This window comes from Cryobacterium lactosi (assembly GCF_004403945.1).
Lineage (GTDB): Bacteria > Actinomycetota > Actinomycetes > Actinomycetales > Microbacteriaceae > Cryobacterium > Cryobacterium lactosi.
On record NZ_SOHM01000031.1, the window covers coordinates 461,374 to 516,554 of the forward strand.

The 55,181-nt window shown below is 69.7% G+C and carries 56 protein-coding genes (1 of these 56 running past the window's edge); 34 read left to right on the plus strand and 22 right to left on the minus strand.

Going from position 1 to position 55,181, the window contains the following annotated elements; translation table 11 throughout:
* Positions 1 to 705, plus strand: the 3' portion of a protein-coding gene (locus tag E3T61_RS15725; protein WP_134641750.1) for an allantoate amidohydrolase. 603 nt of this gene lie to the left of the window's left edge; only the last 705 of its 1,308 coding nucleotides appear in the window; the start codon falls outside the window, past its left edge; it ends in the stop codon at positions 703 to 705.
* Positions 702 to 1,547, plus strand: a complete 846-nt coding sequence (locus E3T61_RS15730; RefSeq protein ID WP_241992612.1) for a MurR/RpiR family transcriptional regulator — start codon at positions 702 to 704, stop codon at positions 1,545 to 1,547. Before E3T61_RS15725 ends, E3T61_RS15730 begins: the two co-directional genes overlap by 4 nt.
* Before the next feature lie 7 nt (positions 1,548 to 1,554).
* On the opposite strand, the gene E3T61_RS15735 is transcribed toward E3T61_RS15730, so the two are convergent.
* A complete protein-coding gene (locus E3T61_RS15735) occupies positions 1,555 to 2,199 on the minus strand; it encodes a nucleotidyltransferase family protein (RefSeq protein ID WP_134641751.1) in 645 nt (214 codons plus the stop codon).
* Positions 2,200 to 2,283: 84 nt separating this feature from the next.
* Here E3T61_RS15735 and uraD point away from each other — a divergent pair, with 84 nt between their 5' ends.
* A complete protein-coding gene (gene uraD, locus E3T61_RS15740; RefSeq protein ID WP_134641752.1) occupies positions 2,284 to 2,835 on the plus strand; it encodes a 2-oxo-4-hydroxy-4-carboxy-5-ureidoimidazoline decarboxylase in 552 nt (183 codons plus the stop codon).
* Positions 2,832 to 3,176 (plus strand): hydroxyisourate hydrolase, encoded by a 345-nt coding sequence (gene uraH / locus E3T61_RS15745; RefSeq protein ID WP_134641753.1) that lies wholly within the window; start codon positions 2,832 to 2,834, stop codon positions 3,174 to 3,176. The genes uraD and uraH overlap by 4 nt, the downstream gene beginning before the upstream one ends.
* 51 nt (positions 3,177 to 3,227) lie before the next feature.
* On the opposite strand, the gene E3T61_RS15750 is transcribed toward uraH, so the two are convergent.
* On the minus strand, positions 3,228 to 3,953 hold the full coding sequence (locus E3T61_RS15750) for an SOS response-associated peptidase (protein WP_134641754.1): 726 nt from the start codon (positions 3,951 to 3,953) through the stop codon (positions 3,228 to 3,230).
* 48 nt (positions 3,954 to 4,001) lie between these two features.
* Positions 4,002 to 4,457, minus strand: a complete 456-nt coding sequence (locus tag E3T61_RS15755; protein ID WP_166793271.1) for a bleomycin resistance protein — start codon at positions 4,455 to 4,457, stop codon at positions 4,002 to 4,004.
* A gap of 70 nt (positions 4,458 to 4,527) precedes the next feature.
* Between E3T61_RS15755 and E3T61_RS15760 the strand changes: the two genes are divergently transcribed.
* The 3 genes from E3T61_RS15760 (at position 4,528) to E3T61_RS15770 (ending at position 6,058) form a co-directional block, all read left to right on the plus strand.
* Positions 4,528 to 5,013 (plus strand): GNAT family N-acetyltransferase, encoded by a 486-nt coding sequence (locus E3T61_RS15760; protein WP_134641755.1) that lies wholly within the window; start codon positions 4,528 to 4,530, stop codon positions 5,011 to 5,013.
* A 109-nt stretch (positions 5,014 to 5,122) separates the two neighbouring features.
* Positions 5,123 to 5,638, plus strand: coding sequence for a DinB family protein (locus E3T61_RS15765; protein WP_134641756.1), 516 nt, complete (start codon positions 5,123 to 5,125; stop codon positions 5,636 to 5,638).
* Positions 5,639 to 5,692: 54 nt separating this feature from the next.
* On the plus strand, positions 5,693 to 6,058 hold the full coding sequence (locus E3T61_RS15770) for a hypothetical protein (RefSeq protein ID WP_134641757.1): 366 nt from the start codon (positions 5,693 to 5,695) through the stop codon (positions 6,056 to 6,058).
* A gap of 24 nt (positions 6,059 to 6,082) precedes the next feature.
* On the opposite strand, the gene E3T61_RS15775 is transcribed toward E3T61_RS15770, so the two are convergent.
* The 4 genes from E3T61_RS15775 to add form a co-directional block, all read right to left on the minus strand.
* Positions 6,083 to 7,507 carry an amidohydrolase family protein gene (locus E3T61_RS15775; protein ID WP_134641758.1) on the minus strand — a complete coding sequence of 475 codons (1,425 nt, stop codon included), beginning with the start codon at positions 7,505 to 7,507 and terminating at the stop codon, positions 6,083 to 6,085.
* Positions 7,507 to 8,415 (minus strand): factor-independent urate hydroxylase, encoded by a 909-nt coding sequence (pucL, locus tag E3T61_RS15780; RefSeq protein ID WP_134641759.1) that lies wholly within the window; start codon positions 8,413 to 8,415, stop codon positions 7,507 to 7,509. Before pucL ends, E3T61_RS15775 begins: the two co-directional genes overlap by 1 nt.
* A 70-nt stretch (positions 8,416 to 8,485) precedes the next feature.
* Positions 8,486 to 9,859 carry an allantoinase AllB gene (gene allB / locus E3T61_RS15785; RefSeq protein ID WP_134641760.1) on the minus strand — a complete coding sequence of 458 codons (1,374 nt, stop codon included), beginning with the start codon at positions 9,857 to 9,859 and terminating at the stop codon, positions 8,486 to 8,488.
* 154 nt (positions 9,860 to 10,013) lie between these two features.
* Positions 10,014 to 11,045 carry an adenosine deaminase gene (gene add, locus E3T61_RS15790; protein ID WP_134641761.1) on the minus strand — a complete coding sequence of 344 codons (1,032 nt, stop codon included), beginning with the start codon at positions 11,043 to 11,045 and terminating at the stop codon, positions 10,014 to 10,016.
* Between the two features lie 345 nt (positions 11,046 to 11,390).
* Between add and E3T61_RS15795 the strand changes: the two genes are divergently transcribed.
* From E3T61_RS15795 to E3T61_RS15820, 6 genes are all read left to right on the plus strand, one after another.
* Complete coding sequence (locus E3T61_RS15795; RefSeq protein WP_241992613.1) at positions 11,391 to 12,479, plus strand: ABC transporter substrate-binding protein; 1,089 nt, start codon at positions 11,391 to 11,393, stop codon at positions 12,477 to 12,479.
* Positions 12,480 to 12,603: 124 nt separating this feature from the next.
* Complete coding sequence (locus E3T61_RS15800; RefSeq protein ID WP_420898491.1) at positions 12,604 to 13,425, plus strand: ABC transporter ATP-binding protein; 822 nt, start codon at positions 12,604 to 12,606, stop codon at positions 13,423 to 13,425.
* Positions 13,425 to 14,228, plus strand: coding sequence for an ABC transporter permease (locus tag E3T61_RS15805; RefSeq protein ID WP_134641763.1), 804 nt, complete (start codon positions 13,425 to 13,427; stop codon positions 14,226 to 14,228). Before E3T61_RS15800 ends, E3T61_RS15805 begins: the two co-directional genes overlap by 1 nt.
* Complete coding sequence (locus E3T61_RS15810) at positions 14,225 to 15,088, plus strand: ABC transporter permease (protein WP_134641764.1); 864 nt, start codon at positions 14,225 to 14,227, stop codon at positions 15,086 to 15,088. The genes E3T61_RS15805 and E3T61_RS15810 overlap by 4 nt, the downstream gene beginning before the upstream one ends.
* 2 nt (positions 15,089 to 15,090) lie before the next feature.
* Positions 15,091 to 16,230, plus strand: coding sequence for an XdhC family protein (locus E3T61_RS15815; RefSeq protein ID WP_134641765.1), 1,140 nt, complete (start codon positions 15,091 to 15,093; stop codon positions 16,228 to 16,230).
* A 124-nt stretch (positions 16,231 to 16,354) separates the two neighbouring features.
* Positions 16,355 to 16,840 carry a DUF7144 family membrane protein gene (locus E3T61_RS15820; protein WP_134641766.1) on the plus strand — a complete coding sequence of 162 codons (486 nt, stop codon included), beginning with the start codon at positions 16,355 to 16,357 and terminating at the stop codon, positions 16,838 to 16,840.
* A gap of 66 nt (positions 16,841 to 16,906) precedes the next feature.
* Here E3T61_RS15820 and E3T61_RS15825 read toward each other — a convergent pair whose 3' ends face one another.
* The 6 genes from E3T61_RS15825 to E3T61_RS15850 all read right to left on the minus strand — a co-directional run bounded on the left by E3T61_RS15825 (position 16,907) and on the right by E3T61_RS15850 (position 23,726).
* The gene (locus tag E3T61_RS15825) at positions 16,907 to 19,735 is read right to left on the minus strand and encodes a molybdopterin-dependent oxidoreductase (protein WP_134641767.1); all 2,829 of its coding nucleotides are present in this window, start codon (positions 19,733 to 19,735) and stop codon (positions 16,907 to 16,909) included.
* Positions 19,732 to 20,583, minus strand: coding sequence for an FAD binding domain-containing protein (locus E3T61_RS15830; protein WP_134641768.1), 852 nt, complete (start codon positions 20,581 to 20,583; stop codon positions 19,732 to 19,734). The genes E3T61_RS15825 and E3T61_RS15830 overlap by 4 nt, the downstream gene beginning before the upstream one ends.
* A gap of 271 nt (positions 20,584 to 20,854) precedes the next feature.
* A complete protein-coding gene (locus E3T61_RS15835) occupies positions 20,855 to 21,340 on the minus strand; it encodes a molybdenum cofactor biosynthesis protein MoaE (RefSeq protein ID WP_174777034.1) in 486 nt (161 codons plus the stop codon).
* Positions 21,330 to 21,908, minus strand: coding sequence for a MogA/MoaB family molybdenum cofactor biosynthesis protein (locus E3T61_RS15840; protein ID WP_134641769.1), 579 nt, complete (start codon positions 21,906 to 21,908; stop codon positions 21,330 to 21,332). Before E3T61_RS15840 ends, E3T61_RS15835 begins: the two co-directional genes overlap by 11 nt.
* A complete protein-coding gene (moaC, locus tag E3T61_RS15845; RefSeq protein WP_134641770.1) occupies positions 21,905 to 22,411 on the minus strand; it encodes a cyclic pyranopterin monophosphate synthase MoaC in 507 nt (168 codons plus the stop codon). The genes E3T61_RS15840 and moaC overlap by 4 nt, the downstream gene beginning before the upstream one ends.
* Positions 22,404 to 23,726, minus strand: a complete 1,323-nt coding sequence (locus tag E3T61_RS15850) for a molybdopterin molybdotransferase MoeA (protein ID WP_134641771.1) — start codon at positions 23,724 to 23,726, stop codon at positions 22,404 to 22,406. Before E3T61_RS15850 ends, moaC begins: the two co-directional genes overlap by 8 nt.
* A 193-nt stretch (positions 23,727 to 23,919) precedes the next feature.
* Here E3T61_RS15850 and E3T61_RS15855 point away from each other — a divergent pair, with 193 nt between their 5' ends.
* Both E3T61_RS15855 and E3T61_RS15860 read left to right on the plus strand, forming a co-directional pair.
* Complete coding sequence (locus E3T61_RS15855) at positions 23,920 to 24,504, plus strand: dihydrofolate reductase family protein (protein WP_134641772.1); 585 nt, start codon at positions 23,920 to 23,922, stop codon at positions 24,502 to 24,504.
* Positions 24,501 to 24,809 carry a MoaD/ThiS family protein gene (locus E3T61_RS15860; RefSeq protein WP_241992614.1) on the plus strand — a complete coding sequence of 103 codons (309 nt, stop codon included), beginning with the start codon at positions 24,501 to 24,503 and terminating at the stop codon, positions 24,807 to 24,809. Before E3T61_RS15855 ends, E3T61_RS15860 begins: the two co-directional genes overlap by 4 nt.
* Before the next feature lie 13 nt (positions 24,810 to 24,822).
* Here the strand turns inward: E3T61_RS15860 and E3T61_RS15865 are convergent, their stop codons facing one another.
* Together E3T61_RS15865 and E3T61_RS15870 are read right to left on the minus strand one after the other, a co-directional pair.
* Positions 24,823 to 26,631 (minus strand): alkyl/aryl-sulfatase, encoded by a 1,809-nt coding sequence (locus E3T61_RS15865; RefSeq protein ID WP_134641773.1) that lies wholly within the window; start codon positions 26,629 to 26,631, stop codon positions 24,823 to 24,825.
* A 113-nt stretch (positions 26,632 to 26,744) separates the two neighbouring features.
* The gene (locus E3T61_RS15870; protein ID WP_134641774.1) at positions 26,745 to 27,995 is read right to left on the minus strand and encodes a ThiF family adenylyltransferase; all 1,251 of its coding nucleotides are present in this window, start codon (positions 27,993 to 27,995) and stop codon (positions 26,745 to 26,747) included.
* A gap of 123 nt (positions 27,996 to 28,118) precedes the next feature.
* Here E3T61_RS15870 and E3T61_RS15875 point away from each other — a divergent pair, with 123 nt between their 5' ends.
* Both E3T61_RS15875 and sufU read left to right on the plus strand, forming a co-directional pair.
* Positions 28,119 to 29,450: an aminotransferase class V-fold PLP-dependent enzyme gene (locus E3T61_RS15875; RefSeq protein WP_134641775.1), complete on the plus strand. Its 1,332-nt coding sequence runs from the start codon at positions 28,119 to 28,121 to the stop codon at positions 29,448 to 29,450.
* On the plus strand, positions 29,447 to 29,941 hold the full coding sequence (gene sufU, locus E3T61_RS15880) for a Fe-S cluster assembly sulfur transfer protein SufU (RefSeq protein ID WP_134641776.1): 495 nt from the start codon (positions 29,447 to 29,449) through the stop codon (positions 29,939 to 29,941). Before E3T61_RS15875 ends, sufU begins: the two co-directional genes overlap by 4 nt.
* Positions 29,942 to 29,972: 31 nt before the next feature.
* Here the strand turns inward: sufU and E3T61_RS15885 are convergent, their stop codons facing one another.
* From E3T61_RS15885 to E3T61_RS15915, 7 genes are all read right to left on the minus strand, one after another.
* The gene (locus E3T61_RS15885) at positions 29,973 to 32,501 is read right to left on the minus strand and encodes a glycoside hydrolase family 2 protein (RefSeq protein ID WP_241992615.1); all 2,529 of its coding nucleotides are present in this window, start codon (positions 32,499 to 32,501) and stop codon (positions 29,973 to 29,975) included.
* Between the two features lie 100 nt (positions 32,502 to 32,601).
* Entirely contained in the window at positions 32,602 to 33,585 is a 984-nt protein-coding gene (locus E3T61_RS15890; protein WP_134641777.1) for an acetylxylan esterase, read from the minus strand.
* A gap of 435 nt (positions 33,586 to 34,020) precedes the next feature.
* Positions 34,021 to 36,348, minus strand: a complete 2,328-nt coding sequence (locus tag E3T61_RS15895) for an acyltransferase family protein (protein ID WP_241992616.1) — start codon at positions 36,346 to 36,348, stop codon at positions 34,021 to 34,023.
* A gap of 32 nt (positions 36,349 to 36,380) precedes the next feature.
* Complete coding sequence (locus E3T61_RS15900; RefSeq protein ID WP_134641778.1) at positions 36,381 to 36,800, minus strand: flagellar assembly protein FliW; 420 nt, start codon at positions 36,798 to 36,800, stop codon at positions 36,381 to 36,383.
* The gene (gene flgL / locus E3T61_RS15905; protein WP_134641779.1) at positions 36,797 to 37,690 is read right to left on the minus strand and encodes a flagellar hook-associated protein FlgL; all 894 of its coding nucleotides are present in this window, start codon (positions 37,688 to 37,690) and stop codon (positions 36,797 to 36,799) included. Before flgL ends, E3T61_RS15900 begins: the two co-directional genes overlap by 4 nt.
* Before the next feature lie 3 nt (positions 37,691 to 37,693).
* Complete coding sequence (gene flgK / locus E3T61_RS15910; RefSeq protein WP_134641780.1) at positions 37,694 to 39,148, minus strand: flagellar hook-associated protein FlgK; 1,455 nt, start codon at positions 39,146 to 39,148, stop codon at positions 37,694 to 37,696.
* Positions 39,149 to 39,182: 34 nt separating this feature from the next.
* Positions 39,183 to 39,722, minus strand: a complete 540-nt coding sequence (locus tag E3T61_RS15915) for a flagellar protein FlgN (protein WP_338145534.1) — start codon at positions 39,720 to 39,722, stop codon at positions 39,183 to 39,185.
* Between the two features lie 338 nt (positions 39,723 to 40,060).
* Between E3T61_RS15915 and E3T61_RS15920 the strand changes: the two genes are divergently transcribed.
* The 17 genes from E3T61_RS15920 (at position 40,061) to E3T61_RS16000 (ending at position 54,943) form a co-directional block, all read left to right on the plus strand.
* Entirely contained in the window at positions 40,061 to 41,035 is a 975-nt protein-coding gene (locus E3T61_RS15920; RefSeq protein WP_338145535.1) for a sigma-70 family RNA polymerase sigma factor, read from the plus strand.
* A gap of 84 nt (positions 41,036 to 41,119) precedes the next feature.
* On the plus strand, positions 41,120 to 41,953 hold the full coding sequence (locus E3T61_RS15925; protein WP_194114247.1) for a flagellin N-terminal helical domain-containing protein: 834 nt from the start codon (positions 41,120 to 41,122) through the stop codon (positions 41,951 to 41,953).
* 152 nt (positions 41,954 to 42,105) lie between these two features.
* Complete coding sequence (gene fliD / locus E3T61_RS15930; RefSeq protein ID WP_134641781.1) at positions 42,106 to 43,434, plus strand: flagellar filament capping protein FliD; 1,329 nt, start codon at positions 42,106 to 42,108, stop codon at positions 43,432 to 43,434.
* Positions 43,434 to 43,931: a flagellar export chaperone FliS gene (fliS, locus tag E3T61_RS15935; protein WP_241992617.1), complete on the plus strand. Its 498-nt coding sequence runs from the start codon at positions 43,434 to 43,436 to the stop codon at positions 43,929 to 43,931. The genes fliD and fliS overlap by 1 nt, the downstream gene beginning before the upstream one ends.
* Positions 43,918 to 44,310: a hypothetical protein gene (locus tag E3T61_RS15940; RefSeq protein WP_134641782.1), complete on the plus strand. Its 393-nt coding sequence runs from the start codon at positions 43,918 to 43,920 to the stop codon at positions 44,308 to 44,310. The genes fliS and E3T61_RS15940 overlap by 14 nt, the downstream gene beginning before the upstream one ends.
* 146 nt (positions 44,311 to 44,456) lie before the next feature.
* Positions 44,457 to 44,798, plus strand: coding sequence for a flagellar basal body rod protein FlgB (locus E3T61_RS15945; protein ID WP_134641783.1), 342 nt, complete (start codon positions 44,457 to 44,459; stop codon positions 44,796 to 44,798).
* Positions 44,798 to 45,190 (plus strand): flagellar basal body rod protein FlgC, encoded by a 393-nt coding sequence (locus E3T61_RS15950; RefSeq protein WP_134641784.1) that lies wholly within the window; start codon positions 44,798 to 44,800, stop codon positions 45,188 to 45,190. Before E3T61_RS15945 ends, E3T61_RS15950 begins: the two co-directional genes overlap by 1 nt.
* Complete coding sequence (fliE, locus tag E3T61_RS15955; protein WP_130176789.1) at positions 45,190 to 45,498, plus strand: flagellar hook-basal body complex protein FliE; 309 nt, start codon at positions 45,190 to 45,192, stop codon at positions 45,496 to 45,498. Before E3T61_RS15950 ends, fliE begins: the two co-directional genes overlap by 1 nt.
* Complete coding sequence (gene fliF, locus E3T61_RS15960) at positions 45,498 to 47,114, plus strand: flagellar basal-body MS-ring/collar protein FliF (RefSeq protein WP_134641785.1); 1,617 nt, start codon at positions 45,498 to 45,500, stop codon at positions 47,112 to 47,114. The genes fliE and fliF overlap by 1 nt, the downstream gene beginning before the upstream one ends.
* Positions 47,114 to 48,130: a flagellar motor switch protein FliG gene (fliG, locus tag E3T61_RS15965; RefSeq protein ID WP_134641786.1), complete on the plus strand. Its 1,017-nt coding sequence runs from the start codon at positions 47,114 to 47,116 to the stop codon at positions 48,128 to 48,130. The genes fliF and fliG overlap by 1 nt, the downstream gene beginning before the upstream one ends.
* Entirely contained in the window at positions 48,123 to 48,833 is a 711-nt protein-coding gene (locus E3T61_RS15970) for a FliH/SctL family protein (protein WP_134641787.1), read from the plus strand. The genes fliG and E3T61_RS15970 overlap by 8 nt, the downstream gene beginning before the upstream one ends.
* Positions 48,830 to 50,200 (plus strand): FliI/YscN family ATPase, encoded by a 1,371-nt coding sequence (locus tag E3T61_RS15975; protein WP_134641788.1) that lies wholly within the window; start codon positions 48,830 to 48,832, stop codon positions 50,198 to 50,200. Before E3T61_RS15970 ends, E3T61_RS15975 begins: the two co-directional genes overlap by 4 nt.
* A complete protein-coding gene (locus tag E3T61_RS15980) occupies positions 50,197 to 50,643 on the plus strand; it encodes a flagellar export protein FliJ (protein WP_134641789.1) in 447 nt (148 codons plus the stop codon). Before E3T61_RS15975 ends, E3T61_RS15980 begins: the two co-directional genes overlap by 4 nt.
* Positions 50,640 to 51,308: a C40 family peptidase gene (locus E3T61_RS15985; RefSeq protein ID WP_134641790.1), complete on the plus strand. Its 669-nt coding sequence runs from the start codon at positions 50,640 to 50,642 to the stop codon at positions 51,306 to 51,308. The genes E3T61_RS15980 and E3T61_RS15985 overlap by 4 nt, the downstream gene beginning before the upstream one ends.
* On the plus strand, positions 51,305 to 53,107 hold the full coding sequence (locus E3T61_RS15990; RefSeq protein WP_134641791.1) for a flagellar hook-length control protein FliK: 1,803 nt from the start codon (positions 51,305 to 51,307) through the stop codon (positions 53,105 to 53,107). The genes E3T61_RS15985 and E3T61_RS15990 overlap by 4 nt, the downstream gene beginning before the upstream one ends.
* A 63-nt stretch (positions 53,108 to 53,170) precedes the next feature.
* Entirely contained in the window at positions 53,171 to 53,617 is a 447-nt protein-coding gene (locus E3T61_RS15995; RefSeq protein ID WP_134641792.1) for a flagellar hook assembly protein FlgD, read from the plus strand.
* Between the two features lie 147 nt (positions 53,618 to 53,764).
* Positions 53,765 to 54,943, plus strand: coding sequence for a flagellar hook protein FlgE (locus E3T61_RS16000; RefSeq protein ID WP_134641793.1), 1,179 nt, complete (start codon positions 53,765 to 53,767; stop codon positions 54,941 to 54,943).
* Positions 54,944 to 55,181: the final 238 nt, after the last annotated feature.

Sequence of the window (55,181 nt, forward strand, 5' to 3'; positions counted from 1 at the left end):
GGCCCGCTGCTCGAGGAGCGCGACCTGCCGCTCGGCATCGTGTCGTCGATCGCCGGCGCCCGGCGCTTCCAGATCACCGTCACCGGCAAGGCCGGCCACTCCGGCACCCCCTGGACCCACCGGAGGGACGCCCTGGCCGGCGCCAGCGAGGCCATCGTGGCCATCGAACGGCTCGCCCGCGGCGCCGACCTGATCGCCACGGTCGGGCACCTCGAGGTGTTCCCCGACGCCGTGAACGTGATCGCCGGACGGGCCGAGTTCAGCCTCGACCTGCGCGGCCGGTTCGATGCGGACCGCGACAGCGTCTGGCAGCAGATCGAGGCCCTGCTCGACGAGATCTGCGCCGCCCGCGGCCTGCACGTCGCGGTGCACCAGACGCACTCGGCGCCCGCGGCGCGCTGCAGCGACAGGTTGCGCGGGGTGATCGCGGCGGGCATCGAGGCTGCGGGCATCCGTGCCGGCGCCGCTGCCGAAGCCGAACCGCTTGAGCTGCTCTCGATGGCCGGCCACGACGCCATGGCCGTTGCCCACCTCACCGAGATCGGCATGCTCTTCGTGCGCTGCGCCGGGGGAGTGAGCCACCACCCCGACGAATCCGTCACCGAAGCCGATGTGGCCCGGGCGCTGGATGCCTTCGAGGCCGCGGTGCTGGCCTTGGCCGACGCGCACCCCGCCCAGGCGCAGCAGCCGCGGGACCCCGCATGACCATGAACATCGGCCAGCGCATCGACGGCCGGTACGGCGAACTCTCGCCGCAGGAACAGCGTGCCGCGGACTTCATCCTCGACCACATGAGCGACCTCGCGGTGTACAACGCGTCGGAGCTGGCCAGGCTCAGCGGCGTGTCCAAGGCCACAGTGTCCAGGCTGTTCCGCCGCCTCGGCTTCCAGGATTCCGCCGAGGTGCGCGAGCACGCCAGAGCACTCCGCAGTCTGGGCGCACCGCTCGGCGGTCCGGGAGCCTCCGCCGGCACACCGTCGAGGCTGGCCGCGCACGCCGAAGCCGAACACGACAACCTGCGCCGCCTGCTGGTGACCCTGGAGGACGGCCGGCTCGACGCCGCCGCCCGGCTGGTGCAGTCGGCCCAGAACGTGGTGATCGTGGGGCTGCGCAACAGCTACCCGCTGGCGCTGCACCTGCGGCAGCAGCTGGTGCAGGCACGCGACCACGTGCGGCTCGCGCCGCTGCCCGGCCAGTCGCTCGGCGAAGAGCTGGCCGGTCTCGGCCCGCGTGACGTGGTGGTGCTGATGGGCTTCCGCCGCCGCGTGTCCGGTTTCGGCGACATCGTGGCCGCCATTCGCCGCCGCGACGTGCCGCTGGTGCTCATCGCCGATTCCTCGGCCCGCAAGTACTCCGATCAGGCCACGCACTGGCTGGAATGCCCGGTGGACTCGGTGTCGGCGTTCGACAGCTACGCCACGGCGATGAGCCTGGTGAACCTGCTGGCCACCGGCGCGATGGGCGCTCAGGTGCGCGAGAGCCGCACCCGGATCGCGGCCATCACGAGCGTCTATGAAGACCTCGAGGAACTCGAAGCACCCTGGTGACCACGACTCATGCGGTCGACGGCTCGTCGACGTCCAGGCCCGTGCCCAGGTCGTCGCAGGGCACCGCGGTGACCCGGTGCGCCACCAGGTACGGTCGCGCGCCGGTGTCGCCGGTCAGGGCCGCTCGCAGCGGCGCCCAGTGCTCGCGGCCGATGACCACCGGATGCCCGGGCAGTCCCGCGAAGTGCGCCTGCCGGAGGGTATCCGGCGTCACGGCGTCGACCAGCCGCCGCACAATGGCCGCATTCAGGTCGGGCACATCCACCGGAACCAGGGCCACTGCGGTCACGGCGTCACCGTCGGTCTCCGGCTTGTCGCGTTGCAGCCTGTCGAGCCCGGCATCGAGGGACGCCGACAGTCCCGCTGCCCAGTCCTGCGCCTGCACAACCCGCAGCCTGTCCGGCCGCTCGAACCTGTCGGAAGCTGCGCGAAGCAGGCTCTCCGCCTCGGCACCGCTCGCCCCCAGCACCACCAGGATCGGATCGCAGCCGGCGGCCTCCAGGGCCAGGGCGGCACGCACCAGCCAGGGTTCCCCGGTCGCCTCGACGACCAGCGCCTTGGGGCGTCCGTACCGGCTGCCGGCGCCGGCGGCCAGGACCAGCCCGGCCACCCGCGGCGCGTGTGCCGGCCGGGTGAGATCGTCGGAATGCATGCCTGTCATCGTACGGGCCGCGGCCCAACCCGCTCCTCGACCTCGCCACCCTTCTCGACCGACGATCGCCATCCGGAGGACCCCATGACCACGATTCCCGCCGGCGACGATCTGCGCACCGCGCTCCTCGCCTGCCTGGCCGTGCCCCGCTGGGCCGACGAGGTCGCCGGTCACGCGCCCTTTGCCTCGGCCGCCGAGCTCATCGAGACCGCCAGGGTGGCCGCCACCCCGCTGCCCAGGAGTGAGATCGACCAGGCCATGGCGGAGCATCCGCGGATCGGCGACAGGCCCACCGGCACCTCGCCGGCCGCTGGGTTCTCCCGCACCGAGCAGGCCTCGGTCGATGCCGACGACGCCGAGCTCGCAGCGGCCATCGCCGACGGCAACCGGGTTTACGAGGAGCGGTTCGGCCGGGTCTTCCTCATCCGGGCGGCCGGACGCAGCCGCCGGGAGATCCTCGCCGAACTGCAACGCCGGCTGGCCCTCGACGACCACACCGAGGCCGGCATCGTCGGCTCGGAGTTGCGCGACATCGCCCTACTCCGTTTGGGAGTTCTGGCCCTGCAGTGGCAGGATGTCCCGGTGCCCGAATCCGCAACCCCCGACTCCGCCGCCTCGCAGGACGCCCCGCGATGAGCGCGCGCAGTCACATCACGACCCACGTGCTCGATTCGGTGACCGGACGGCCCGCTGCAGCCATCAGCGTTGTGCTCGAACACCACGCACACGGCAGCTGGCGTGAGGTGGCGACCGCGCAGACGGATGCCGACGGCCGGGTCAGCGAACTCGGTCCAGAGGCCGTCTCCGCGGGGCGGTACCGCATCACCTTCGACACCGGAAGCTACTTCGCCGCCCGCGGGCAGGCGACCTTCTACCCGCACGTCACCATCGTCTTCGAGCTGGCCGACGAGTCGGCGCACTATCACGTGCCGCTGCTGCTCAGCCCGTTCGCGTACTCCACCTACCGGGGCAGCTGAGCCGGACCGCGCTAGTGGGTTGCCGGAAGCGCGCCCGGGTCGGCCCGGCCGCTAGACGTCGAGCGCCGCCACCAGGCTCGCATCCTGCGGGTCGATGGCCCGCACGCTGTTCACCCTGCGGTCCACCAAGCGGGTGCGTATGGTGGCCGCCACCGCGGTGGACGTGCGGTCCAACAGGTCGATCATGGCCGTGCGGTTCTTCGCCGACTCGGTGGGGTTCGCCGCGGTGATCGACTGCGGGTTCAGCCAGGTCGCCCAGGTGTCGGGTTCGAGGAAGGCCGGCATCCGGTCGTGCACCTCGCCGGAGGCATCCCTGGCCTCCCGGGTGACCACGGCGAAGACGCGGGACCACCCACCGTCGGCGTCCTTCGACGCCCAACTGAGCCCGGCGGCGGCGAGCAGACCGTCGCCGTGGATGAAGTGCGGTTGCTTGGCGCCCTTCTCTCCGGTCCACTCGTAGTAACCGAGCATCGGCACGATGCAGCGGGCATTCGAGAACGCGCCGACCCAGAAACGCTGGTCGAGCTTTTCGAGCCGGGCGTTGATGATGGGCCCGCGACGCGGTGCCCCGGCCGGCTGGGGCCAGTCCCAGGTGGCGAGCGTCACCTCCCTGGTGGGATGCTCGGCGCCCTCTGGCTGCCACTCGCGCACGATGGGGGCCGGGTCGGTGGGCGCGATGCTGTAGCTGGGCCGCCAGTCGCCGGCGCGGCCGCCGGCCGCGACGAAATCCCGAATCAGGTCGTCGACGTCTTCATTCATCGCAAATCTGCCGCACATGAGGGCGAGAGTACCCCGTCAGCGCCACCGAGTCACGCGTGGACCGGCTCAGCTTTGGGCACCCACACGAGACGAGAACCGTACGAGGTAGCCGTCCGGGTCCTGCACCAGAAACTGGGCCACACCGGCCCGGGTGGCCCCGGTCTCGTACCACTTGGTCTCTGCGGCCATGAACAGCGGCCACTCGGCCGCGGCGAGGCGCTCGAGCAGCCCGGCGATGTCGGGCAGCATGATCTGAAAGTTGATGCCGCGTCCGAGCGGGCGCTCCAGGGCGCCGGGGATCCAGTTCCGCCCGACGCCGACCTGCTCGAGCATCAGATGGGCGGTGCCGGTGCGCAGGTACGCGAAACCGTCATCTGGCCGGTCGTAGAGCACCTCGAAGCCACAGAGGCCGACCCAGAAGTCCAGACTGGCAGCGAGATCCTCGATCAGGAGCTCGGGCACCAGATCCGGGAAGAACACCGGCTCCGGCGACGAGGAAGTGTCGGTGCCTGCTGCGCTCATGCGTTCCAGTATGGCGGCGAGCCGTGCGCTATCCGCTTCCTGAGGGCGTCCGCTCCGCCACAATCGACTCATGAGCCACGAATCGAGTCCACCCGGCGAAGTCTTGATCGAGAGTGCCACCCCAGAGGATCTGCCGGCATTGGCCGGGTTGCGCTGGCGGTGGGTCCTGGAGAACGAGGGCGATCCCGTCGTCAGCCTCGACGAGTTCGTAAGGGTCTTCGCCGAATGGGCGCTGGCGCACAGCGCGTCGCACCACTGCACGATCGCCCGCCGCGGCGAGACCGTCGTGGGCATGGCCTGGCTGGCCACGATTGCCCGCGTGCCGAGTTCGCGGGCGCCGGTGCGGGCCTCCGGCGACGTGCAGAGTGTGTACGTCGTCCCTGCCGAACGAAACTTCGGCATTGGCGGGCGGATGCTCGCTGCCGTCCTTGAGCGAGCCTTCGACGCCGGCCTCGAGCGGGTCACCGTGCACTCGACGGCCGGTGCCGTCACCGCGTACGAGCGGGCCGGCTTCGCCGCATCCGCATGCCTGCTTCAGGCCACTCGCACGCCCTGACGCGGCAACTGTTGCCACGTCGGACACATGGTCCCGGTACGCCGGGCACATTTGTCCGCACGGGCAACAGTCGCGCCGTAGAAGCCTCGGGCTGTGGAAGGCTGAGGTCATGACGCGCACCGACCCACATCCCGCCACCGACGAGCACCGGTCGCTGGACGAGTTCCTCGACTATCAGCGGGAGACCCTGCTGCTCAAGGCCGAGGGGCTGGACCGGGCGGGCCTCAACGTCGCGGTGGCGCCATCCACCCTCACCCTGGCCGGCCTGCTCAAACACCTGGCCTTCGTGGAGGACCGCTGGATCCAGTCCAGGTTCCTCGGCCGCTCCGACGACGAGCTCGAACCCTGGGGCAGCGCTCCGTGGCACGAGGACCGCGATTGGGAGTTCACGAGCGCCGCCGACGACGACCCCGACGAGCTGCGTGCGCTGTACCGGGTGGCCTGCGAACGCAGCCGCCGCGCCACAGCCGGCCGGAGCCTCGACGAGCTCGTGGTCACGCCGGGCCGGGACGGCGAGGTGTGGAGCCTCCGTTGGATCCTGCTGCACCTGATCGAGGAGACGGCCAGGCACTCTGGCCACGCCGACCTGATCCGCGAGGCCGTGGACGGGACCGTCGGCGAGTAACAGTTGGCCGGGCTGGCGGTTCCCCTCGGCGCGCACGCCGGTTACGGTGTGCGCATGAGCGCATCGACCCAGTGGGCACCGCCATCCGTTCCCGCCGACGGGTGGAACAACAACCAGATCGCGGTGGGGGCGCGCACGGTGTTCCTGTGGGCGCTCGGCGTGCTCGTCGGCTCGTGGGTTTTTGCTATCGGGCTGGCCTCGTCGCAGAGCCTCGGCGTCTTTGTGTCCTGGTTGGGCTCCGCCACCGCGACGGGCCTGGCGATCTGGGCGATCGTCCTGGGCAGCATCGGCGTCGGCCGCGCGGCGAAGCTCGGCGGCTACCGCCGCGGCACCGCGCTCACGGGTCTGCTCGGCGGCCTTGGCGTTCTGTTGATCGCCCCGGTCGTGGTGCTGCTCGGCTCGCTCCTGCTCCTGGGGTGAGCGCCCCAGCCCAGCTTGGCGGGGTTACGGGGCGGTGACGCGGCGGCCCCGCACGAAGACACCGGTGATGGCCGGCTGGCGGAGGGCCATCAACAGGGCGAACAGGGTCTGGTCGGTGGCCATGGCCTCGTCGTCGGCGCGGATGCCGTTGGCCAGCACCGCCGCGAGCGGCTCCCACCGGTCGGGCTCGATGAGCAGGAAGTCCGCATCCTTGCCCACATCGAGGTTGCCATAGCGCTCTTCCATGTCGAGCGCCCGGGCACCGGCCAGGGTGGCGGTGAACAGCAGCTCGGCGGGGCTGATCGACAGGCCCGCGTCGCCCGGCTCGGACAGGTGCACCTTGAAGCAGTCGTTGAGCACCCGGCTCATCAGCCACTCGTCGCCGGCGCCGATGTCCGAGCCCAGCGCCACGTTCACGCCGAAGCCCGTGGTGCGAGTCCACGGCATGGTGCCGGAGCCGAGGAACTGCTGCGAGGTGGGGCAGTGCGCGATCGACGAGCCGGTCTCGGCCAGCCTGGACAGCTCGACGTCCTCGCAGTGCACGGCGTGCGCCAGGATGCTGCGGCGCCCGAGCAGGCTCGACCCGCCGACGACGGAGCCGGGCAGGAACTTCCCGTCGTAGGTGTCCAGGTAGTTCTCAACCTGGTAGATGGCCTTGACCACGTCGATCTCGCCGGTCTCCGGGCGGTTGTTCTCGTTGAGGTGGCTGTGGAAGTAGACCCCGTCGCCGCGCACCCCGTCGTAGAGCTCACCGAGCGCCGCCAGGGTGTGCGGTGTCACCGACAGGCTGAACCTGGGCACCACGGCGACCTGCAGCAGCGCCGTGCGCGGGTCCCCGGTGTCGCGGGCGTGCCAGCGAGAGATCTCGTCGCCGACCAGGTCGAGGGCACGGGCCTCCGAGGTGACCAGGGCGCTGGCCGACTCCGGCCCGACGGTCTGGATGCCGCGGCCGCTGACCAGGCGAAGCCCGGCCCGCTCCGACTCGGCGAACAGCGCGTCCTGGGCGTGCGGGAACGCCGAGCCGAACACCAGGGCGCTCGTGGTTCCCGCCGCGGTGCGCCGCCGGGTGAAGTCGCGGGCGATCGCGGCGGCGAACTCGTCGTCCTGCAGCCGGGTCTCGGCGGGGAACACACAGTTGTCCAGCCACTCGAGCAGCTGGCCTCCGCCGTAGGCATCCGTGGAGTAGGTCTGCGGAAAGTGAATGTGGGTGTCGACGAAGCCGGGCAGGATGAAGCCGCCCCCGGTGTCGGTCACCGGCAGAGACGAGAAGCCCGCTGGCAGGTCGGCGGCCCGGCCGACCCAGGCGATGGTGCCGTCGGATGCGGTGACCAGGGCGCCCTGGGGCAGGGAGACCAGGTGGGCCGGCGCTTCGGCGAGAGTGGGGGAGCCGGTGACGTGGAAGACGTGGCCGAGGTAGACGTGCCCCAAGGATGTGGCGGCGACGCTCATCAGACCAGCCCGGTGTACGAATCCCAGGCCGGACCGGCATCCGTGGCGTCGTCGTGCATGACGGATGCCTGGATGAGCCCGTACGGCCGGTCGGCGGCGTGGTAGACCTCGTTGTTGTTCTCCACACCGAACGGCGAGAGGTCGTAGAGGAAGTGGTGCTTGTTGGGGGCGGACAACCGGATCTCGGCGATGTTCGGGTAGGCCTCGAGTACGGCCTGGCCCATCTTGTAGAGGGTCTGCTGCAGGGCCAGGGAGTGCACCACGGCGAATTGGGTCTTCAGGATCGCCGCGATGCCCGCGTAGGTGGCCTCCCAGTCGACGTCGGTGTGGTCGGTGAAGCGCCAGCCGGCCGTGAGCGACGTGGCCATCACCCGGTCGTTGGTGGGCTGCAGCAGCGTGTACGGATCCTGCATGAAGCCGGAGAACTCGGACCCGGTGGACTTGAGCAGGATCAGGTCTTTCAGACCGCCGACCACCCAGATCTGCTGCTCGTCGCCGGTGCCCTCCACGGAGATCGCCGCGGTGCGCACCTCCTGGCCGCGCCGCACCCAGGTGTGGTCGTGCTCGGTGCCGTCCACGACGACGCGTTCCCAGGCGAATTCCTCGATCTCCACCCGGGAGCCGGCCACCGAAGTGATGTGGTCGACGAAGTGGGTGGCCAGGTCGAGCCCGTAGCTCTCGATCGACAGCAGGCCCTTCTCCTTGGCGAAGGAGTACGCGGTCTGCTTCTGGGTGTCGGTGGGCAGTACCTGCAGCTGGTCGCCCGCCAGGTGCGCGTCGGCGAAGTCGCCGTGCAGCGCCGTGGAGACGCTGATGTCGTGGATCTCGTGACGGGGCGTGTCGCGGTAGATGCGCACGATGCGGTTCTCCGCCTTGCCGTAGCGGTTGGGTCCGAGGACTATCGACATGTGGTGCTCCTTCGGGGGTTCGGCGTGAGGCGTCGGTCGGGAAAGCAGGGGGTCAGCGGGCAGCGAGTCGTCAACGGGCGCTGAGCAGGCGACCGGCGGGGGGCCGGGCGGATGCGACTGGCGGGCCCGACGCGTCACCATCGAGCGCGTAGACCACGTCGCCGGCCAGCCAGGTGGTGTGTACCCGACCGAACAGGGTTGCACCGTCGAAGGCGCTCACCCGGTTCTTGTGCCGCAGGGTGTCGACGTTCACGGTGAAGGCTTCATCGGGTGCGAACGCGACCAGGTCGGCCGCGGCGCCGACGGCGATCCGGCCGGCCGGCACTCCCACGAAACCGGCGGTTGCCCCGGCCATCCAGTGCAGTACCTGCTCCAGTGCCACGCCGCGAGCCCTGGCCGCGGTCCAGACGGCGGGCAGGCTCAGCTGCAACCCGGAGATGCCGCCCCAGGCCAGGCCGAAGTCGCCGCCGTGGCCGAGTTTGAGTTCGCGGGTGGCGGGCGAGTGGTCGGAGGCGATGAGGTCGATGACGCCGTCGGCCAGGCCCTGCCAGAGCAGGTCCCGGTTGCCCTCGCCGCGGATCGGCGGGCAGCACTTGAACGCCGTGGCGCCGTCCGCGATGCTCTCGGCGGCGAAGCTGAGGTAGTGCGGGCAGGTCTCCACGGTGATGGGCAGACCCTCGGCGCGGGCGGCGGCCAGCCTCGGCAGCACCTGCGCTGACGAGAGGTGCAGGATGTGGGCGCGCACACCGGTGCGCCGCACGACGTCGATCACGCGCGAGATGGCGGCGTCCTCCGCGGCGTCGGGCCGGCTGGCCATGAAGTCCCGGTAGTGGCTGCCGCCGGAATTCTGGCTGCTCTCCAGCACGGCCGGGTCTTCCGCGTGCACCACGAGCAGACCGCCGAAGCCGGCGATCTCGGTGGCCGCGGCCTCGAGCTCGGCGGGGGAGAGGTGCGGGAATTCGTCGACGCCGGAGGGGGAGAGGAAGGCCTTGAACCCGAAGACACCGGCGTCATGCAGCGGCTCGAGCGAGCCGAGGTTGGCCGGGATGGCACCGCCCCAGAAACCCACGTTCACCGTGGCCTGCGGCGCGGCAGCCTGACGCTTCAGCTCGAGCGCGGCTACCGTCGTGGTCGGCGGGATGCTGTTCAGCGGCATGTCGACGATGGTGGTGACCCCGCCGGCAGCAGCGGCGAGGGTGGCGCTGGCAAAGCCCTCCCAGTCGGTGCGGCCGGGCTCGTTGACGTGCACGTGAGAGTCGACGATGCCCGGCTGCAGCACTTGGCCGGCCGGGAGGGTGATGTCCACAACGGTCTCGAGCGCGGCATCCCAGGGTTCGATGGCGCGGACGACGCCGTCGGTGATCGCCACGGCGGCCGGCGCGAAACCCGGAGCCGACGCGTCCGGGGCGAGCACTCGAGCCGAGCGGATGACCAGGTCGTACATCGGGTTCTCCTTCTCGGTTCGAGAGCGTCTCGGGGGCCTCGTCGAGGCCTCTTCTGTCACCCTAGTGAACTCGTTCAGCCGTCGTTCCGGGGTTCCGAAACCTGTCGGACACACGACGTGCGCGGTCGGTGAAACACCGACGTGACGGGTGACCCTATGCCGTCGGGTACCCTGCGACGTAGTCGTCGATGGACGCCAGATAGGCCGCCTTCTCGTCGTCGGACAGCCACGACGCCCGGAACGAGTTCTTGGCCAGCAGCACCAGCTCGGAGGTGTCCAGTCCGGCCTTCTCGGCCAGCGCCAGGTAGTTGTCGGCCACGTAGGCGCCGAAGTAGGCGGGGTCGTCGGAGTTGACGGTGACCAGCACGCCGAAGTTCATCAGGGCCACCATCTCGACGGCCTTCATGTCGGCCGTCACGAAACTGTTCGACACCGGGCAGCAGGTGAGCCCCAGGCCCCGCTCACGCACCAGGGTGACCAGCTCGGGGTTCTCCACGATGTTGGTGCCGTGGTCGATGCGGTCCACCTGGATGTCTTCGAGGACCTGGCGGATGTTCTCGATGCTGCCGGCCTGGTCGATATCGCAGTGCATCGTGAGCTTGAGCCCGTTCTCCCTGGCCAGAGCGAAGACCGCGGCGAATTTGGCCGGCGGATTCTCACGCTCGTCGGAGTCGAGACCGACGCCGATGAACCGGTCCTTGTACGGCAGTGCGGATGTCAGGGTCTCCAGCGCACTCTCGGCGGAGAAGTCGCGCAGGAAGCAGAGGATCAGCTCGGCCGAGACACCGAGGTCGGCGGCATCCATGGCGGCCCGGTGGTAGCCGAGGATCACTGTCTCGATGCTCACGCCCCGGGAGGTGTGCGCCTGCGGGTCGAAGAACGCCTCCACCCGGCGCACGCCGTCGGCCGCGGCGCGGCGGAAGTAGGCGGTGGCGAGGTCGTAGAAGTCGGCCTCGGTGACGAGAACGTTCATCGCCGGGTAGTAGACGCCGAGGAAGCTCGCGAGCGAGTCGAACTCGTAGGTGGCGCGCACCTGCTCCACAGTGCTCTGGCCGATGTCCACACCGTTTCGACGGGCCAGCTCGAGCTTGAGTTCGGGCTCGAGGGTGCCTTCGAGGTGCAGGTGCAGCTCGGCCTTGGGCAGGCCGACGACGAAGGCCGGGGTCGGTACGATGGCTGTAGACATTGGGGTTCCTTTCTGGGCGGACCCCGTGACGCTATCACGCCAGGGTTCCGGGGCTGCTCGGGGAGGAATCCCACGTTTCAGCACGCCTTTTCGGACGTAATGAGCCGGAAATGTTGTGGTCTTCATGGCGTCACACTCAGCAATTAGTGTTCGAGTCATCCGAACGTTTGTTGCAGCGGATGCGGTGCCGTGAAACACCACAATCACACCAGCCCCACCCAGCACGACAGTACGACAGCAGCACAGCGTCACTTCACGACATCACATTCACACAGCAGGCAATCCGCCCCAGCACGCCGTTGAGTTCCACGGCAACCCCCGAGCACCATCGAGAGGACCAGCGTCATGACGCACGCCCCCATTTCCATGATCACCCGTCGATCAGTCACGAGCATGGGTAAGGGAGTGGCCGTCGCGGCTGCGCTCACCCTGCTCCTCAGCTCCTGCGCGAGCGATGCCGGCTCCTCCGCGGACGGCTCCGGCGACGCCGCGTCGTTCGGCGACGCGAGCATCCAGCTCTCCTGGATCAAGAACACCGAGTTCATGGGCGAGTTCGTGGCCGATGACGCCGGTTACTTCACCGAAGCGGGCTTCGACTCCGTGGACCTGATTCCCGGCCCGGCCTCCGCCGAAGCCGGCGTCCTCTCCGGCAACGTCGACATCGGCATCGGCAACGCCATCTCCACGGGCACCGTCATCGCCGAGGAGGGCGCACCGCTGAAGATCATCGGCGCGACGTACCAGAAGAACCCGTTCACCATCCTCTCGCTCAAGGGCGTCGGCAACATCGCCACCCTCGACGACCTCGCGGGCAAGACCATCGGTGTGCAGGCCAGCAACCAGAGCCTGTGGGAGGCGTTCCTCGCGGTCAACGAGATCGACCCGTCCACGATCACCGTCGTTCCGGTCGAGTACGACCCGACCCCGCTGTTCAACGGCGAGGTCGACGGCTGGTTCGCGTACCTCACCAACGAGTCGATCGACGCCGAGCTGGCCGGTCTCGACCCGGTCAACCTGCCGCTGGCCGACAACGGCCTGCCGTTCGTCGCCGAGACCTTCACGGCCTCTGACGACGCGATCGCGAACGACCGCGAGATGCTCAAGGCCCTGCTGGTCGCCGAGATCAAGGGCTGGGCCGACGCGATCAACGATCCCACCGCTGCCGCCACCCTCACCGTGGACACCTACGGCAAGGACCTCGGGCTGACCATGGAGAAGGAGACCCGCCAGGCGGAGATCCAGGCCACCGACCTCGTCGTGAGCGACGACACCAAGGCCAACGGCCTGTTCACCATCAGCGACGACCTGCAGAAGGAATCCATCAAGACGCTGAAGGCCGCCGGCATCGACATCGACGCCGACACCCTGTTCGACATGAGCCTGCTGGCCGAGGTCTACGAGGAGAACCCCGACCTCATCGCCTACAGCAAGTAACCGGTCCCACCACACACAGTCGCTCCACAGTTCGGCTTGCCGCGGCACCCGCCTATTTGAGGCGGGTGCCGTCGGCGATACTGAACTATCGGTATTTGACGACGCCCAGTAAGGAATGTACGACGTGAGCACGATCGACACCGATCTCCCCGCCACCACTTCGGGGACCGGCCTGCACATTTCAGGGCTGCACAAGACCTTCTCGGTCGGGCGCAAGGAGGTCGTCGCCCTCGACAACGCGAACCTGCACACCGACAAGGGCAGCTTCCTGTCGCTCCTCGGCCCGTCCGGCTGCGGCAAATCCACGATCCTGCGGATCCTGGCCGGCCTCGAGAACCCCACCAGCGGCACCACCAGGGTCGACGGGAAGAGCCCCGCCGAACTCCGCAGCGGCCACGAACTCGGCATCGCCTTCCAGGACTCCGCCCTGCTGCCCTGGCGGAGCGTGCGCAGCAACATCAAACTTCCGTTCGAGGTCGCCCGGATGCCCGTCGACGAGGACTACGTCACCGAACTGATCCAGCTCGTCGGACTCACCGGCTTCGAGAAGGCCAAACCGGCCCAGCTCTCCGGGGGGATGCGCCAGCGCGTGTCGATCGCCCGTTCCTTGGTTCTGAAGCCCTCGGTGCTGCTGCTCGACGAACCCTTCGGCGCCCTTGACGACATGACCCGCCAACGCCTCAACATCGAGCTGCTGCGCATCTGGACCGAGAAGCCCGCGACGACCCTGATGGTCACGCACGGTATCTCTGAGGCCATCTTCCTCAGCGACCAGGTCGCCGTGATGAGCCCCAGGCCCGGCCGCGTCAAGGAGGTCATCGAAATCGACCTGCCCCGCCCACGCCTGCCCGAAATGATGCGCACCCCTGAATTCCACGCCCTGCACGACCGGGCGTCAGAGTTGCTCTTCGGCGCCGACACCCCGGCCTCCGCCGGGGCGCACTGATGCCGGTCACCCGCGGTCTGCCCGGCTGGGCGACCGGTCTGCTCGGGATCGTCGTCGTGGTGGCCCTCTGGTGGATCAGCGCGCTCACGATCTTCCAGAACGCCGGCTCGGTGCCCGGCGGCGCCATCCCCACCCCGGCCGACGTGCTTCGCCAGTTCGCCGGCGACGGCATCGGCTTCTACTGGCCGCACATCACCATGACCCTCAGTGAAGCCGCCATCGGATTCCTCTGGGGCAACGGCCTGGCCTTGGTGCTGGCCGGCCTGGTGCTGGTGGTGCCGCGCATCGAGAAGATCGCGCTGCAGATCGCCGTGATCACTTACTGCGTGCCGATCGTGGCGATCGGCCCGATCGCCTACATCGTGATCGGTCCGCCGCGCGGAGACCCGTCCGGAACCGCAGTGTTCCTGGCCGCCCTCTCGGTGTTCTTCACCACGGTGGTCGGCTCACTGGTGGGCCTCAAGGCCGCCGACGCGGCCAGCCTCGACCTGGTCAGCGTGTACGGCGGGTCCAAGTTCACCCAGCTGCGCAAGGTGCGCCTCATCGCCGGGATGCCGAGCGTGTTGAACGCCCTGCAGATCGCGGCACCGGCGGCCCTGCTCGGCGCGATCCTCGGTGAGTACCTCGGTGGAGCCGAACGCGGCCTTGGCCTGGCCATGCTCGCGGCCGGCAACGCCGCGAACGTTGAACGCGTCTGGAGCCTCGCCCTCGTCGCGGGCCTGCTCGCGGGCCTTGGCTACCTTCTGTTCGCCCTGATCTCCCGCTTCGCCACCCCCTGGACCACCGGACGGAGCAGCTCATGAGTGCCCAGACCGTCGTCACCGGCCAGCCGGCCGTTCTGACCAAGAGCACAGGCGCGCAGGCCCGCGGCGTCGGTGCCTACATCGGTCGGGCGTTGGCCACGGGCCTGCTCACCCTCGTCATCGTCCTCGCGGCCTGGCAGGGCCTGATCCTGCTGCTCGGCATCTCGCCGTTCATCGCCAAGGGTCCGCTGGATGTCTTCAACTGGCTCTTCACGCTGCCGGCGGCCGCCGAAAACCGGGCCCTGATCCTGACCAATCTCGGGGTCACCCTCACCGACGCGTTCCTCGGGTTCGTCGCCGGCATACTGATCGCCCTCGTTCTGGCCACCCTGTTCACCCTGTCGAAGGGCATCGAGCACGCCCTGATGCCCATCGCACTGCTGCTCCGCAGCGTGCCGCTGGTGGCCTTCGTTCCGGTGCTGATCCTGATCACCGGTCGCGGACCCAGCATCGCCGTGGTCACAGGTGCCATCGTGGTGCTCTTCCCGGCACTGGTGAACATCGCGTTCGGGTTGCGATCAGGGTCACCGCAGGTGAGTGATGTCATCGCCGTCTATGGCGGCACCCCGTTCACCGCCCTTCGCAAGGTGGCTCTGCCCAGCTCGCTGCCGTCGTTCTTCGCCGCCATCAAGATCTCCATCCCCGGCGCCATCACCGGTGCCCTGCTGGCCGAGTGGCTTGCCACCGGCCAGGGTCTCGGCTACGGCATCGTCGTGGCGGTCTCGCAGGTCAAGAACTTCGAGGTCTGGTCGTCCGTCGTGGTCATCACCATCGTCTCGATGGTGCTCTACGGTGTAGCGCAGTTCGCCGAGAACCTGGTGCTGCGCCGGATGGGCATGGACCAGAGCGCGAGTAACTAGTCGTGCTCGAGATCGCCGGAGAGCTCCTGGACGCCCTCGCAACAGGGCGCCGGGTGGCCGTTGCGACGGTGACCAGGGTGCTCGGCAGCGCACCGCGCACACTCGGCACGGCCATGGCCGTCACCGACGCCGGCACCGTGATCGGCAGTATCTCGGGCGGCTGCGTGGAGGGTGCAATCTACGAGAGCGCCCAGGAGGTGCTCGACACCGGCCTGGGGCAACTCACCGAATTCGGGGTCAGCGACGACGACGCCTTCGCCGTCGGGCTTTCCTGCGGAGGCACCGTCGAGGTGTTCCTGGCCGAGTTCGCCCCGGCGGGGCAGCGCAACGCCCTGCCCGATGCGGTCCGGGCCCAGCTGGAGCGAGCCGCTGCCGGCCAGGCCGCCGGGCTGGCGCTGGTGGTCGCCGGGACGGGGGCCGGCCTGATGCTGGGGCCGGACGCCGCCGGCGCCGACGGCCTCGGCGGCCCAGGGGATTCGGCCGGCGGTGAACACTCCAACGGGCTGGACGCCGACGCCGTGCGGCGCATCCGGGCCGGACTACGTGCGGGCGTCGCCAGCGGCCAGAGCACCGTCGGCACCGTCGACTGCGACGGCGTGACCAGCCGGGTGCTCTACCTCGTTGCCCAGGCCCCGCCGCGCTGCCTGATCTTCGGCGCCGTGGACTTCGCGAGCGCCCTGTCGGCCGCGGCATCGCTGCTCGGCTATCGGGTCACCATCTGTGACGCGCGCGCCGTGTTCGCCACCCCCGAACGCTTCCCGACCGCGGCGGAGGTCGTGGTCGAATGGCCCACCGACTACCTCGCCCGCACCCACACCGATGCCCGCACCGTGATCTGCGTGCTCACCCACGACGAGAAGTTCGACCTGCCGCTGCTCAGCACGGCTCTGAGCCTCGACGTCGCGTACGCGGGTGCCATGGGCTCACGGCGCACCCACGAACGGCGGATGCAGCGGCTGCAGGAGGCGGGTGTCGCCGCCGCGGACCTGGCCAGGCTGCACTCGCCCATCGGCCTGGACCTCGGCGCCAGCAGCCCGGAAGAGACCGCCGTGTCGATCCTCGCCGAGGTGCTCGCGGCACGCACCGGAGCATCCGGCGTTCCGCTCCGCGACCGGCAGGGGCCGATCCACCCCTCGTCCTGACAACTCAGATTCCCTCCCCAGGCTGACCGGGGGTTTTGCTCCAGCCCTCACCCCATTCGGGGGACGAAACGGGCGCGCCCGCGCACTAGCGTGCTCGTCGAGTCCACTGAATGGAGGAAGCATTATGACCACCACACGCCAGGCACAGAGCACCACGACCGGTGCCGAAACCATGGACAACTACGGCGGCACCTCGGGCTGGACCGGCTGGATAGTCTTCGCCGGCGTCATGATGTTGATGATGGGCGCGTTCCACGTCATCCAGGGCCTGGTCGCCCTTTTCCAGGACACCTACTACCTCGTCGGACAGGAGGGGCTGGTGGTGCAGGTCGACTACACGACCTGGGGCTGGGTTCACACGATCCTGGGCGCCGTGGTGATCCTGGCCGGCGTAGCCCTGCTCGCCGGGCAGATGTGGGCACGCGTCATCGCGATCATCCTGGCCTTCGGCAGCGCCCTGGTGAACATCGCCTTCCTCGGCGCGTACCCGCTCTGGTCGCTGACCATGATCGCCATCGATGTTCTGGTGATCTACGCGGTGACCATGCACGGCAGCGAGATGAAGCCGATCACGGCGAGCCGGACCCGCGCGACCAGCGACGAGGAGTGACCGACCGGCTGGCCCCGCTACCAGAGGGGGCCAGTCGGCGCACTGTTCGCCACGTGCCGCTGGTCGTCAGGTGCCACTGTTCATCAGCCGCCACAGGCGGTCGCGGGACATCGGCAGTTCATACGACCGCACGCCGAGGGCATCCCGCACCGCGTTGGCCAGCGCCGGCGCCACCGGGTTGTACGGCGACTCGCTCATTGACTTGGCGCCGTACGGTCCCAGGTCGTCGGCGGTGTCCGCGAAGTACACCTCAGTGACCGGCAGGTCTGCCAACTGCGGAATGTGATAGTTCCGCAGCACGGAGGTCAGAACGGTTCCGGCGCCGTCGAGGATGAGTTCCTCGTAGAGCGCGGTGCCGATGGCCTGGGCCACCCCACCCTCGATCTGGCCGCGGCACTGTTCGGGGTTCATCACGAACCCCGCATCCGCGGTCTGGATCGACTGCAGCATCCGCACCTCACCGGTGGCGGTGTTCACCGCCACCCTGAACGCGTGCACGTTGAACGCCAGAGAGCGGCGGGCGCCGTCCTCGCGGCCGATGCCGGTCAGACCCTCGCCGGTGAGGCCGTCCGGACCGGCCAGGTCGGCCAACGGGACGAAGACCTCGCCGGCGCGGAGGCCGTCGGCGGCCAACACGAAGTCCCCGGCGGGCCGGCCGGTGAGCCGGGCCGCCTTCTCGCGCAGCAGGCCGGCCAGCTGCACCGCCGCGCCGTGCACGGCCTTGCCCGCCACCACCACGCCGGCCGACCCGAAGGCGCCGGTGTCATAGCCGGCGGTATCGGTGTCCGACTGCAGGATTCGGATCTGGCTCGGGCTGGTGTTCAGCGCCGTCGCCGCGATCTGCGTGTGCACAGTGGTGGTGCCGTTGCCGAACTCGGCGGTGCCCACCCGCACCAGGTACTCTCCGTCCCGGTCCACCGTGATGGTGGCCTGGGAGAAGTGGCCGCGTGGCGGTGTCGTCGCGATCATCGACGACGCCATGCCCTCGCCCACCCGCCAGTCGGCGCCGGCCGGTGCGGCCACCCCGTTGCCGCGGGCCAGGGCGGCCTGGGCGAGGTCGAGGCACTGGTCAAGGCCGTAGCTGGCGAAGCCGATGTCGTCGCCCTCCTGGTGGGTCACCACGAGGGGGTCGCCGGGGCGCACCGAGTTGATCCGGCGGAGGTCGAACGGGTTGATGCCCAACTCGGCGGCGAGTTCGTCGAGGGCGCACTCGATGCCGTAGATGACCTGGCCCAGGCCGTAGCCACGGAAGGCGCCCGACGGCGGGTTGTTCGTGTAGACGGCCTGGGCATCCACCCGCTTGTTGGGCACGTTGTACAGGGCCACGGACTCGCTGGTGCCGTGGAACATCACGCCGGGGGCGTGGTTGCCGTAGGAGCCGGTGTCGGAGAGCACGTCGATGGCCAGGGCCGTGAGCCGGCCGTCGCTGGTGGCGCCCAGGGTGACGCCGACCCGCATCGGGTGCCGGGCCGGGGAGGCGGCGAGCTCGTCGGTGCGGGTGAACTCGTACTGCACGGGCCGGCCAGTTTTCAGCACGGCGAGGGTGACGACGTCCTCGGTGAGGATCTCCTGCTTGCCGCCGAAGCCGCCGCCGACGCGGGCGGTGAAGACGCGGACCGCCGCGAGGTCGAGGTCGAAGATCCGGCTGATCTCCTTCTGCACCAGGAACGGTACCTGGGAGCTCGTGCGCAGCACGAGCCGCTCGTCCTCCAGAGCGCCGATGGTGGCGTGCGTCTCGAGCTGGGTGTGGGCGACCCGCTGGGTCTGCCAGGTGCCGGTGACCACGGTGTCGGCGGCGGCGAGGCCCGCCGCCACGTCGCCGTACTCGCCGTGCAGCTCGGCGACCAGGTTCCGGGAGGGGTCGGCCACGCGGCTGGCCTGGGCATCCTTGTCGCCGTGGACGAGCGGGGCGCCGGGCTTCAGAGCGTCGGCGGGGTCGAAGACCGCTGGCAGCACCTCGTACTCCACCGCGAGCAGCCGGCAGGCGTGCTCGGCGATGGCCACCGAGTCGGCGACCACGGCGGCGACCCGCTGGCCGCGGTGCCGCAGCACGGAGTCGAAGACCAGGCTGTCGTCCGGGTCGTCGAGCCGGCTCTCGTGCCGGGCCGAGGAGTACAGGGTGGCGGGGGAGTCACCGTGGCTGAGCACGGCGTGCACCCCGGGCAGGGCTCGGGCGGCGGTGTCGTCGATGGAGCTGATGCGGGCATGGGCGTGCGGGCTGCGGAGCACCGCGAGGTGCAGCAGGCCGGGCACCGAGACGTCGAGGGTGTACGGCTCCTGGCCGCTGACCACTCGCGCGGCGGCGGGGGCGCGGAGCGATCCGCCGACCCGGCCGTCGGTGGCGGTGGTGCGGGGCTGGTTAGGTCGCCGGGTGGGGCGCACGGGACCGAGACCGGAGACCGGCGCGGCCGCGGGGTGGGCCGCATCCGCTGGCTGCTCGTGGTTGTGTCCGCAGCCGTCGGCCGGCGTGTGCCGGTCGCGGATGGCGTCGTCGATGGCCCGGTAGCCCGTGCACCGGCACAGGTTGCCCTTGAGCAGGCGGGGCAGGTCGTCCAGCTGGTGCTCCTGGATGGTGGACGCCGTCACGACCATGCCGGGCGTGCAGAAGCCGCACTGGAAGCCGGCCGCGTCGATGAAGCGCTGCTGGATGGGGGCCAGGTTCTCCGGACCGCCGATGCCGGTGGCGGTGGTGACGTCGTGACCCTCGGCCCTGTAGGCAGGGTAGATGCACGAGTGTACGGGGGTTCCGTCGACGAGCACCGAGCAGGCCCCGCAGTCGCCGGTGTCGCAGCCCTTCTTCACCTCGAAGTGTTCCTGTGCGCGGAGGTACGTGCGGAGCGCTTGGCCGGCCTGGGCCGGTGCGTCGACCGGGTTGCCGTTCACGGTCAGTTTCATGCGCGGCTCTCATCATCGGCGCCGGGGGCGGCAGGGAGGGTCGGCGTGGCCAACTCCAGGCGGATCTCCTCGCCGAGCAGGCCGCTGACGGCACGGCGCCAGTCCGCGGCGCCGTGCGCATCCGTGAACCAGGCGTCGATGCGCGCGATGTCCGCGGCCAGCGCGGCCGGGTCGGGCAGGTCGGGGTAGCGCAGTTGGACCGGGCGCACGGTGCCGCCGGTCACGGTGAGCACGAAGGCGCCGTCGGTGTCCAGCCGGCCGATCAGCACCGCGCCGGAGCGGCCGAGCGGGGACAGGGCGATCTTGCGGTACGCGGTGCGGGCGGCCAGGGCGGCAGCCGGCACCCGGATGGAGCGCAGCACGTCGCCGGGTTCGAGAACGTTGGTGGTGTTGCCGGTGACGAATTCGACGGCCGGCATCAGCTCGTCGGTGCCGTCGGCGCGCCAGATCAGTACCTCGGCGTCGAGGGCGGCGGTGAGGCAGATCATCGGACCTGCGGGCAGCGAGGTGCACAGGTTGCCGCCGATTGTGGCCACGTTCCAGACCTTGAACGAACCGTACAGGGCCGTGCAGGCCTGGTGGAAGACCGGGTGGGCGACCCAGCCGGGCGCCGCGGGCATCCGCGCCAGCTCGGCGAGGGTGCAGGTGGCGGCGATCTCGAGGCCGTCGGGGGTGACGGTGAGCGCGGGCCAGCCCAGGGTCTGCAGGTCGACGAGGCCGGTGAGGTGGATGCGGGGGTCGGCGAAGAGTTCGGAGCCGCCGGCCAGCGGCACGACGGTCGCGCTGAGCGCGGCGAGGTCGGCGCGGGTGCGGGCCGGGGTGATGGTTGCCACGGTGGTCAGGTCCATCCGGTCTCCAAAAAGTCGTGGTTGCCGGCATCGTAGGTGCGCTGCAACCAGGGTGTCGCCGGGCCTGTGGGCACCGCCGAGGGGCGCCCATGCGGGCGCCGACATCCCTAGTCAAGCGCAGCATTGTGTCGGCCATGTAAACCGCCCCGGCGCCGCTCAGCCGATCCACAGTTTTGCGGGGTGATCGGGCTCCCATTGTTGCCCGTGCGGACGATTGCGTCCGGCGCGCCAGACGCAATCGTCCGCATGGGGAACAGTTGCGGCGGGCAGGTCAGCCGAGGGCGGCGACCCACTCCGTGCTGCCGTCGGTGAAGCCCTGTTCCTTCCAAATGGGCACCCGGGCCTTGATCTCGTCGACGAGGGCGGCGCAGGCCGCGAACGCCTCCGCGCGGTGCGCGGAGGCCACGGCGCAGGCCAGCGCCACGTCGCCGATGGCCAGGTCGCCCACCCGGTGGGCGGCCGCGATCCGGCAGCCGGGGTGCCTCAGGGCCACGTCGCGGGCGACCTCCTCCAGCACCGCCTGAGCGCTCGGATGGGCGCTGTAGCGCAGCCAGGTGACGCCGCGGTCCTCGTCGTGGTTGCGCACCACGCCGGCGAACGACACGACGGCGCCGGCCGTGGCGTCGCCCACGGCATCCGTGCACTCGTCGACGGTGATCGGGGTGTCGTCGACGCGGGCGAACAGCACCGGCGAACCTGGCGCTGTGTTGCCGGCTTGCGCTGCGCTGTCGGCGGGTGGGGTGGGATCAGTGGCCATGTCGGGGGTCCTTGGGTTCGGCGGAGCCCGTGTGCGCCTTGGGCGGGTGGCCGGTGCCGGTCGGTGCGGTGGTGTGGTCGGCGCCGCGCACCTGGTCGATGAGGTGGTCGAGGATCTCGCCGAGGACGGCCAGGCCGTCCTGCACACCGCCGGTGGAGCCGGGCAGGTTGATCACCACGGTGCGGCCGCCGGCGATTCCGGCGTAACCCCGGGAGAGCACGGCGAGCGGGGTGGCGGCCGTGCCGCGGCGGCGCAGCTCCTCCATGATGCCGGGCAGTTGTCTTTCCAGCAGCGGCAGGGTCTGCTCCGGCGTCTGGTCGGTGGGGCTCACTCCGGTGCCGCCGGTCGTGATGACCAGGTCGAGCCCGGCCTCGACGGCCGCGGCCAGGGCGTCGCCCACGGGTTCACCGTCGGCGACCACGGCGCGGTCCAGGACCAGCCAGCCGTGGGCGCGGAGCCAAGCGTCGATGACGGGGCCCGTGCGATCGGTGTAGACACCGGCGGCGGCCCGGGTCGACGCCACGATGACCTGACCGGTGCGCCCGGTGGTCGGCTTCGCGGCCGTCATTCGGTGCTCCAATCGCCGCTCTTGCCGCCGGACTTCGCCAGGACCCGGGTGTCGGTGATCACCGCGTGCTTGTCCACGGCCTTGATCATGTCGTACAGGGTGAGGGCGGCCACCGACACGGCGGTCAGCGCCTCCATTTCGACACCGGTCACGCCGGTGGTCTTCACCGTCGCGGTGAGGACGACCCGGTCTTCGCCCGGTGCGAAATCGATCGTGGCGCCGCTGAGCGGCAGGGGGTGGCACAGCGGAATCAAGGCGGAGGTCTGCTTGGCGCCCATGATGCCGGCCACCCGGGCCACGGCCAGGGCCTCGCCCTTGGGCAGTTCGCCGGCCACGAGCAGGGCGATCACGTCAGGCCGGGTGATCAACGTGGCCGTGGCCGTCGCGCGCCGTTTTGTGACGGGCTTGTCGGTCACGTCCACCATGAGGGCGGCGCCGTCGGCGCGCACATGGCTGAGCCGGGCGGGCGACGCCGGGGTGTTCTCGGACGGGATCTCAGTCATCGATACTCCAATAATCCACGGGTTCGCCCGCGGCGACGCTGCCGACCCCGACGGGCAGGTGCACGAGCGCCGTCGCGGTGGCATAGGCGTGCAGGAGGTGCGAGCTCGCACCGCCCACCAGGTCGAGTGCGCCGTCGGGGCGCAGGATGCCGCGGCGCAGTTGGTGTTTACCGGCCGGCGAGTCGACGGGCGCGGCGAGGGGCGCGCGCCGCAGGTCCCGGTCGGGCCGGGGCATCCCGGCGAGACGGCGTAGCACGGGGCGCAGGAAGACTTCGAACGAGACCAGCGCGCTGACCGGGTTGCCCGGGAAGGTGATGACCGGGACTGTGCCGCCCGGGACAGTGCTGTCCGGGACTCTGCTGTCCGGGACTCTGCTCCCGGCGCGCGGGCGACGGATCTCGCCGAGCCCCTGCGGTCCGCCGGGTTGCATGGCGACGTGCTGGAAGGTCACTCCGAGTGGGCCCAGGGCATCGCGCACCACCTCGCGGGCTCCGGCGCTGACCCCGCCGACGGTGACGATGAGATCCACCTCCGGCGCCTCGGCGAGAAGGGCGAGGAAGTCGTCGGCGTCGTCGGAACGGCAGGGTGCGACGGTCACCGTGCAGCCGGCATCCCGCAGGGCCTGGCCGAGGATGACGCTGTTCGAGTCGTAGATCTGACCCGCGGCGAGGCTCTCACCGGGCTCGCGGATCTCGTGGCCGGTGGCCATCAGCAGCACCCGGATGCGCCGCAGCACGGTGGCCGACGTCAGGCCGGCTCCCGCGAGCACACCATACTGGGCCGGGCCGAGCCGGGTTCCCGCGTCGAGGAGCCTGTCGCCTTGATGCACATCGCTGCCGGTGATCCGCACGAACGAGCCGACCGGAACGGGGGCGTGGAATGAGACGCTCGCAGCCGAGCCGTCGGATTCCGGCGGCTGGAAGCGCGGCGGATCGGCCTGCTCGATCGGCACGACGGCATCCGCGCCGGCCGGGATCGGTGCGCCCGTCATGATCGGGGCGGCGGTACCGGGCCGCAGGCGCCCGCCCGCGTCGCCGGCGGCGATTCGGCCGGCCACCGCGAGAGTCGTCGGCGAGAGCGCCGCGGCGGCCGCGAGGTCCTCGGTGCGCACGGCGTAGCCGTCCATCTGCGAGTTGTCGAAGGGAGGCAGCGCCACGGGGGAGTCGACGGCCTGCGCTAGGATCCGGCCCCGATAGCTGTCGACGTCGGTTGTCAGGCTCGAGAGGGGGAGCTTCTCGGTGGCGCGGTCACGGAACAACGGCGCGAGAAGGCTCAGAACGGCGTCCCGGTGCTGGTCGATCGTGCGCGCGTTCATGCCACCATCTTGCCGCAGTTCGCTCTGGCGAAACCGTGCGCGGGCGGCCGGGGCAGAACACCGGGCCCGGTCGGGTGCTTGAAGGGGGCCACGGCGGGGCGTATCGTGCCTCGGATACACGGTGCCAGGGTCCGGCGCTTGCTTCGTGCCGGCTGCGTGCCGGCTGTGGCGCCGGACGGCGGAAGGGCGAATCATGGGACACCTCGTGGTGCAGCAGTTCGTGACTCTCGACGGGTTCGCGGCCAACCTCGACAACGAGTTCACGGCCTACGAACTGCTCGACGGCCGCACCGACGAGTTCGACCGCAGCCAGCTGGAGTGGCTCGACGGCGTCGACGCGATGGTGCTCGGCGCCAACACCTATCGACTGTTCGTGGGCTACTGGCCCACTCCGGAAGCGGCGGACGAAGTGCTCACCGGTCCGCTCAATGCCCTGCGGCGGCATGTCTTCTCCCGCACCCTCAGCCAAGCGCCGTGGGGCGACCTGCCCGCGGCGACGCTGGAGTCCGGCGATGCCGTCGAGGCCATCCGCCGGATCAAGGCCGAGAACCAGGGAGTCGTGGTGCTGTGGGGCAGCCTCAGCCTCAGCCGCGCGTTCTTCGCCGCCGGGGAGGTGGACGAGGTGCGCCTGGTGGTGATGCCCGTCGTGATCGGTGCCGGCCGCGGAGTGTTTCCCGCCGACACCGACCCGGCCGTGCTCGACCTGCGCGGGGCGCAGACCTTCGACGACGGCCTGGTCGAGTTGCACTACGCCCTGCGCGCCGCCCCGGAGTGGTGACCGTCGTAGGCTGGACCGACCGGGTCGGCACGTCGACCCGGCCGCCGACGAAAGGGTTCACGACCATGCAGGTGCAGGTGCGCTACTACGCCGCAGCCAAGGCGGCGACAGGGGTGGCGGAAGAGACCCGCGAACTGCCCGACGGGGCCACCATCGGCGTGTTCCTCGACGAGCTCGGCAGCACGTCGCCTCAGGTCTTCGCCCGCTGCTCCTTCATCCTGAACGGCACGGCCACCGCAGACAGGGGTCGTCTGCTCGACGAGGGTGACCGGCTCGACGTGCTGCCGCCGTTCGCCGGCGGTTGAACAGGCCCTTCCGCTACGGGGTCACGACGGCGAAGGCCGGATCCGGGCTGTCCAGCAGCGCGAACAGCCTCGGCAGCACACCGGTGTCGCCGGTCATGTCGACCCCGCTGAACGAGCCGCCGGCCACGGCCTGGGCCAGCCGGGCGTGGGTGATCCGCACATTCAGGTCCGCCTGTCGCGGCTTCGCGATCGGGAAATGCACCAGCGCTCCGTGGCTGAGCTCTAGCCTGTATAATTCCCGCGTGTCGGTGATCACCCAGTTGATCGCGAAGCTCTCGTTCCAGGACCTGGGCCCCACCAGCCGGATCGCCAGGGTGTCGAAGAGCTGGGTGACGGTGAGCGCGCTGAGCAAGCCGCCGGCGCTGATGTCGTTGCGGCCCACACCGTAGCGCAGCTCGGTCGCCCCGGTGAGGAACACATTGCGCCAGGTGGCGTTCTCGGCGCCGAACCCGAGCCGCTCAAGGCCGGTGGCCAACAGGTCCCGCGCCGCGTCGTCGCCGGGGTCGGCGAAGACCGCGTGGCTGGCCAGCTCCACGGCAAACCGCAGGTCACCGGCATCCAGGTACCGCCTGGCGTGTTGGAGCGTCGCCGCGACCCCGCCCATGACGTCGACGTAGCGGGTGGCCGCCGCGGTCGGCGGATGCTGCCACAGGTGTGCGGGATTGCCGTCGTACCAGCCGAGATACCGCTGGTAGATCGCCTTGACGTTATGACTGACCGAACCGTAGAACCCGTGCGTGTGCCAGCGGTCGGCCAGCGACGGCGGCATCTCGAAGTCCTCGGCGATCTCGCTGCCGGTCTGGCCCTGGTTCATCAGGCGCACGGTCTGGTCGTGCAGATAGGCATAGGTGTCGCGCTGCTCGGTGAGGAAGGTGACGATGGCCGCGGTGCCCCAGGTCGGCCAGTGGTGCGAGGCGAATTCAACGTCGGAGCGATACCCGAACATCTCGATCGCTTCGCCCAGGTAGCGCGACCACATGCGCGCATCCCGCACCTGGGCGCCACGCAGGGTGAGCAGGTTGTGCATGGTGTGGGTGGCGTTCTCGGCCATGCACAGCGCCCGCTGCTTTGGGAAGTACAGGTTCATCTCCGACGGGCACTCTGTGCCGGGGGTGAGCTGGAACACGATCCGCACGCCGTCGAGCACCTCCTCCTGGCCCGTCGCCGTGATGTCGAGGGTGGGCACGATCAGGCCGATGCTGCCGGTCGAGGCGCCCGCACCCAGGCCGATACCGACCCGGCCGGCAGAGTTCCGGGCCAGCGGATGGCCGTCGTAGTAGTAGCCGCGGCGGAACATCGCCGTTCCGGCGTAGACGTTCTCCGACACGGCGTTGTCGAGGAAGTGCTCCGGCGCGACGACCGGGATGCCGGCGTCGGGCTCGACCACGCCGAGCACACCGCCGAAGTGGTCGACGTGAGCGTGGGTGTAGACGATCGCGGTCACCGGGCGGTCACCACGGTGGCTGCGATACAGCTCGAGTGCGGCCGCCGCGGTCTCCGCCGAGATGAGCGGGTCGATCACGATGACCCCGCGGGTGCCCTCGACGATCGTCATGTTCGAGAGGTCGAAACCGCGCACCTGATAGATGCCCTCGGTCACCTGGTAGAGGCCGTGTTTGGCGGTCAAGGCGCTCTGGCGCCAGAGCCCGTCGTCGACATTCTCCGATCCCGCACCGGCCAGGAAGTCGAGCGATTCCATCTCCCAGACCACGCGGCCGTCCGTGGCCTTGATGACCAGGGGGTCGAGGGTGCCGAGGAAGCCCCGGTCGGCCGCCTCCTCGTCCGTCGCCGCTCTGTCGCTCACACGTTTGCCATCGCCCATGATGACCGCCTCTCTGTCGCCAGTGGACGTGGATCCTCGCGCCCCGTTGGGCACACCATAACCGGGCCGCCGCCCGGCAACCACCCCGCGCATCCGCCGGGCGGATCCGCTGGTCAGTACCGGGGCTTGTCCGGTTCGATCCGGCGCACCCAGTCGTCGATGCCGCCCGCGAGATGGGTGACATCGGACCAGCCGTTGTCGCGGAGCACCCCGCGGGCGTATTCGGACCGGGTGCCGTGGTGGCAGTACAGGATGACTCTGTCCTCTGGCTCCATCACGGTGCGTGCCTCGTCGGTGAGCAGCTGCGCCATCGGCACCAGGGCCGATCCGTCGATGGCGACGATGTCCCGCTCCCAGGGCTCCCGGATGTCGACGAGCACGAAGTCGGCGGAGCCCTCCCTGCGGTCGGCCAGCAGGTCGGCAAGCTCGGCGGAGCTGACCTCGTCCGGCACCGGCGCGCCGGGGCCCTGCGGAACCGGGATGGGGTGGGCGTGCACCTGGCTGTGGCTGGTGTCGCGTGGCGGGACGGCATCGGCGCTCGGCTCGAGGTTCACGGCGGCGGTCGGTGCGGCGTTGCCAGTCGTGGCCGCGGTAGCAGGCGCGGCCGTGCCGTATGGGACGTCGCGCCAGGAGGCGTCAAGACCGTCGAGCACCAGCAGTCGGCCGAACAGTGGTTCGCCGAATCCCACGATGAGCTTGAGGGCCTCGGTGGCCATCATGGCGCCGACACCGGCGCACACCGAGCCGAGCACACCGGCCATGGCGCAGGTCTCGGCCTCGTCGGCGCCGGGCGTGGTCGGGAACAGGTCCTCCAGCCGGGTGCCCCCGGCCGGCCCGTCCACCCAGAAGGTCGTGACCAGGCCGTCGAAGCGCAGCACTGAGCCCCAGATGTACGGCTTGTGCAGCAGGGCCGCGGCGTCGTGGGCGAGGTGGCGGGTGGCGAAATTGTCGGTGCCGTCGACCACGATGTCGTAGTCCGCGATCAGGGCGAGCACATTGGCGGCGGTGAGGCGGGTCTGGTGCGCCACAACGGAGATCAGCGGGTTGCGGGCCCGCAGCGCGGCCGCTGCGGCCTCGGCCTTGGGCTGGGCCAGGTCGGCCATCGTGTAGATGGTCTGGCGGTGCAGGTTCGAGACCTCCACGCTGTCGGAATCCACGATACCGATCGTGCCGACGCCCGCCGCTGCCAGGGCGGTGAGCACCGGGGAGCCGAGGCCGCCGGCACCGATCATCAGCACCCGGGCGGCAGCGAGACGGCGCTGGCCGACGTCGCCGACCTGCTCGAGGGCGACCTGGCGGGCATACCGTTGGCGCTGGGCCGGCGTGAGCGGCGGGCCGGGGGAGACGAGGGGAACGTGCGGCATGGCGGCCCTTTCTGCTGACTTCCAGCCTAGGCCTGATGGGTGGCGGGACGGTTGGCCGGCATCGTGGCCGGCCTCCTGGCGTCATCCTCTGCCGGGGCCCGGCAGGTGGCGGTACCCTGAAGTATGACGTTCGTTGCACCTCCTCCTGCCCCCGCGCCTGATCAGGCCTCGCCGGGCCAGACGCTCAGCACCGATGAGGTGCTGCGCATCCGCAACGACTTCCCGGTGCTGCACCAGCTCGTGAACGGGCATCCGCTGGCCTACCTCGACTCGGGCGCGACCTCGCAGAACCCGATCAGCGTGATGGAGGCCGAGCAGGAGTACTACGAGCAGCGGAACGCCGCCGTGCACCGTGGCGCACACACCCTGGCCTTCGCCGCCACCGAGGTGTTCGAGGCTGCCCGCGCCACCGTGGCCGCCTTCGTCGGCGCAGACGAGAACGAGATCGTCTGGACCTCCAACGCCACCGAGGGTGTGAACCTGGTCTCGTACTCCTTCTCGAACGCGTCCCTCGGCCTCGGCGGACCTGCCGCCGCCCGCTTCAGACTGAGCGCCGGCGACGAGATCGTCGTCACCGAGATGGAGCACCACTCCAACCTCATCCCGTGGCAGCAGCTTGCCCTCCGCACCGGCTCGACGCTGCGCTTCATCCCGGTGCTGCCCGACGGCACCCTCGACCTCGCCGCCGCCGCCGAGATCCTGAACCCGCGCACCCGGCTGCTGGCCGTGACGCACGCGTCCAACGTGGTGGGCACCATCAACCCGATCGAGGACCTCGTGGCGATGGCGCACGCCGTCGACGCCCTGGTGTTCCTGGACGCCTGCCAGTCGGCGCCGCACCTGGCCTTGGACCTCGCGGCGCTCGACGTTGACTTCGCGGTGTTCTCCGGCCACAAGATGCTCGGCCCCACCGGCATCGGCGTGCTCTACGGCAAGGCGGAGCTGTTGGCCGCGATGCCGCCGTTCCTCACCGGCGGGTCGATGATCACGACGGTCGACATGCAGGGCGCCGAATTCCTCGCCCCGCCGCAGCGGTTCGAGGCCGGCACCCAGCGGATCTCCCAGGCCATCGCCCTGGCCAGCGCGGTCGACTACCTCAGCCACACCGGCATGGGCCGCATCCGCACCCGCGAAGCCGAACTCGGTCGCCGGCTCGTCGAGGGCGTCACCGCGATTCCCGGTGTGCGCCTGCTCGGCCCCGGTCTCGGGGTCGAACGCATCGGCCTGGCCGCGGTGGATGTCGCCGGCGTGCACGCGCACGATGTGGGCCAATTCCTCGACGAGGCCGGCATCGCCGTTCGGGTCGGCCACCACTGTGCCCAGCCGCTGCACAAGAAACTGGGCGTCACCGCGTCCACCCGCGCCAGCACCTACCTGTACACGACCGATGACGAGGTCGACCGGTTCCTGGCCGTGCTCGCCGAGGTCGGCCCGTTCTTCGGAGTGTCCCGATGACCTCGTCCGCCATGCAGCAGCTGTACCAGCAGATCATCCTCGACCACGCGAAGTCGGCGCACGGCGCTGTGGCCGAGCTGTCAGCACTCGACGCCGACGCCGCATCCGGCGCCGCCGGCGGGCTGCGCCAGGCCCAGTCGCACCAGGTGAACACCACCTGCGGCGACGAGATCACCGTGCGGGTGGGGCTGACCGGCACCGGAGCGGATGCCCGGATCGAGGGTTTCGGCTGGCGGGGCGTCGGCTGCTCGATTTCGATGGCGTCGGCCTCGGTGCTGAACGACACTGTGCGGGGCACCACCGTGGGCGAGTCCGAAGCGATGCTCGACCTGTTCAGGGAGATGCTGCGCTCCCGCGGCACCATCGAACCCGACGAAGAGGTGCTCGGCGACGCTGCGGCCTTCGCCGGCGTCTCCAAGTACCCGGCCCGCGTCAAATGCGCGATGCTGCCCTGGGTCGCCTTCGAAGCCGCCCTGCTGCAGCTGCGCTAGCCGTGGCGCGCGTCCGGCCGCAGCCCGGCCGTCACCGCGGTACCAGCTGGTTGGTGCTGCGCAGCACGGTCGGCGCGGCGAAGTCGGACGGGTCGACGTCCCGGGCCGAGGTGACGGTGAAGACCACGCTCTCGCCGGGCAGCAGGGTCACCAGCATGTCGTCGACCTGGGCGTCCGGGTCGACCATGTCGACCAGCAGGGCCAGGTCGCGGGTGAGCACCGGCACGGTGACCTGAACCGTGTAGCCGCCGGCGGTCCGCACAGCGGTCACCTCGGCTTCGGCAGCGGTCAGGGTCGTGTCGCGGGCCTCGGCGAAGAACCAGTGCCCGCGCACCCCGGCCAGTTCGGCGCGGAGGAGCTCCGCCGCCGCATCCGTTGCCGCGGACACGGATGCGGGCAGCGGCACGGTGACGCTCGACCGCGCCGGCAGGGTGACCTGCTCGGCGTGCTCGGCCAGGACGGCTCCCGCGTCTGTGTACCGCCGCACCCGGAGCTCGCCGCTCCAGGCGTCGGTGGAGTCGTTGACCGCGATCACGGACAGGCCGCCTTGGCGGGGCTGGATGGTGATCAGCCGGTCGGCGTAGGCGTGCTTGATCGCATACAGCAGCGGCTTGGGCCGGCCGTAGCCGTCCACAGCTGCCCACGAGGTGACCGGCCAGCAGTCGTTGAGCTGCCAGACGATGCTGCCCATGCAGTGCGGGGAGAGCGAGCGGAAGTGCTCGACCGCGGTGCTGATCGCAGTGGCCTGGTTCAGCGACATCGCCCAGTGCCAGTCGCCGATCTCGTTCGGCAGCGGCAGGTGCGGCAGCAGCCCGTCGGTGAGCTTGACGTTGCCCTCCATGGCCTTCTGGTGCACGAGCATGCCGGGCGACTCAGGGGTCAGCGGCACGTCGTGGATCGACTCGGTGAGCGTCGACCAGGTGGGCGGCCCCTGCCAACCGAACTCGGCGACGAAGCGGGGCGCGTAGTCACGGTAGGCGGGGTAGTCGCGCTGGTTCCAGAGGTCCCAGATGTGCATGGTGCCGTGCTCGGGGTCGTTGGGGTGAAGGTCGTTCCGGATGCTCCCGGCGACGGGCGAGAACGGGCTGCCGGGTGTGTAACCGATGTGCGGCGCAAGCTCGGCGACGACGGCCGGGAAGATGTCGTAGTAGAAGCCGGCGCCCCAGGTCTTGCCGTCCAGGCGCAGCTTCCAGTTCCACTCCTGGAAGCCCCAGAGGTTCTCGTTGTTGCCGTTCAGCACCACGAGCGACGGATGCGCGGCGAGCCGCGCGACGTTCTCCCTGGCCTCCGCCTCGATCTCGTCGCCGAGCGGGGCCTCTTCGGCGTAGGCGGCGCAGGCCAGCAGGAAGTCCTGCCAGGTGAGGAGGCCCCGCTCGTCGCAGAGGTCGTAGAAGTCGTCGCTCTCGAAGATGCCGCCGCCCCACACCCGGATCAGGTTGATATTGGCGAACTCGGCCTGCTCGAGCCGCTGCTGATAGCGCGCCCGGTCGATTCGGTGCGGGAACGCGTCGTCGGGGATCCAGTTTGCGCCGCGCACGAAGACGCTCTGGCCGTTGATCACGAGGGTGAATGGGGTGCCCTGCTCGTCCGGGGTGGTGTCGAACGCGACGGTGCGGAAACCGATGCGGGTGCTCGAGCGGTCCAGCTCCGCGGCGGTGTCGGCGGTGTCGGGAGCGTGCAGGGTGACGAGGACGTCGTAGAGCGGCTGGTCGCCGTAGCCGGCCGGCCACCACAGGTCGACCCCGGGCACCTCGAGGGTGACCGTGCCGCTGGTGGCTCCCGGTGCCAGCTCGACGGTGCAGCTGATCCCGGCCACGGCGGCGGTGACGCTCACCGGCGCTTCCGTGGCGCGGGCCACGTCGACGTGCACCTGCACGGTGCCGCCGCAAGAGCCGGCCCTGTCGCCGGCCGGCGGCCGCACCGTGGCGATCGGGCGCACCGTCGCCAACCGTGCGGTGGACCAGCTGACAAGGGTCACCGGCTTCCAGAGTCCGGAGGTGGACGTGTCGATGCCCCAGTCCCAGCCGAAGCTGCAGGCCATCTTGCGGATCGCGTTGTACGGATGATGGTTGACGTGCGGGCGGTAGCCGAGCTCGAGGCTGGCGGCATCCGCGGCCTTGATGGGGGACCGGAACACGACCACGAGTTCGTTGAGACCGGCTTTGAGCCTGGAGCCCACGTCGAAGGTGTAACTGCGGTGCATATTGCGGGTGGTCCCGAGCAGCACCCCGTTGAGCTCGATCTCGGCGATGGTGTCCAGGCCGGCGAAGACCAGTTCAGAGCGGTCGGCTCCGGCCGGGTTCCAGGCGAAGGTGGTGCTGTAACGCCAGTCGGTCAGGCCGATCCAGGAGAGCAGCTGCTCGTTGCCGTCCAGGTAGGGATCGGGGATGAGATCGGCGGCCAGCAGATCGGTGTGCACGGAGCCGGGCACGGTGGCCGGCACCGTGAGCCGGCGGAGGTGCGCAGGCACCGGGCCGTCGAGGGCCGTGAGGCTCCAGTCGGCGTCGAGCAGGCGGACGACGGGGGTGTGGGAGGAGAGTGCCATGGTGTTTTCAGACATTGCTTTTCCAGACGTTGCGTGGTTGTTCCCGACCTGACGCCGTTGTCGATGAATCGTTGCGGGAACAGGAAGATGATCGGGCCGGCGCTGCGGCAGGCCGCTACCGGGCCAGCTGGCGGGACAGCCAGGCGGCCTGGCGCACGAAGTGGTGGCCCTGGCCGCCCTCGTGCTGGTTGAACGGGTAGACCTCGATCTCGGCATCGCCTGCGTAGTGGTTGCGGGCGGCGAAGACCGTGGACGGCGGACAGACCGGATCGAGCAGTCCCACCGAGAAGATCGCCGGGGCCGTGGCCCGTTTGGCGAGGTTGACGCCGTCGAAGTAGGAGAGGGTGGTGAAGGTCTGCTCTACCTGGTCCCGGTGCACCGAGAGGTAGCGCACGATCTCGTGGTACGGGTCGTTGTCGGTCATGCCCACGGCGCGTTCGAAGTGGCAGAGGAACGGCACCTCCGGCATCGCAGCGACCAGTCCCTCGGCCAGCCCGGCTGCCGCCAGGGCGATACCGCCGCCCTGGCTGCCGCCGCAGACCGCGACCCGTTCAGGGTCGACCCTGTCGAGGGTGCGCACCGCGTCAATCGCCCGGACGGCGTCGGTGAACACTCGGCGGTAGTAGTAGTCGTCCGGCGACTGGATGCCGCGGGTCATGAAGCCGGGCGAGGACGGTCCACTGCCGTGCGGGTCTGCGGTGTCGCCGCCGGAGCCCCAGCCGCTGCCCTGGCCACGGGTATCCATGAACAGGTAGGCGTAGCCGCTGGCGACCCAGCCGAGGCGCTCGTGCGGAAAGCCGCGGCCGCCGCCGTAGCCGTTGTACTCGACCACGGTGGGCAGCCGGTCGGGCAGCCGGCCGCTTCGCTCAGCCGGCACCATGAACCAGGCCTTGACCGGGTCGCCCGCGAAGCCGTTGAACGTGACGTCGTAGACCTCCACTTCGGTCAACGGCGAGTCCACCCTGGTGAGCTGCGGCTCGGCCGGATGTTGCCGCGCCTCGGCCAGGGTGCGCTGCCAGAAGACGTCGAAGTCGGCAGGTTCGGCGATCTCGGGACGGTACGACTGCAGCTCGGGCAGGGGCATGTCTAAGCGGGGCACTGGTTGCCTTTCTCGGATTACGGACGTGGGCGGCTGGGGTCTGTCAGGGGCTCTGGTGCGGAACGATGACCGAGTGCCGGCCACCGAGTGCCATCGGATCGTCGTGGCTGCCGGGTTCCCCGATGCGTCGGCACATCAAGCGCAGCGGCGAGCGGGCGGGAGTGGCCGCGAGGAAGTGGCGTTGTATCGAGAGCTCGGGCGATTTTTCACCCGGCCGGGGGAAGGACCTGTCACCCATGGAACACCTCTGGAGCTTCTTCCGCGGCGCAGAGCGCGGCGGCAACCTCGACAGGGTCGAGGGGCTGGGTGCGTCCTCAGCCGGAGCTGTTGGAGCCCGCGGCTATTTCGGGGTGAGGTCGCCGGCGCCAACGCTGGCGCCAGCACCGACTATACCTGCGGCAGCATCGCCGCCGCAGGTTTCGAAATTGCCGCCGGCTACATGAGACCGAGCGCGCCGAGGGCGTGGCGGATGGCCGGGGCCACGTGCTCGGCGTACGCCGGGGTCATGTGCACGGTGTCGTACTTGGTCGGGATGGTGCCGGCGAATGCCGGGCAGATGCTGCCCGCGCAGCTGAACGGCAGCGAGCTGATGAAATGATCGCCGGTCGCCGACGGGGCGGACAGTGCGCCGGCGAACTGCTGCCAGACCTGACCGATGCCGGTGTTGCAGTCCTGGGGGCTGGAGACCTTCGAGTAGCACTGGCCGAGGTCGGCGCCGAGCGGCGGTGCGGCCAGGTAGACGATCTTGCCGGCGGCGTTGTAACCGGCTGTCTCGGCGAGGGTCGACGCCACCATGCTCGCGACCGACAGCGGCGACCGGTTGGTGTCCTGCCCCTCGGCGAACGCGTTGGCCACCACCACCAGCTGCGGGGCGTCGGCGACGATCCGCTCGCTGATGTCGAGTTTGCGCTGCGGGCAGGCATCCATCACACCGGCGCCGTCGTTGGCGACCAGCACCTCGGTGAACCGGCAGCCGTAGAGCCCGATGGTCGTGATCTGCCACTGGTTGTCGCTGGCTTCGGCGATGGCCTTGAATGCAGGGGCGTAGGAGAGGGCCTCGGAGTCGCCGACCAGGTACATCTGGTTGGGGGCGTCTGGGGACCCCCAGGTGCAGCGGTCGAAATCCGGGGTATTGCCGATGTCGAAGCAGGCCCGCGCCGGGTTGTCGTTCGAGGTGCGGCTCATGACCGCATCGAGGGTGGGCGACAGGTCGTCCGGCCAGGCGGTAGCGGCGGCGGCGGCGGCCAGGTCGGCCTGCAGGGCCTCCTCGGGGTTGACGTCGGACTGGGCATCCCCGACCGGCGCGGCCTGGGGAGCCGCCGGGGCGTTGCTCAGCTGGAACGAGACGGCGACGACGATCACAATGACGAACACCCCCATCGACGAGAGGACGAACTGGGTGCTGAACTTCTCCCGCCAGTCGCGCCAGGCCGCACGACGCTCGGCCAGGGAGCGGCGGCCGCGCAGCCAGGGGGAGCGGTGCAGTGGCTGCTCGATGAGGTAGTACGACGTCACCGAGACGGCCAGGATCGTGCCGAGAATGATCAGGGTGTTCGGCAAGCCTCGCTCGGGAAGGAGCAGGGTGAGGAAAACCAGGACCGGGAAGTGCCAGAGGTAGAGCGAGTAGGATATGTCGCCGAGGTAGACGCTGATCGGGTTGGTCAGGGGGACCAAGCTGCGCTGCGGCCCGCCCACGCCCGCCACGAGCACGAGCGCCGTCGCCGCCACAGGCAGGGCGGCCCAGGGGCCCGGGAAAGCCAGGTCGCCGCTGAGCAGCCAGAACGAGGCGACGATGCCTGCCAGGCCGCTCCAGCCGAGGAGTACCCGCCACACGGCGGGCATCCGGGCGGCCAGAGGGGCGGCGACGGCAACGATCGCACCGACACCGAGCTCCCAGGCCCTGGACAGGGTGGAGAAGTACGCGGCAGTCGGATTGGCCCGGCTCTCCCAGACGGCATAGCCGAAGGATGCCACCACGATGACGGCCGCGAGGATGCCGACGGCGCGCCGGCCGCGGCCCGGGGTGCGTGCTCCCCGAGCGAACGCGAAGAGCACCAGGAGCATCAGCCACGGCCAAAGGAGGTAGAACTGTTCCTCCACCGAGAGCGACCAGTAATGCTGCACGGCGGAGGCCGGTGCGAGGGCGTTGAAGTAGTCGGTGCCCACGGCGGTGAACCGCCAGTTGGCGACGAAGAGGAACGACGAGAGGGCGTCCCAGGCGGTGGACAGTGCCCGGGACTGGTTGAACAGGACGTAGCCCACGGTGGCGGTGGCCCCGAGGACCACGACCGCCGAGGGGAGGATCCGGCGGAGCCGATTGCCGTAGAACGCCGTGAGCGAGATGCGGCCGGTGCTCTCGTGTTCGCGGAGCAGGATGCCGGTGATGAGAAAGCCGGAGATGACAAAGAAGATGTCGACACCGGCGAACCCGCCGGTGGGCCACTGGATCACGTGATTGAGAATGACGGCGAGGACCGCGAGGGCGCGGAGCCCCTGGACGTCCCGGCGGCGGCTCGACGGTGGCCGGGCCGGGCCGGTGGCCGGGGGCGGTGTGGGCTGCGTGGGATCAGGCGGCGTCGGAACAGACGGCGTGGCCCGTGCAGGAGCGCCGGCATCCGGCGGTGTGGTCGTGCGGATCGTGACGATGCGGGTGGCATTGGGACGCGAGGCGCCCGGCCGGGACTGGCGTGGACGGGCGGGCGTCGGACCTGCCGGCGGGGTCGCTGATCCGTCGGGCGGTGGTGCCCCGATCTCAGATATCACGCGCGTCCCCCAGCTTTTGAACCCCGCCGAGTCTATTCCCGGGCGGTGTTGTGCTGGGCGGCGCTCGGCGCCTCGGCGCGCGGGGTCAGCTCGGCGCGCAGCGGCCAATCCTGGCCGTCCAGGATGATCTGGGCGCACCGGCCGGTGTCGGCGTTCACCACGATCGGGGCCATCAGATTGACGGTGGTGCCGGTCTCGCCCGGATTGGTGACCACGAGGACCATTGCCTGGTCCGGGCCGGCGAGGTCCAGCGCCCGGGCATGCTCGTCGGAGATGACGGGCGCATAGTCCGGCAGGTACACCGACGCGTCAAGGACGAACAGCCTGGTGTGCAGGTCCACGGCGGACTGCAGGGCGAAAAGTCCGGCGGCCCCGGTGATTTCCCGTAGCTGGAAGTCGGTGAGCGGCGCCAGGCCGGGCGGCGGGGAGAGGAAACTCAGGGTGGCGGTCATGAAAGGAAGTCCATCAGGGTCGGTTGGATCACGCGGGCGGTGACCGCGAGGGCGGACTGGTAGGCGACTTCCTGCAGCTTGAGGTCGAGGATCACGGTCGCCAGATCGACATCCTCGAGCTGTACGCGCTGCGCCTCGAGGCTACCCTTCGCACTGACCAGGCCGGCGGAGGCGCTCCCGATCCTGGCCTGCCGGGCGCCGACGTCGGAATTGGCCGCGATCACGGTATTCACGGCGGCGTCGACAGCGGCCAGGTGGTCCGACACCTTCACGGTCGGGTCCTTGCTGCGCAACGCCGACGAGATGTTGTCGAGCAGTTTGAACACTGAGGTGTCGCCGGTTCCGAAGACGGCGGCGCCGTCGGCATCCACCCGCACCGTGCTGTCGACACCCACGCGCCGCTCGACACCAGCCGCAGAGCCGCCACTGTGTACGCCCTCTGGCGAGAAGGCCACACCAGCGTCGGAGTTGCCCGCGAACACCGTGCGGCCCAGGTAGCTCGCGTTGGCCTGGCTGAGCAGGTCTTTCTTGAGGCCGTCGATCTGCACGGCGATGGCTTCCTTGGCCGCGGGGGACATGGTGCCGGCGTTGGCGCCCTGCACGGTGAGGTCGCGCACCCGGGTCAGGATCGTGGTGCTCGCGCCGAGCGCGGTGTCCAGCGTGGTCAGCCAGCCGTTGCCGTTGTCGGCATTGCGGGTGTACTGGGCGGTGGCCCGCTGCTCGGCCCGCACGGCCATGGCGTTCGCGGCGCGGGCGGGGTCGTCGGAGGCCCGGCTGATGGTCTTCAGCGTCGAGGACTGGTCCTGCAACTGGGCGAGGCGCTGGGCGCTGGCCTGCAGATTCGCCTGCGCGGAGCGCATCTGGGTCTGGCTGGTGACGCGGGGGATCATGGGTTACCTTCCCACCAGTCCGGTGCGATTGATCAGGGTGTCGAGCATCTCGTCCACCGCAGTCATCACCCGGGCGGCGCCCTGATAGGCGTGCTGGAAGGTGAGCAGGTTGACGTTCTCCTCGTCGATGTCGACCGAGGAGTTGGACAGCTGCATGGTGACCGCGGCGCTGGCCGACAGGTTCGCCGAGGAGGCCTGGGCCAATTCGATGCCGGTGTCGACGCCCAGCTTGGTGACGAAGGTCGACCAGATGACGTTGGGGGAGGTGACGGGGTTGTCTTTGGAGTCCAGGGCGCGCGCAGTGCCCAGCTGCGCGATCTTGTCGGCGACACTACCGTCGGCCGCGCCCGCTTTCGGTGTGCCTGCCGCGATGCCGGCGGCGTCCTTGGGGATGACCTTCAGCGAGGACGCGGCATTCGCGGCGTCGTAGAAGAAGAAGTCCAGCTTGGCTTCGACGTCAGGATCGGCACTGATCGCCCCGGTGCGGTGGAGATCGTTGACGGAATCGGCCAGTCGGGTGGCGAAGTCGTTGTAGGAAGCTGCGGCCTCGGCGAGGGCGCCTCCGGTGCCGGCAGTATCCGCCGGGCCGAGTAGCGACAGGGCGCCGGCGAGTTCGCCGCCGTCGACCACCACGGGGGTACCCGGGTGGTGCGTCCACTCCATCTGAACTGGACCGTTGCTGCTGGCTAAGGAGGTCGGGCCGGTCACCTTGAGGGTCTGCACATCGGTGCCGGACACCAGGGTGTTGCCGCCGATCAGCACGTCCACGGTGCCGTTGGCCTGGGGGCGCACACTCGCGCCGGTGATGGCGGCGATGGTGGCGGTGAGCGCGTCGCGCTTGTCGATGGCTTCGTTGGCCGACCCGCCGCTGGCCAGGGTCTGCCGGATGATGCCGTTGAGCTCGGCGACCTGGGCCGCGGCCCCGTTGACCTCGGTGACCAGAGAGTCGGCGCTGCCGCGCACCGCGGCCCACTCGTCGGTGACGGCACGGTACCCAGAGCCGATCTGGGCGGTGAGCTGACCGGCCTCGCCGAGCAGCAGTCCAGCGCCCGCCGCGGCATCGGTGCCGTTGCTGAGTTCTCCCCAGGCGGCCCAGAACTCCTGCAGCTGGGTAGACAGGCCGTTCACGCCGGGTTCCTTGAGCGAGTTCTCGATGGACCCGAGCGCGTTGGCGCGTACAGCGGTGTAGCCAGCGGTTGCGGCGGTCGCGCGCACCTTGGCGTCCAGGGTGGCGCTGCCCAGCCTGGAGATTCCGTCGACAGAGACACCGGTACCCGGCGTCGCTCCCCAGGCGACCAGCCCGGCCCGGGCGGCAGCGTTGGTGGAAGACGTCGTCACGCGCTGGCGGGTGTAGCCCTCGGTGTTGACGTTGGCGATGTTCTGCCCCACCACGTCGAGTCCGGCCCGCGCGGCGACCAACCCGGAGTACGCGGTGTTCAGGCCGCCGAATGTGCTCATCGTGTCCTCAGTCGGTCAGTCATCGCGGTCAGTCTCACAGGCTCTGGTCGAAGAGTCGGGCAGCGGTGGCCGGAGCATCCGAGGCGCCGCGGGAGTCGTAGGTGGTGGCCTGAGCGTCGACTCCGGCCAGGCTCTCCTGGGTATACCGGGCGGCGGACCGCAGGAACTGTTCGTTCACGTCGCGCAGGCTGCGGATCTGCGCGATCAGCTCGGTCATGGCGGTGAGGTGCGCACCGAGGATGTCTCCCCAGGGTCCGGCGGGGGCCTGCTGCACGAGTTCGCTCAGCGTCGCATCCTGTGAGGTGCCCCACTCGGTGGCGACAGCGGCTACCTCGACGGAACGGCCCAGCCCGGCTTCCCGCACAAGCTCGAGAACCTGCTCCACTTCGCGGGTCGCGTGCTGCACCCAACGGGTACGGCCGGCGCTCAGCAGCAGCTGCTCCTCATCGAGCTTGAAGACCAACAATTCAAGCAGTTCGCGTTCACGCCACAACAGCGCAGACAGTTCATTGGCGCCCACGTTGTCACTGCCCTTCCGCCCCTGCAGGCTCGTTGATCCATCGTACGATTCCATGACCATTCGGGAGCACTATCGGCCGCAAATTCCTGGCCGTTAGCTGGGAATTCGGGCTTTCGCCCGGCGGCCCGCGGAATCACGGCTCCTGTGTCCCCCAAAGATAGGACACCGATGCCCCGTACTGGGGGGCACAACACGTGCACAATAGGCGAGCGCTGTTGTTACCGTAATAGCCAGGCGCAAGCCGCAGGAACTGGGACCCGAACTCCCTGTCCCGGGCGGTTTTTTGCGCAGTTTCATGACGCCATCCCTCACCCTGCTCACCCGGCAGCGCACCGAGACCCGTCTCCGTTCGTAGACCGCATGGCAGCAGGCAGCACCAATCAGGAGGGCACGTGGTGAATCGTTCAGAGCGCAACAAACTCGTCGTCGAGAACCTGCCCCTCGTCGGTTACCTGGTCTCCGAAGTGTGGGCCAAGGCACGACACCTGTCCCGCGACGACCTGGCCTCGGCCGGTTCGCTGGCCCTGATCACCTCGGCAGACGCGTTCGACGCCAGCCTGGGCGTTCCCTTCGGAGCTTTCGCCCGCCGCCGCATCATCGGCGCCTTCGCCGACGAGATGCGCTCAAACGACTGGGCGACCCGGATGGCTCGCCGCCGGATCAAGGAGACCCGCAACGTTCAGGAGACTCTGGCCGCGGCTCTGGGCCGCAGCGCCACCGTCGACGAGGTCGCCGCCGCCCTCGGTGTCGACCGGGAGACCGCGCTGGCCGGCCTCGCCGACTCCGACCGGACCCTCACGACCCTGGACGACACCACCGCGGAGTTCCTCGTCGCCGACACGGTCCTGCCCGAGGAATCCCTGCTGTCTGCCGAGCGGCTCACGTATCTGCGGGCCGCTGTGGTGGCGCTGCCGGAGCGCATGCGGCTGATCGTGGAGCAGGTCTACTTCGAGGACCGCTCGGTCAAGGAGATCGCAGCTGACCTCGGCATCACCCACTCGGCCGTCTCCCAGCAGCGCTCTGAGGCCATCCGGTTGCTGCGCGACGGGCTCGGCACGCACTACGCCGACGACGCCGACGCGGAGTACGTGCCGGAGTCCACGGTGGCCCCAGCCCGGCGCAGCGCTTACCTGTCCAGGCTGGCCGACCAGGCGATGCTCGGCATGACCCACCTCGCGCACGACCGGAAGCCGGATGCCGCTGTCGTCTTGACCGCTGTGCCCCCGATGGCCACCGATACCACCGGCACCACCGGCACCGCTGGGTCTTCTGCTCCCGCCAGGGTCGGGCTGGCCGCCGTCACCGATATCACTGCGGCGCAGCCGATTGTGCTCGACTCCCGCGAACTTTTCTCCCGCAACGGCTAACGTCCCGCCGGGCGGGGCCGATAGGTCTCAGTGTCAGCCCATGGATGGGCAGGCGAACACCACCCAATCACGGAGGAACACATCATGGGTATGCAGATCAACACCAACCTCGCGGCAAACAACACCTACCGCAACCTGGCTTCGACCCAGACCGACATGGCCAAGTCGCTCGAGCGCCTCTCCAGCGGCCTCCGCATCAACCGCGCAGCGGATGACGCGGCCGGCCTGGCCATCTCCGAGGGACTGAAGTCGCAGGTCGGTGGCCTCACGGTCGCCAGCCGCAACGCCCAGGACGCCGTCTCGGTCATCCAGACCGCTGAAGGTTCCTTGAGCGAGGTCCAGACCATCCTGCAGCGCGTTCGTGACCTCGCCGTTCAGGCCGGTAACGGCTCGAACAACGATGACTCGCGTATCGCGATCCAGACCGAGGTGACGGCGTTGGGAGAGGAGCTCAGCCGAATCGCTAAGTCGACCAACTTCAACGGCATCCAGCTTGCCGACTCGACCGCGGAGGCCACCCCGCTCGTTTTCCAGGTAGGCGCCGGCGGAACGGCCGGAACTGACACGATCAGCGTCAACCTTTCTGACGTCGAATTGGTTGCGGTTGCAGTGAAAGCCCTCACCTTCACCGACTCGACCGCAGCGCTCCTTTCGGTGAAAGCGGTCGACACTGAAATCAAGGGCGTCTCCACCTCGCGGGCCGAGCTAGGTGCAAACCAGAACCGGTTCGAGAGCGTCATCCGCAACATCGCCGTCTCCAAGGAGAACCTCACCGCTGCCGGTTCTCGTATCCGCGACACCGACATGGCCGAGGAAATGGTCAAGTACACCCGCTCCAGCATCCTGTCGCAGGCCGGTACCGCCATGCTCGCGCAGGCGAACCAGTCCAACCAGGGCGTCCTTTCGCTGCTGCGCTAGATCACGGACTGACCGACTGACCGGCTGAAAAGCCGCACACGTCGACTGACCGGGAATCGGCCGGCGGCACGCTCACTCTGACCTGGACCTCAGAACGCGCGGGCCGCCGGCCACTCGCACACCCGCAGACCAACGGAACGGACACGGCGCCAATGGGACTCTCCATCGATGGCCTGATCAGTGGCCAGGACACCACGACCCTGATCAACAACCTGATCGCGGTCGAGGCGATCCCGCAGACCCTGCTCAAGGGCAAGGTCACCGCCGCCCAGGCGTACACCACCGCCGTGCAGGGGCTGAACACCCAGGTCGCCGCTCTCGCCGACGCCGCCACCAAGGCGAGCAAGCCCGCCAGCTACGACCTCTACACGGCCACCAGTAGTTCCGGCCAGGTCACCGCGACCACCAGCACCGGCGCCGCCGCCGGTGTGATCGACGTCACGGTGGGCCGGCTCGCCCAGAACCAGGTGACCGTCACCGGCCCGCTCAGCGCTTGGCCGGACGCAACCCTCACCCTCACCGACGCAACCGGCAAAGCCACCGTGCTCACGCCGGCATCCACATCGCTCGACGACGTCGTCTCCGCCGTCAACGCGGCCGGACTCGGCATCACCGCCACCAAGGTCGCCGTCGGCGCCGACGGCTTCCGCGTGCAGTTCAGCAGCACCGCCACCGGCTCCGCCGCGGCCTTCACCGTCTCCGGCGGCACGGTTCCGACCACCCAGGTCAAGGGCGCCCAGGATGCCCAGGTGACGCTCTGGGCCGGCAGCGCGGCCGAACAGACCATCACCTCCGGCACCAACACCTTCACCAACCTGCTGCCCGGTCTGGATGTGACCGTCAATGCGGTCTCCGCGACACCGGTCACGCTCACCGTGACGAGGGACGACGCCGCCATCAGCAAGATGGCCGGCGGACTGGTCAGCGGCCTGAACGACATCTTCGCCGTCATCACCAACCGGTCGGCCGTCTCGACCACGACCGACTCCACGGGCAAGAGCGTCACCACGGCCGGGCTCTTCGCCGGCGACAGCACCATCCGCACCGTCAAGCAGAACCTGCTCTCGGCCGCGTCGATGCCCGTCGACGGTCGTTCGCCGTCGGAGATCGGCATCAGCATCACCAAGAGCGGCACCCTGGAATTCGACGCCGAGAAATTCGCCGCCGCCCTGGCCAAGGACCCGGCCGGTGTGATGAAGACCGTGCAGGAGATCTCCGGCCGGGTCGCGACCGCCGCGGCGACGGCATCCGACAAATACGACGGCACCCTCACCGCCACCATCACCAGCCAACAGTCCCAGGTGCGCACGATGGGCCTGGAGATCAGCGACTGGGACCTCAGGCTCACCGCTAAACGCTCCTCGCTCGAACGGGTCTACACCGCCATGGAATCCAGGCTGGGGGAGTTGAAGGCTCAGTCCTCCTGGCTCACCTCGCAAATCAATTCACTACCCGACACCTACACAGGGAGCTCTAGCTGATGACAACCACACTGTTCCCGTCCTACCAGCTGCCGGCACAGCAGATGCCGGCAGCTCAGCCGTCGGCATCCCAGCTGGCCGGCGCGCAGGCCAAGCGTGCCCAGCTCAACCGTGAGGCTGTGCTCTCGGCCACACCCGTGCGCCTGCTCACGATGCTCTACGACCGGCTGATGCTTGACCTCACCCGCGCCGAGGACGCCCAGGTCGGCGAGAACTGGCCGGTCGCCTCGGAGAACCTGCTGCACGCCCAGGCGATCGTCGACGAACTCACCACCTCGCTGAACGTCACGGCCTGGGACGGCGCCGACGGCCTGCTGGCGATCTACACCTACGTGTCCAATGCCCTGATCGGTGCGAACATCCACCGGGACGTGGCGCGCACCCGCGAGAGCATCGTCCTGCTCGAGCCACTGCGCCAGGCCTGGCACGAAGCCGCCGGCGCCCTGCCCGCCCCGCAGACCGCTCCGAGCGCGGAGGGCTACCGTGGAGTCGCCTGACCTTCACTCCAGCAGCGCCCGGCCGCACAGCAGCCGGCCGGACAGCGCCGCGCTGGCGGGGTACCGCACCAGCAACGCCGATTGGCTGCAGGTTCTCGACGACCTCGAGGCTAGCCTCGGCAGTGGCGCCAGGGACGCCGTGCTCTCCGCCCAGGGCGGAGCGCTCGTCACCGGCGTGCAGTGGCGGGCCCCCGAACACCTGGGCCAGCTGCCGCAGGAGCTCGAGGAGCGGGCCAGGATGCTGATCGCCGGCCAGCTCGAGCTGATCCGGGAGATCGAGGATGCGCGCCGCTCGGCCGGCGCCCACCTGGCGGCCGTGCGCACAATTCTTTCGACCCACCGGTCCGACCAGCCTGTGTACCTCGACATCGCGGGCTGATCTCCGCGCCGATACTTTTTTGCGACATTCCCTCCGAGAGCGCTAACGCATCGTCGCGGAGGGCCGATAGCTAAGGATGAGCACGGATTGCTCACCCCAGGCCACGGATCGGCCGTCTGATTATTTGACGACGAAACGGGCTTGCCGTGATCGAATCCGTGACCACCGCGGCGCTGTCCAGCGCCCTGGATGGCCTGGCCCTGCGCCAGCGCACCATCGCCAACAACATCGCGAACGTGAATACCCCCGGCTACACGGCCCAGCGGGTGTCTTTCGAGGATGCCTTGGCGAGGTCGGTGCAGGCCGGCGACGGCCACAGCGCGGCCAGCACGGCCCGGTCGCTTGAACCGACCCGGCTCGACGGCAACAACGTGAACCTCGACACCGAAACCGTCGCCAACATCGACACTGTGCTGCGCTACCAGTTCGCGTCGCAGGCCGTCGCCGGCGCCGACTCCAGCATGCGCGCCGCCCTGAGGACCAGCTGATGGGCCTCGACGCACTCGGGATCGCCGGTACCGGCCTCACCCTGCACCGCAAATGGCTCGACGCCGTCGCCGACAACATCGCGAACGCGAACACCGCCACGCCCACGTCGGGGGCCGCCTTCCAGGCCCGGTACGTCGTGGCGCAGGAGGGTGCCGGCGTCTCCGGCGCCTACGTCACCGGCATCGCGCAGGGTGACGCCGAAGGACTTCTGGTCTACGAACCCGACAACCCGATCGCGGATGCCGACGGCTACGTGCGGCGCCCCGACATCGACATGGCCGAACAGATGGGTGAGCTGATCATGGCCCAGCGTGGCTACCAGGCCAACGCCGCCGTCATCGACCGGGCCAAGACCTCCTACGAAGCCGCCCTCCAGATCGGACGCAACTGATGACCATCCCCGCCATCGGATCGGCGCCGGCCGTCAGCGCCACGTCCTATCTGCCCGCCAGTACCGCCGCCGATGCCTCCGATTCAGGTTCCGGCTTTGCGAGCGCCCTCACCGGGGCGGTGGACAACCTGCAGCAACTGCAGTCCACCTCGAACAGCTACGCCATCCAGGCCGTCACCGGCGACCTCGACGACATCCACACCGCCACCATCGCGTCGTCGCGGGCGCAGGTCACCCTCGAACTCGTCGCCGCCGTGCGTAACAAGGGCGTCGAGGCGTTCAACGACATCATGAGGATGCAGGCCTGATGCCCGCCCAGATCACCTCGGTGTTTCGTCGCCTGGGAAACGCCATCCGGGAATTCACCGTCGCCCAGCGCACCATGGCCATCATCGGCGTGGCCGTGCTGGCACTCGGCACGGCCGCGCTCACGATGTGGGCCACCCAGCCGGCGTACACACCGCTGTACTCGGGCCTGAGCGGTTCCGACGCGAACACCATCGTGGAGCAGCTGCGCACCGACGGGGTCTCCTACGAGCTCAGCGACGGCGGCGCGACCATCCTGGTACCTGAGGCCGACGTCTACGACCAACGGCTCAAGTCCGCTGCTGCCGGCCTGCCGTCGTCCAGCACCGGCGGGTACTCGCTGCTGGACACCATGGGGGTCACCGCCTCCGAATTCCAGCAGTCGGTCACCTACAAGCGTGCCCTGGAGGGCGAACTCGCCGCCACCATCGAAGCGATGAAGGGCGTGCAGACCGCCTCGGTGCGCCTGGCGATCCCCGAGGCCACGGTCTTCACCGAGGAGACCAACGACCCCACCGCCTCCGTCTTCGTGGGCACCCGGAACGGCATCACGCTGAACGCCGACCAGGTGCAGGCCATCGTGCACCTCACCAGTGCGTCGATCGACGGGATGAAGCCCACGGATGTGGCGGTCATCGACGCCGCCGGTGTGGTGCTGTCCGCGGTGGGCGTCGGCGCCACCGGCTCGGCCGGCCAGCAGGCCAGCGACTATGAGGAGCGGGTGCGCGGCTCCGTGCAGGCCATGCTCGACAAGGTCGTCGGGCCGGGCAACGCCACCGTCGTGGTGGCCGCCGACATGAGCTACCAGAGCGCCCAGGTCGTCGAGGAATCGTTCTCGGTTCCCGAGAACGCCCCGGCACTGAACGAGGCCGTCACGACGGAGTCCTACACGGGCGGCGGGGGAGCCGCAGCCGGAGTGCTCGGCCCCGACAACATCGCCGTTCCGGCCGAGGCCACCGGCGACGGTACCTTCACCTCCGAAGACACCACCCGGAACAACGCCATCAACAAGGTGACCGAAACCCGCACGGTGCCCGCGGGAGAGATCAACCGGCAGACGGTTTCGGTGGCTGTGAACGCGGCCGTCGCCGAGAACCTCAACGTGGCCAACGTCACGAGCCTGGTCTCCTCCGCTGCCGGCATCGACGTGGCCAGGGGCGACGCGGTGACCGTGGAGGTCGTCAGCTTCAACGCCGCAGGCGCAGACGCTGCGGCCGCAGCGTTGGCCGAGGCCGCCGCTGCCGAAGAAGCCGCCCGGAACGCCGGCATCCTGCAGGTGGGCCTGATCGTGGCCGGCACCGTGATCGCGTTCGTGCTCGGCCTGATCCTCTACGCCAGGCGTTCACGCCGGCAGAGCCGGCAGGCCATCGAGCTGAACGAGCTGGTCCAGGCGCGGTCGGCTCTGGACGCACCGACGGTGCCGTTCTCGCTGCCGCCGCAGATGGCGCCGCTGTTCATCGATTCAGCGCCCACCCAGGCGTACCCGGTCGCCGGCGGCGGTGCCCTGCCGGGCGGCGGCGACCAGCGTGTGGCTGACATCGATGCCCTCGCCCTGCGTGATCCGCAGATGGCGGCCGAGATGCTGCGCGGCCTGATGGACGATCGGCAGCCGGCCTGATGGACACCAAAACAGGCCTGACCGGAACCCAGAAGGTGGCCGTGGTCTTGATGACCATGGATCAGCAGCGTGCCTCTGAGGTGATGAAGCAGTTCTCCGAAGTCGAGGCTGCCGAGATCATCGCCGAGATCGTGCAGCTGCGCCGGGTCGACTCCTCCGTCATGGACAGTGCCGTCGCCGAGTTCCACGAGCTCACCACCATCGGCGCCCGCAACCCCCGCGGCGGCCATGCCGTGGCGATCGGGCTGCTTGAAAAGTCTTTCGGCGCCGAACGTGCCGCCGGAGTGATGAGCCGGGTGGCCACCTCGATGGCCGGCAAGGCCTTCGAATTCCTCGACACCGTCGACCCGCTGCAGGTGCTCGCTCTGCTCGACGGCGAACTCCCGCAGACCATCGCCCTGGTGCTGGCACACCTGCGTCCGGAGCACGCCTCAGCGATCCTGTCCGGGCTGGACGGCCCGGTGCGCACCGACGTCGCCCAGTGCATCGCCTCCACCGGACCCGCAACGCCGGAGGCCCTACGGGTGGTCACCGAGATCCTCAAGAAGCGGATCGGCGCCGTCGCGGCATCCAAGGACTCCGCCGGGGTCGTCGGCGGGGTGCAACCGCTGGTGGAGATCATCAACCGCGCGGACATCAGCACCGAACGCGCCCTGCTCGAAGCGCTCGAGGAACGCGACCCGGTGCTGGCCGAAGAGGTCCGCTCGCGCATGCTCACCTTCCAGGACATCGTCAAGCTCGAGAACCGGGATGTGCAGCTGGTGCTGCGCGGCATCGACTCCGCCGTGCTCGCGGTCGCCATGAAGGGCTCCACCGAACTGGTCATCGACATCATCCAGCGCAACCTGTCCGAGCGGAACCGGGAGATGCTCAACGACGAGGTCGTCAACCTCGGACCCGTGCGGGTCTCGCAGGTGGAGGAGGCCCGCGCCACCATTGTGCGGTCAATCCGAGACCTGGCCGCTCAGGGGGCCATCACCGTGCAGCGCGCCGACGAGGACGACTTCGTTGTTTAGCGCGGCCGGCCCTGGCCTGGTTGGCGCTGGCGCGGCCGCACCTGAAGCTACGGACAACGACTTCTCAGCGCTGGTCTTTCCCACCCTCGCCGACGCCGGCGAGAGCCGCGGCCAGGGCGAGGACCGGGCGAGGATCGAACGTCAGTGGCAGGCCAGAGGCCACGCCGCCGGATACACCGAGGGCCTGCGCGCGGCAGCGGCGGCCGTCGACGCACGGGTCGCCGGGCTCGAGGCCGAACACGCCGAGCTGATGCGGGCCACAGACGAACAACACGACCGCACCCTGGTCGGGCTCAACGCAGCGGTACGGGCGCTCGAGGCGCGCACGGTCCCCGTGCTGCACGACGTCGAAGACACCCTGCTCGAGGCTGCCATCGACCTGGCCGAGGCGATCATCGGTCACACCCTCGCCGACGAAACCGCCGCGGTGCGGGCCGCGCTCGGACGCACCATCGCCGACGGGCCGGCACCGGCCGCAGGCCGCAGCATCAGCCCCACCGCCACTCACACCGTGCGGCTGAACCCGCACGACCTGGCCGCGCTCGACATCACCGCCGTGGCCGAGGCGGGCGTCACCCTGGTGGCGGATGCGAGCCTGTCCCGCGGCGACGCCGTCAGCGAGTTCCCCGACGGCTACCTGGATGCCCGGATCGGCAGCGCTCTGCAGCGCGCCAGGGCGGCCCTGGCCGGAGGCACCGCATGACCCTCACCCGGCCGGACAGCACCGACCGCCTGGCCCGCGCCCTGGCAGCGGCCCGCCCGGAGCGGGTCGGCGTGGTGTCGTCGATCGTGGGCCTGAGCGTGGATGTGCGCGGACTGAACGGCGCCATCGGCGATCTTGTCGTCATCGGCGGGCCGGGCATCGGCCAGACGTCCGCCGGCACCGCCAACACCGCCGGTGTGGACGCCGAAGTCGTCGCCACGACCCCGGACGGGATGCGCTGCATGCCGCTGGGCCGGCTGACCGGCATCCGGGTGGGCGACCCCGTGCGCGCCAGCGGCAGCGGGGTCGGCTTCCTCGTGCCCACCGGCTCCGGCCTGCTCGGCCGGGTGATCGACGGGCTGGGCCGCCCCATCGACGGCAAGGGGCCCCTCGTCGTGGACCAACGGGTGCCTCTCGAGAACGCCAGCCCGTCTGCCATGGCCCGGTCGCGCATCCAGTCGCCTTTGCAGTTGGGTGTGCGGGTGCTCGACACTCTCACCACCGTGGGCAAGGGGCAGCGGATGGGCTTGTTCGCCGGTTCCGGCGTGGGCAAGTCGTCGCTGCTGTCGATGATCGCGCGGGGCACGGATGCCGAAGTCTCCGTGATCGCCCTGGTGGGCGAGCGCGGCCGTGAGGTACGCGAATTCCTCGAGGACGACCTGGGGCCGGAGGGACTCGCCCGGTCGATCGTCGTGGTGTCGACCTCGGACGAGCCGGCCATGATGCGGCTGCGGGCTGCGTTCGTGGCCACCCGCATTGCGGAGTCGTTCCGCGACCGGGGCGCCGACGTGATGCTGATGATGGACTCGCTCACCCGGGTGGCGATGGCCCAGCGCGAGATCGGTCTGTCGGTGGGCGAACCGCCGGCCACCCGCGGCTACCCGCCGTCGACGTTCTCGCTGCTCGCCCGGCTGCTCGAACGCGCCGGCACCGACCAGGCCGGCTCGATCACCGGCATCTACACGGTGCTCGTCGACGGCGACGACCACAACGAACCCATCGCCGATGCCGCCCGCTCGATTCTGGACGGTCACGTGGTGCTCGACCGCAAACTGGCCGTCCTCGGCCACTTTCCTTCCGTCGATGCCCTCGCCTCCATCTCCCGGGTGGCGTCGCGGGTGACCACGCCGGAGCAGGCCGCCGTGGCGGGCACGCTGCGCGCGGTGCTCGCCGCCCGGCGCTCCGCCCAGGACCTCATCGATGTGGGCGCCTACCGCCGAGGCACCAACCCGCTGGTCGACGCCGCCGTCGATCACGACGCGGCGATCACGGCGTTCCTGCAACAGCGGATGGACGAACACACACCGGCCGCCGAGGCCTGGGACCGACTGGCCACGCTGGCCCGACTGCTGGGCGTCACCCGATGAGCCGCGCCTTCTCGCTCGCCGGGCTGCTGCGCCTGCGGCACCTGCAGCAGGACCAGGCCGCTGGCGACCTGGCCGTGGCCAACGCGCGGCTCCGGGCCGCGACGACGCGCATCGACGAGACCCGGGCAGCGCTTGAGCACCTCCCGATCAGCGCCACCGGCGCCGACACGCTCTACGCGATCGCCGCCGCCCGGGCGTCATCCCGCAGCATGCTGGCCGAACTCACGGCGCTCGATGCCATCGCCGAGCAGGCCGTCGTCGACGCGCAGCGGGAATTCGAATCGAAGAAATCCGCTGCGGTGAGCCTGGAAAAGCTCGAGGGACGCCACGGCGACCTGGCCGCTGCTGAAGAACTGCACGCCGAACAGACAGTCATCGACGAGATCGCGTCGACGAGCTGGCACCGGCGCCAGGGCGAGACACCGACGGGGGAGAAACAATGACGATGGTGGATGCGCTCGGCCGGATGGGCGAGATCCAGTCCAGGCTGGTTCAGCTGAACGACCTCGTCTCCGGCGGTACCGGAATCGCGAAGAGCAGCACGGCCAGCAGCACCGCTGCCTCGGCCGTCTCAGCGACCAGCTTCGCCGACGCGCTTGCCGCGGCTACCGGTACCGCAGCCGCGGCCACCGGCACCGCAGGCTCGGGCGCAACCGGCGCCGGCGTCGTTGCGGCCGCCGAGAAGTATCTCGGTGTGCCCTACGTGTTCGGCGGCGAGGACAGCTCCGGAATGGACTGTTCCGGTCTGGTGCAGCGCGTCTACGCCGACCTCGGCATCGAGGTTCCCCGACTGGTGTCCGGGCAGATGACCATCGGCACCGAGGTCGCGTCGCTGGCCGAGGCCAAGCCCGGCGACCTCATCGTCACCGGTGGCGGGGACCACATCCTGATCTACGCCGGCAACAATCAGGTGATCCATGCGCCCTACGAGGGTCGAACGGTCTGCAAGGTGGATGCCTACATGGACGACTCCGAGATCACCACCATCCGCCGGGTGATCCCCGATCAGGCGGCGACGGCAGGCCTGCCCGCCAACTCCACCGACCTGCTGACGGCCGCATTCGCATCGATGTTCAACGGAACGTCCAGCTCAGGACAGTCCTCATGACGACCACAGCAGCCACACAGTTCCCTCGTTCCACCGGAGCCCCGGGGTCCGCCGTCGGTCGCGGATCGCGAGGATCCCAGCAGGAGTCCGCTGCCGGCGCCGACTCCTTCGCGGGAGCCATGCGCGGTGCCGTGACCGGACCGGGCGCCAGGGCCGGCTCGGCCGGAGCGCGGGCCGGCACGCCTCCGACTCTCGACGTCGTGAAGTCGCCGCAGCCCACACGGGCCAAGCCCGCGCCGACGAGGCCAGCGCACACCAATCCCGCGCAGCAGGTCTCAGCCTCGGCCCCCGCGCCGAGGGATACCGGGCTCTCCGACGACCCCGCAAACCAGGCCCGGCTCGCTGCCCAACCCGCGGGCACAGTGCCGGCTGCCTTCCTGGCCAACGGTGCCGGCCCCGACCCAGCATCCCCGGGTGGACCGCGTCGGCCCGGATCCGCTGCGTCCGCCGAGGCCCTCCCGACGGGTGACCTCGCGGGCGCGGCCGACCTGGAAGCGGCCACCGACGCCGTGTCTCCAGTCGGATCCGGTGACGTCACCGTGACCGGAACGCTCGATGCCATGCTTCCCTCCGGAACCCTGCTGCCGACGATCCAGCCGGCGGCTCAAGCATCGGCCCAGTCCGGCGCATCCGGGTCGACCGCCGTGTCCGGGGACACTCCACAGGCCGCGACCGGAGTCGACGGGTCCAGTACCGCCCCGAACGGCACCGCCACTAACGCCACGTCCGGGAACGCCGGCGCCGCCAACGGAACCGCAACGAACGGATCCGCCGCGAACGGCACCGCCTCAACCCAGACCGGCTCGAACGGGCCGGCCGTGAACGGGGCGATGGCAAACGGACTTGCGGTGAACGGCACCAACGCGACCGGACCCGCGGCCGCCGGAACTGCCGCCGCCGGTGCCGGGACTGCCGGGACCGGGGCTGCCACGGCTGGGGCTGCGTCGCGCGGGGATGCGGTGACCGGGACAGCTTCTACCGGGACGGCGGCTACCGGGGCAGCATCGACCGGGACCTCCGCGACAGAGACCTCCGCGACCGGAACATCCGCGACTGGGCTTGCCGCGACGGCGCTTGCCGCGACGGCGCTTGCCTCGAATGGGGCTGCCAACGGCGGTGCCACCGGCGCCGTCTGGTCCACCCGGTCTCCCGACGTCGCCACGGGCGATTCTGCTGCTGCCGAGAGCCAGGCAGCCGGCCTCGTTCCACCGTCACTCTCCGGTCCGGTGGCCCCCGCGAACGCCGCGCCTGCCGGTGCCGCGGCGGCGCCGCTGCCGACCGGTCCTGCCGTTCCCGTGCCGCTGGCCAGCCAGGTCGCGCGTCCGCTGTTCAGCCTCGCGGCGGCGGGACCCGGCGAACACACGATGTCGATCAGCGTCACTCCCGACAATCTCGGACCGGTCGTGGTGCGGGCGCAGATCAGCGCCGCCGGCATCCGTCTGGAGCTGTTCGCCCCCACCGACATGGCGCGGGAAGCACTGCGGCTCATTCTGCCCGACCTGCGCCGCGACCTCGCCGGTGGTGCACTTGCGGCAAGCCTCGACGTGTCTGCACGCAACCAGCCCGGTGACGCCGGCTCTTCGGGCCGGCAGGACCGCCCAGCGGCCGACCAGCAGGGTCAGGGGAGTGCGACGCTCGGCGGGGATCCGCGCGAGGCCCAGGATCGCCGCCGAGAGCCCGGCACAACCGATCCCTGGCTTCGGCCCATGTCCATCGGCGCCGAGACCACGGCCGTCGAGGCAGGGACAGGACCCGCAGGATCCGACCAAGTGAGGGGACGAGTCGATGTTCTCGCCTGACCCGCCCCCATCCCACCCGCTTCCCTCCCCACACCACACGCCGACTCCCAGAAACGAGACCCCATGACCATCGACGCCGTCGGCTCCGTGTCCACCGCCGCAGCAGACTCCACCACCGGAGCCAGCATGTACTCGAACACCCCGGTGCGAGCGCCCAAGCAGACCCTCGACTCGGAGACCTTCATGTCTCTTCTGGTGGCCCAGCTGCGCAACCAGGACCCGAGTTCACCCATGGACACCAACCAGATGATCTCCCAGACCACCCAGCTGGCCATGATGGAAAAACTCACCGCGCTGTCCACCACCGCGGACGAGAACTTCTCGCTGCAGATGCGCACGGCCGCTGCCGCCCTGGTCGGCCAGAACGTCACCTACACGGATGCCGCCGGCGCGAGCGTCACCGGCATCGCGACAGCGGTGTCCTTCGCCGGCCCGGTGCCCCAGGTCACCGTCGGCACCGCCAGTGTGGCGCTCGACGCGATCTCGGGGGTGACCGCCCCGAAGGGGTAATGGCATACGCGTGAGCCACGCGCGATCCTGCCCCTCGACGCCCGCCGTCGCCGGCCCTCACCATCCGGTGAATAGCCCGCCCGGCACCAGAACGACATCACCGCCCAGACACATCCGCTGCAGTCACTCTCTCGAAAGGAAGCTCTCATGCTTCGCTCCCTGTACTCCGGTATCTCCGGCCTCCGCGCCCACCAGACCATGCTCGACGTGACCGGCAACAACATCGCCAACGTCAACACCACCGCGTTCAAGGCCTCGGCCACCCAGTTCCAGGACACCCTCTCCCAGCTCACCCAGGGCGCCGGCGGCCCGGGCGCCACGACCGGTGGCACGAACCCGGCCCAGGTGGGCCTCGGCGTGCAGGTAGCCGGCATCTCTACCAACTTCGCGCAGGGATCGTCGCAGGCCACCGGCAAGGCCTCCGACATGCTCATCTCCGGTGACGGATTCTTCATCACCCAGCAGGGCGGCGAGACCGTGTACAGCCGGGCAGGCTCCTTCGACTTCGACTCCGCGGGACGCCTCGTCACCCCGTCGGGTGCGATCGTGCAGGGCTGGGGTGCGGTGAACGGTGTGGTCAACGAGGGCGGCGCCGTCGGGGACCTGTCGCTGCCGGTCAACGCCGTCATCCCGGGAAACGAGACGAGCAAGGTCACCATGAATGGCAATCTGCCCTCGGATGCGGCAGCCGGCACCAGCCTGCTGCGTGACGTCAAGGCTTACGACGCGGCCGGGGCGGCGCGCACTGTGAAGCTCACGTTCACAAGTACGGGAGATGGTGGATGGAAAGTGAGTGGCTTGGACGGCGCAATAGCTGACGATGCGACACCGGCTCTGGCGTTCACGGATGGCAAACTCGTCTCGGGCGGATCGCTCACCGTAAATGGGATTGTGGTGGACATGACGGCGCTCACCGGCCTCGCTGGGATCAGCACTGCGGCGGTCAAATCTCAGGACGGCACCGCTCCCGGCTCGCTCGAGTCCTACTCGTTCGGCAAGGACGGTACCCTCGTGGGCCTGTTCAGTAACGGCGAGCAGAAGGCTCTCGGCCGGATCGCCCTCGCCACGTTCACCAACCCGGGCGGCCTTGAGAAGACCGGCTCGAACGGCTACCGGGCCACCTTCAACTCCGGCACGGCCGCGCTCGGCGCACCCGGCTCCACCGGGCTGGGTTCGCTCACCGGTGGCGCTCTGGAGATGTCGAACGTGGACCTGTCGCAGGAGTTCACCAACCTCATCGTCGCCCAGCGCGGCTTCCAGGCGAACGCCCGCATTATCACCACCTCGGACGAGGTGCTCCAGGAGCTCACCAACCTGAAGCGCTAACGGACGCAATAAGAGGTCTCATTCGTTGGTCGAGCTTGTCTGTGACCTCGCGAGGTGTGTCCTGAACTCACACCGTCTCGCAGGATCTCGACAAGCTCGATCGGCGGGCGGTGGCGATACTGCGTTGGTCGAGCTTGTCGACGTCGTGCTGAGCTTGCCGAAGTAGACGCGGTGAGATTCCTGCGGAAGGTTCCCACTGCGTTGGTCGAGCGTGTCGAGACCCGATCCGCGTGTGCGG

Excerpts from the sequence above, each read along its gene's own strand:
- E3T61_RS15730 (WP_241992612.1), top strand. The coding sequence starts at position 702 with ATGACCATGAACATCGGCCAGCGCATCGACGGCCGGTACGGCGAACTC.
- E3T61_RS15735 (WP_134641751.1), bottom strand. The coding sequence starts at position 2,199 with ATGCATTCCGACGATCTCACCCGGCCGGCACACGCGCCGCGGGTGGCC.
- uraD (WP_134641752.1), top strand. The coding sequence starts at position 2,284 with ATGACCACGATTCCCGCCGGCGACGATCTGCGCACCGCGCTCCTCGCC.
- uraH (WP_134641753.1), top strand. The coding sequence starts at position 2,832 with ATGAGCGCGCGCAGTCACATCACGACCCACGTGCTCGATTCGGTGACC.
- E3T61_RS15750 (WP_134641754.1), bottom strand. The coding sequence starts at position 3,953 with ATGTGCGGCAGATTTGCGATGAATGAAGACGTCGACGACCTGATTCGG.
- E3T61_RS15755 (WP_166793271.1), bottom strand. The coding sequence starts at position 4,457 with ATGAGCGCAGCAGGCACCGACACTTCCTCGTCGCCGGAGCCGGTGTTC.
- E3T61_RS15760 (WP_134641755.1), top strand. The coding sequence starts at position 4,528 with ATGAGCCACGAATCGAGTCCACCCGGCGAAGTCTTGATCGAGAGTGCC.
- E3T61_RS15765 (WP_134641756.1), top strand. The coding sequence starts at position 5,123 with ATGACGCGCACCGACCCACATCCCGCCACCGACGAGCACCGGTCGCTG.
- E3T61_RS15770 (WP_134641757.1), top strand. The coding sequence starts at position 5,693 with ATGAGCGCATCGACCCAGTGGGCACCGCCATCCGTTCCCGCCGACGGG.
- E3T61_RS15775 (WP_134641758.1), bottom strand. The coding sequence starts at position 7,507 with ATGAGCGTCGCCGCCACATCCTTGGGGCACGTCTACCTCGGCCACGTC.
- pucL (WP_134641759.1), bottom strand. The coding sequence starts at position 8,415 with ATGTCGATAGTCCTCGGACCCAACCGCTACGGCAAGGCGGAGAACCGC.
- allB (WP_134641760.1), bottom strand. The coding sequence starts at position 9,859 with ATGTACGACCTGGTCATCCGCTCGGCTCGAGTGCTCGCCCCGGACGCG.
- add (WP_134641761.1), bottom strand. The coding sequence starts at position 11,045 with ATGTCTACAGCCATCGTACCGACCCCGGCCTTCGTCGTCGGCCTGCCC.
- E3T61_RS15795 (WP_241992613.1), top strand. The coding sequence starts at position 11,391 with ATGACGCACGCCCCCATTTCCATGATCACCCGTCGATCAGTCACGAGC.
- E3T61_RS15805 (WP_134641763.1), top strand. The coding sequence starts at position 13,425 with ATGCCGGTCACCCGCGGTCTGCCCGGCTGGGCGACCGGTCTGCTCGGG.
- E3T61_RS15810 (WP_134641764.1), top strand. The coding sequence starts at position 14,225 with ATGAGTGCCCAGACCGTCGTCACCGGCCAGCCGGCCGTTCTGACCAAG.
- E3T61_RS15820 (WP_134641766.1), top strand. The coding sequence starts at position 16,355 with ATGACCACCACACGCCAGGCACAGAGCACCACGACCGGTGCCGAAACC.
- E3T61_RS15825 (WP_134641767.1), bottom strand. The coding sequence starts at position 19,735 with ATGAAACTGACCGTGAACGGCAACCCGGTCGACGCACCGGCCCAGGCC.
- E3T61_RS15830 (WP_134641768.1), bottom strand. The coding sequence starts at position 20,583 with ATGGACCTGACCACCGTGGCAACCATCACCCCGGCCCGCACCCGCGCC.
- E3T61_RS15835 (WP_174777034.1), bottom strand. The coding sequence starts at position 21,340 with ATGGCCACTGATCCCACCCCACCCGCCGACAGCGCAGCGCAAGCCGGC.
- E3T61_RS15840 (WP_134641769.1), bottom strand. The coding sequence starts at position 21,908 with ATGACGGCCGCGAAGCCGACCACCGGGCGCACCGGTCAGGTCATCGTG.
- moaC (WP_134641770.1), bottom strand. The coding sequence starts at position 22,411 with ATGACTGAGATCCCGTCCGAGAACACCCCGGCGTCGCCCGCCCGGCTC.
- E3T61_RS15850 (WP_134641771.1), bottom strand. The coding sequence starts at position 23,726 with ATGAACGCGCGCACGATCGACCAGCACCGGGACGCCGTTCTGAGCCTT.
- E3T61_RS15855 (WP_134641772.1), top strand. The coding sequence starts at position 23,920 with ATGGGACACCTCGTGGTGCAGCAGTTCGTGACTCTCGACGGGTTCGCG.
- E3T61_RS15865 (WP_134641773.1), bottom strand. The coding sequence starts at position 26,631 with ATGGGCGATGGCAAACGTGTGAGCGACAGAGCGGCGACGGACGAGGAG.
- E3T61_RS15870 (WP_134641774.1), bottom strand. The coding sequence starts at position 27,995 with ATGCCGCACGTTCCCCTCGTCTCCCCCGGCCCGCCGCTCACGCCGGCC.
- E3T61_RS15875 (WP_134641775.1), top strand. The coding sequence starts at position 28,119 with ATGACGTTCGTTGCACCTCCTCCTGCCCCCGCGCCTGATCAGGCCTCG.
- sufU (WP_134641776.1), top strand. The coding sequence starts at position 29,447 with ATGACCTCGTCCGCCATGCAGCAGCTGTACCAGCAGATCATCCTCGAC.
- E3T61_RS15885 (WP_241992615.1), bottom strand. The coding sequence starts at position 32,501 with ATGTCTGAAAACACCATGGCACTCTCCTCCCACACCCCCGTCGTCCGC.
- E3T61_RS15900 (WP_134641778.1), bottom strand. The coding sequence starts at position 36,800 with ATGACCGCCACCCTGAGTTTCCTCTCCCCGCCGCCCGGCCTGGCGCCG.
- flgL (WP_134641779.1), bottom strand. The coding sequence starts at position 37,690 with ATGATCCCCCGCGTCACCAGCCAGACCCAGATGCGCTCCGCGCAGGCG.
- flgK (WP_134641780.1), bottom strand. The coding sequence starts at position 39,148 with ATGAGCACATTCGGCGGCCTGAACACCGCGTACTCCGGGTTGGTCGCC.
- E3T61_RS15915 (WP_338145534.1), bottom strand. The coding sequence starts at position 39,722 with ATGGAATCGTACGATGGATCAACGAGCCTGCAGGGGCGGAAGGGCAGT.
- E3T61_RS15925 (WP_194114247.1), top strand. The coding sequence starts at position 41,120 with ATGGGTATGCAGATCAACACCAACCTCGCGGCAAACAACACCTACCGC.
- fliD (WP_134641781.1), top strand. The coding sequence starts at position 42,106 with ATGGGACTCTCCATCGATGGCCTGATCAGTGGCCAGGACACCACGACC.
- fliS (WP_241992617.1), top strand. The coding sequence starts at position 43,434 with ATGACAACCACACTGTTCCCGTCCTACCAGCTGCCGGCACAGCAGATG.
- E3T61_RS15950 (WP_134641784.1), top strand. The coding sequence starts at position 44,798 with ATGGGCCTCGACGCACTCGGGATCGCCGGTACCGGCCTCACCCTGCAC.
- fliE (WP_130176789.1), top strand. The coding sequence starts at position 45,190 with ATGACCATCCCCGCCATCGGATCGGCGCCGGCCGTCAGCGCCACGTCC.
- fliF (WP_134641785.1), top strand. The coding sequence starts at position 45,498 with ATGCCCGCCCAGATCACCTCGGTGTTTCGTCGCCTGGGAAACGCCATC.
- fliG (WP_134641786.1), top strand. The coding sequence starts at position 47,114 with ATGGACACCAAAACAGGCCTGACCGGAACCCAGAAGGTGGCCGTGGTC.
- E3T61_RS15975 (WP_134641788.1), top strand. The coding sequence starts at position 48,830 with ATGACCCTCACCCGGCCGGACAGCACCGACCGCCTGGCCCGCGCCCTG.
- E3T61_RS15980 (WP_134641789.1), top strand. The coding sequence starts at position 50,197 with ATGAGCCGCGCCTTCTCGCTCGCCGGGCTGCTGCGCCTGCGGCACCTG.
- E3T61_RS15985 (WP_134641790.1), top strand. The coding sequence starts at position 50,640 with ATGACGATGGTGGATGCGCTCGGCCGGATGGGCGAGATCCAGTCCAGG.
- E3T61_RS15990 (WP_134641791.1), top strand. The coding sequence starts at position 51,305 with ATGACGACCACAGCAGCCACACAGTTCCCTCGTTCCACCGGAGCCCCG.
- E3T61_RS15995 (WP_134641792.1), top strand. The coding sequence starts at position 53,171 with ATGACCATCGACGCCGTCGGCTCCGTGTCCACCGCCGCAGCAGACTCC.
- E3T61_RS16000 (WP_134641793.1), top strand. The coding sequence starts at position 53,765 with ATGCTTCGCTCCCTGTACTCCGGTATCTCCGGCCTCCGCGCCCACCAG.